We start from the raw sequence: 56707 nt of genomic DNA, 5'->3' as shown, positions 1-56707 counted from the left end.
CGAGGAGGGTCTGCAGCCCGTCGCGCGTCGGGTTGCCGCCGCGCGAGTACTCGTACCCGGCGCGCATGTTCCCGATGCCGTCCTGCGCGTAGGTGGACGTGACGTGGATGGGCGGGATGACGGCGCCGGTGCCGGCGTCGGGCTCCTGCCCGGCGTGGACGGCGCGGGTGCTGAACTCGGTCATGCGGGTGCTTCCTCGGTCGTTCGGACGGTCGGACGGTCGGACGGGAGTGGGGTCGCTCACTCGGACAGGGACGTGAGCAGGTCGTGGCGGGTCAGGACCGTGACGGGCTTGCCGTCCTCGACGACGAGCAACGCATCGACGGTCTCGAGTGCACGACGGGCGGCGGAGACGGACTCCCCCACGCCGATGAGCGGCAGCGGGTCGCCGACGAACGGCGTGAGCGCGTCGGTCATCGAGGCGGCGCCGGTGAACACCTGCTCCAGGAGGTCCTTCTCGGCGACGGCGCCGACGACCTCGCCGATGACGACGGGCGGCTCGGCACTGAGGACCGGCATCTGGGAGACGCCGTACTTCGACATGATGTCGACCACGTCGCGGACGGTGTCCGACGGGTGCGCGTGCACGAGGTCGGGCAGCCGGCCGTCCTTGCCGGCCACGATCGACCCGACCGTCCGGGCGTCGTCGGTCTCGGCGAAGCCGTACGAGCGCATCCAGCGGTCGTTGAAGATCTTGCCGAGGTAGCCACGGCCACCGTCGGGCAGGAGCACGACGACCACGTCGTCCTCGGTGAGGTCGCGGGCGGCACGGAGCGCGGCGACCACGGCCATGCCGCTCGAACCACCGACGAGGAGGCCTTCCTCGCGGGCGAGCCGTCGGGTCATCGCGAAGGACTCCGCGTCGGTCACGGCGATGATCTCGTCGGGCACGCCGGCGTCGTACGCGGCCGGCCAGAAGTCCTCGCCGACGCCCTCGACGAGGTACGGCCGACCGGTGCCGCCGGAGTACACCGAGCCCTCCGGGTCGGCGCCGACGATGCGGACACGACCGTCGGACGCCTCCTTGAGGAACCGGCCCGTGCCCGAGATGGTGCCGCCGGTGCCGACGCCGGCGACGAAGTGGGTGATCTGCCCCTCGGTGTCGCGCCAGATCTCCGGACCGGTGGTCTCGTAGTGGCTGCGGGGACCGTTCGGGTTCGCGTACTGGTTCGGCTTGTAGGCGCCCGGGATCTCCCGCACGAGCCGGTCGGACACCGAGTAGTACGACTCGGGGTGCTCCGGGGGGACCGCGGTCGGCGTCACGACGATCTCGGCGCCGTACGCGGTCAGGACGTTCCGCTTGTCCTCGCCGACCTTGTCGGGCAGCACGAACACGCACCGGTACCCGCGCTGCTGGGCGACGAGGGCCAGCCCGACGCCGGTGTTGCCGGAGGTCGGTTCGACGATCGTGCCACCGGGGCGGAGGTCGCCGGAGGCCTCGGCCGCGTCGATGATCCGCGTGGCGATGCGGTCCTTCGACGAGCCGCCGGGGTTGAGGTACTCGACCTTGACGAGGACGGTCGCCCGGAGCCCTCCGGTCACCCGGTTGAGCTTGACGAGCGGGGTGTCCCCGACGAGGTCGACGACGGAGTTCGCGTAACGCACGGGCCGAGTCTAGATGGCCACCCCGGACACTCCCCCTGCCCCGACACCCGGCGTCACGGCGGGCTCGTTCTGCTGCCGGTGCAGGGTGGCGTACGTGCCGCCGACCTCGAGCAACTCGTCGTGGGTGCCCTGCTCGACGATCTCCCCGTGGTCGAGCACGAAGATCACGTCCGCGTCGCGGATCGTCGACAGGCGGTGCGCGATCGAGATCGTGGTCCTGCCCGCGGCCGCCGTGTCGAGCGCGGTCTGCACGACCCGCTCCGAGATCGAGTCGAGTGCGCTCGTGGCCTCGTCGAGGACGAGCACCGGCGGGTCCTTGAGGAGGACACGGGCGATCGCGATCCGCTGCTTCTCGCCGCCGGACAGCCGGTAGCCGCGCTCCCCGACGATCGTGTCGTAGCCGTCGGGGAAGGACGCGATCGTCTCGTGGATGTTCGCGGCCCGGGCGGCCCGCTCGAGCTCGTCGTCGGTGGCGTCGGGCTTGGCGTAGCGCAGGTTGTCCCCGATGGAGGCGTGGAAGAGGTAGGTCTCCTGGCTGACGATGCCGACGTGCCGCATGAGGTCCTCGTGCACGACGTCGCGGACGTCCGCACCCGCGAACCGGACGGAGCCGCTCGTCGCCTCGTACAGCCGCGGCACGAGGTACGAGACGGTCGTCTTGCCGGCGCCCGACGGCCCGACGAAGGCCGCGAACTGCCCCGGCTGCAGCTCGAAGGACACGTCACGGAGGGTCGGGTGGTCCGGCTCGCCGTCCGGGTAGGCGAAGGTCACGTGGTCGAACGCCACGTGCCCGAGGCGGGACTCGTCCACTGGTCGCGCCGTCGGGGAGTCGGTGATCGCCGGTCGCAGGTCGAGGTACTCGAAGATGCGGGCGAAGAGCGCGCCGGACGTCTGGAGGTCGAGCACCACCCGGAGCAGACCCACCGTCGGGAAGAGCAACCGCGACTGCACGGTCGTGAACGCGACGATCGTGCCCGCGGTGATCGGCACGTCCCCGACGATCAGGTACGCGGCGACCAGGTAGATGATCGCGGGGATGATCGACAGGAAGATCTGGACGATCGCGAAGAACCACTGGCCGGACATCTGCTGCCGGACCTGCAGCCGGATCTGGTTGCGGTTCTCGTCGCCGTAACGCTGGGTCTCGCTGCGCTGCTGGTTGAAGCTCTTCGCGAGGAGGATGCCGGAGACGCTCAGTGCCTCCTGGGTGATCGCGGTCATGTCGGACAGCGACTCCTGCGTCTGCGCGGCGATGCGGGCACGGACCTGGCCGACGCGCCGCTGCGCGATCACGAGGAGCGGGAGCAGCACGACCGCGACGAGGGTCATCTGCCAGCTGAGCAGGAGCATCGCGACCACCGCGGCGATGACCGTCACCGTGTTGCCGAGGACGGACGAGATCGTGTTGTTGAGCACGCTCGCGACACCGCCGACGTCGTTCTGGAGGCGCGACTGGATGACCCCGGTCTTGGTGCGGGTGAAGAACGCGAGTTCCATGCGCTGCAGGTGGCCGAAGAGGCGCATCCGCATCGCGCCCATGACCTCGTTGCCGACGGTCGCGGTCAGGTAGGTCTGCCACACACCGATCCCGGCGCTGGCGATCCACAGCCCGACCATCCCGCCGACGAGCGCGTACAGGACGGGGAGGTCGGGGCCGCCGCCGCCCTTCGGGAAGAGTCCCTCGTCGAAGGCGCGCTGCGTCAGGAGCGGCGGGATCACCGAGAGCGCAGCCCCGACGAGCACGAGCACGACCGTCAGCACGATCGAGGCGCGGTGCGGCGCGAACAACCCGGAGATGCGCTGGAGCAGGTGTGGGATCCGCGGGGCCTCGGCGTTCGCGGCCTTCTGCGCCGAGTAGTCGCCGCTCGAGATGCGGCCGCCAGGGCGAGGACCGCGTCCGCCGTGTCCCATGCTCATGCGTGTCCCTCCCGCGTCGACCTCTGCAACGGTACCGCCGGGGAACGACATCGTCGCGGTCGGTTTGACCCCGCACGGGGGGCATGCCACCATCGTGCGTCCCCGTCCGGCCACCACCGAGGTCCCATGTCGTCCGCGCAGTCCCCCGTGTCCCTCCGGCAGCAGCTCGCCCGTCGCAAACCCATCGCGGACCTGCAGGCCGAGGCCGCCCGCGGCGTGAACGGCGAGCCGCTGCGTCGATCGCTCGGCGTGTGGCAGCTGACGATGATCAGCGTGGGCGCGACCCTCGGTACCGGCATCCTCGTGGTCCTCGGGACCGCGGTCCCGCTGGCGGGGCCCGCGGTGTGGATCTCGTTCGTGCTCGCCGGCGTCGCGGCGCTCCTGTCCGCGCTGTCGTACGCCGAGATGGCCGGTGCCGTGCCGACCTCCGGGTCGAGCTACTCGTACACCTACGCGACCATGGGCGAGGGGATCGCGTGGGTCTGCGGATGGTGCCTCGTGCTCGAGTACGCCGTGTCGGTCGCCGCCGTGGCGGTCGGGGCGAGCGAGTACGTCGACGAGACCCTCCGCGTGTTCGGGCTGCACCTGCCGGCCGCGGTCTCCGCTCCTCCCGGGGACGGCGGAGTCGTGAACCTGCCCGCAGCGGTGCTGGTGCTCCTCGCGACGGTGATCCTGCTCCCGGGCGTCCGCGAGAGCGCGTGGGTGAACACCCTGATGGTGATCGTGAAGATCGCCCTGCTGGTGTTCTTCGTCGTCGTGGCCTTCACGGCGTTCCGCGCGGGCAACTTCGAGCCGCTCGCGCCGATGGGTGCCGCAGGGGTCACCGCGGCGGCCTCCCGGCTGTTCTTCTCGTACATCGGCTTCGACGCCGCCTCCACCGCGGGCGAGGAGGCCAAGGACCCCCGCCGCGACCTCCCCCGCGCGATCATCGGGTCGATCGCCCTCATCACGGCGCTGTACATCCTGGTGGCCGTCGCGGCGATCGGTGCCCGGACGTGGACGTCGTTCTCCGACTCCGAGGCCTCGCTCGTCCGCATCGTCGTCGAGGTCACCGGGCAGCCCTGGGTCGCGCTGGTGTTCTCGATCGGCGCCGTCATCGCGATCGCGAGCGTCGTGCTGACCGTCCTCTACGGCCAGACCCGCATCCTGCTGACGATGGCGCGCGACGGGCTCGTGCCGAAGGTCTTCGGCCGGGTGTCGCACCGCACCGGGACCCCGGTCGCGAACACGCTCATCGTCAGCCTGGTCGTCACGGTCGTCGCCGCGCTGGTGCCCCTCGGCGAACTGGCCGACGCGACGAGCATCGGCACGCTCGTGGCGTTCGCGCTCGTGAACGTGTCGGTCATCGTGCTGCGCCGCACCCAGCCGGGGCTCGAGCGCTCGTACCGGGTGCCGCTCTTCCCGGTCGTGCCGGTGCTCGGGACGCTCTGCTGCGTGCTGCTCGCGGTGTTCCTCGGCGCGGGGACCTGGATCGCGTTCGGCGTGTGGATGGTCGTCGGCGCCGCGCTCTACCTGCTCTGGGGCCGCCGCCACAGCACGCTGCGCTGACGCGCGGCGCCCGCCCGCCCGCTGCGCGCCCGCTGCGCGCCCGCCCGCCCGCCGCGCCCGCCCGAGTCTCGGCGTGGGCGACACTTCTCGCGCTCCGACGCCCGAGAAGCGTCGCCCACGCCGAGACTCGCCCCACCCACGCCGAGACTCGCCCACAGGCGGCGAAGCAGTTCCTGTTGTCCACAGCCCGGAGCAGCCCCGACCGATGTGAGCTCGACAGCGCGACGCTACCGCCATGGCCAACGCGTACCCCCGACTGCTCCGAGCGACCGAAGTCGATCGATCGGCCGCACGGTCCCTGCAACGCCGACACCGTGCGGGCGCCTTGGTCCGCATCGCGGACGGCGTGTACGTCGACACGGCGGTGTGGCAGTCGATGTCTGCGATCGAGCGGCACCTGGCGCTGGCTCGGGCGCTCGCGCCGACCGTCAGACCGACCGCAGCGTTCTCACACCTCACGGCGGCGATCGCACTCGGCTGGCCGCTGGTCGGGCCGCCGCCGGCCCGCGTCCACGTCACCGATGCCGTGACGTCCCGGACGGAGCACCGTGCGCACCTCGTCCGTCACGCAGGCGAGCCGGACCTCGGTCCACGCCCCGTGTCGATGGGAGGCGTCCCGATCACCGGCCCGCTCCGGACGGCGATCGACCTCGCCGCGACGCTCGAACCGGCAGTCGCAGCGGTGGCGGTCGACCACGCGGTCCGTACACGACTCGTCACGATCGACGACTTCGTCGCGGCGCTCCCGGGCCCTCGTCGTCGAGGCTCCGTCCGCGGTCGCACGGTGGCCGAGGCGCTCGACCCGCTCCACGAGTCCGCCGGGGAGTCGTACACGGCGATCCGGATGGTCGAGATCGGACTCCCCCGTCCCGTCGCGCAGCACGAGTTCCGCTCCGCCGACGGCCGCACGGACCGGGTCGACTTCTGGTTCGAGGAGCTCGGAGTGGTCGTGGAGTTCGACGGCAAGCAGAAGTACGTCGACCGCGAGGTGCTCGGCGCCCGGAGTCCCGATGAAGCACTCTGGCACGAGAAGGTCCGCGAAGACCGGCTCCGTGCGTTCACCGCGGTCCGGACCGTCGTGCGTCCGACGTGGTGGCACCTCGTCGACCCCGACCGCCTCCGGGCACTGTTCCGGCAGCACCGCGTGCACTTCTGACCACCACGAGTCTCGAGCGGCCGCGCACGAGACTCGTGGTGAGCGACAGTTCTCGCGCATCTGCACGCGAGAACTGTCGCTGAGCGCGAGACTCGGCCCCGCCGCGCCGCGCCGCGCCCCCGTGCACGACGAAGGCCGCCGCCCCCGGAGGGACGACGGCCTTCAGACCTGATGGGTCGGGAGTTACGCGACCTCGACCGTGGCGCCGGCGGCCTCGAGGGTCTCCTTCGCCTTGTCAGCGGTCTCCTTGTTGACGCCCTCGAGCACCTTGGCGTCGGGGGTCTCCACGAGCGCCTTGGCCTCGCCGAGGCCGAGCGACGTGAGGCCACGGACCTCCTTGATGACCTGGATCTTCTTGTCACCGGCCGACTTGAGCACGACGTCGAACTCGGTCTTCTCCTCGACCTCCTCGGCGGGGGCAGCAGCGCCACCGGCCGCGGCGACCGCGACGGGGGCAGCAGCGGTGACCTCGAAGACCTCTTCGAACTTCTTCACGAAGTCCGAGAGCTCGATGAGCGTGAGCTCCTTGAAGGCCTCGATGAGCTCGTCCTGCGAAAGCTTCGCCATGATTTTCTCCTACTACTAGCTAGTACGTGTGGTTGTGGAACGCGTGCCCGATCAGGCCGCGGACTCCTGCTTCTCGCGGAGGGCGTCCACGGTGCGGACGGCCTGCGAGAGGGGTGCCTGGAACAGGTACGCAGCACCGAACAGCGAGGCCTTGAAGGCGCCGGCGAGCTTGCCGAGCAGGACTTCACGGGACTCGAGGTCGGCGAGCTTGTCCACCTCGGTCGCGGTGAGCGGGTTACCGTCGAAGTAACCGCCCTTCACCACGAGCTGGGGGTTCGCCTTGGCGAATGCACGCAGCGACTTCGCGACGGCGACGGTGTCACCGTGGACGAAGGCGAGAGCGGACGGACCGGCGAGCTCGTCGTCGAACGACGAGATGCCGGCGTTGTTCGCCGCGATCTTGGTCAGCGTGTTCTTCACCACGGCGTACGTGGCGTGCTCACGGATCGAGTTGCGGAGCTCCTTGAGCTGCGCGACCGTGAGACCGCGGTACTCGGTGAGCAGAACGGCGTTCGAGCTCTGGAATGCTTCCGTGAGCTCGGCGACCGCAGCTTCCTTGTTCGCCATGGTTCTCCTTGGGGTTTCTTGCCGGCAGCCCCAGGTCGATGGTCGTGACAAGCACGACCCTCACCACATGAAAAAAGCTCCGGCGCAGAGGCTCGGAGCTGCTCCCCCGCGAGCGGGTGGAGTGGTTCGGAACACCTGCGCGGGCTGCCTCACTCGGTGAGGACCTTCGCTTGCTGCGCGAGCGCAACAAGAACCGACGGTCTTTGGCTTCGAGCAGCGTAGCAGAGGTTGCGGACGACACCAAACACCGGTCGGGAGGCGCGGGGCGGGCCCGCACCGCGCCTCCCATCCGTCAACTGGTCGCGGGAGCGGCCTCGGGCGTCTCCGACCACTCGGCAGCCGCCGACGGCGGCGAGACCGGCAGGTGCACCGTGAACACGGTGTCGCCCGGCTCGCTCGTCACCTCGACCCGCCCGCCGTGCGCCTGCACGACCGCGTCGACGATGGCGAGCCCGAGGCCGGTCGACCCCACCGTGCGGGACCGCGAACTGTCCGCGCGGGCGAACCGCTCGAACAGCTTCGGGAGGAACTCGGAGTCGATGCCCTGGCCGGTGTCGCGGACGGTGAGGTCCACGCCGTCACCGCTCCGGGCGATCCCGACCGTGATGCGCGTGCCCTCGGGCGTGTGGGTCCGCGCGTTCGTCACGAGGTTCACGATCACCTGGTGCAACCGCGCCGCATCACCGAGGACCTCGACCGGTTCCGACGGCACGTCGACCTCGATGACGTGGCCGGGCGAGGCCGCATGGGCGTCGTTCACCGCGTCGAGGACGAGCCCGGTGAGGTCCACGTCGTCGAGCTGGATCTCCCGACCCTCGTCGAGCCGGGCGAGGAGGAGCAGGTCCTCGACCATGCTCGTCATCCGCTTCGACTCCGACTCGATGCGGCTCATCGCGTAGACGACGTCCTCCGGCAGGTCCGCGCCCATGCGTCGGGTGAGCTCGGCGTAGCCGCGCACCGAGGCGAGCGGTGTGCGGAGCTCGTGGGAGGCGTCCGCGACGAACTGCCGGACCTTCTGCTCCGAGCGCTCCCGTGCCTGCATCGCGCCGCCGATGTGCCCGAGCATGCGGTTGAACGCGGCTCCGACGCGACCGACCTCGGTCCGGGGATCGGCGTCGGGCACCCGGACGTCCTGCAGGGCGTCGCTGCGTTCGAGGGGCATCCGGGCGACGGCCGAGGCGGTCTCAGCGACCCGTTCGAGCGGCCGCAGCGAGCGCCGGACGACCACCGCGGCGACGACGGACCCGGCGACCAGTGCGGCACCCACCACGACGACGACGACGAGCAGCAGTGACCAGACGCTCTCGTACACCGGCGACATCGGCAGCCCGACCACGAGGACGGCGTTGCCGAGCGCGGGGTTGTCGACCTGGACCGCGGCGACCCGGTACTTCCCGAGGGTGCCACCGAGGTCGAGCGTCGCCGGGTCCACCCCGACCTTGACCTGCCCGAGGCGCTGCAGTTCGTCCGCGGTCAGCTGCGACCGGGAGCTGTCCTCGTTGATGACGATGCCGGCCGCGATGCCACCCGAACCGTAGTAGGCGGTCAACGTCCCCGCGGCCTGGCCGAGCGGTGCGAGGGCGTCGTCGTTCGGACGCTGGCCGCCCGGCTGCTGCTGGCCCTCGCCGAACTTCGTGCTCGCGCGGTCGGTGGCCTTGGACAGCTGGGAGTCGATCGTGCCGGTCTGGATGGACGCCAGGGCGATGATGCTGCCCGCACCGATCACCGCACTCACGGCCACCACGAGTGCGACGATGCTGAGCACCAGCCGGCGACGGAGCGTCACTGCGCTGCCCCTCAGGACGTGGGCTTGATGACGTACCCGACACCGCGCACGGTGTGGATCATGGGGGTCTCCCCCGCGTCGATCTTCTTGCGCAGGTACGAGATGTAGATCTCGACGACGGAGCTCTTGCCGCCGAAGTCGTACGACCACACGCGGTCGAGGATCTGCGCCTTCGACAGCACGCGGCGGGGGTTCCGCATGAGGAAGCGGAGGAGCTCGAACTCCGTCGCGGTGAGCTCGATCGGGCGGCCGGCTCGCGAGACCTCGTAGGACTCCTCGTCGAGCACCAGGTCGCCGACGACGATGCGGGAGTCGCCGGCCTCGGAGATCGAGATCTGCGAACGACGGATGAGCCCGCGCAGGCGTGCCACGACCTCCTCCAGGGAGAACGGCTTCGTCACGTAGTCGTCGCCGCCGGCCGTGAGCCCGGTGACGCGGTCCTCGACGGAGTCCTTCGCCGTGAGGAAGAGCACCGGGGTGTCGTCGTTGTTCTGGCGCAGGCGGCTGAGCACCTGCAGCCCGTCGAGGTCGGGCATCATCACGTCGAGCACCATCGCGTCGGGCTTCCACTCGCGCGCCGTGCTCAGGGCGTCCTGTCCGCCGTTCGCGCTCTTGACGTCCCAGCCCTCGTAGCGGAGCGCCATGGACAACAGGTCGGTGAGGCTGGCCTCGTCGTCGACGACGAGGATGCGCAACGGGGTTCCGTCGGCACGTGTGAGGCGCGGTGCTGCTGCGGGCTGGGAGATGGTCACGTCTTCGAGTATCGAGCGTTTCCTATGAGCGGTCTGAGACGGACCGATGCGCGTTCTGTGGATCACGGATGAGACGGATAACGCGGACCCGGGCGGCCGCCCGGGGAACGCTCCGTACGGTGACCGCATGCTGCACTCCTCCGCATGGTCCGCGGCTGCGCGCGCCGTCGACGTCGACGACGCGGTCGGACCGGCCGGGAGGCACGGTGCGACCCCGGCGGAACGGCTGGCCGTCGCGCAGGCGGTCGCCGCAACCACGCCGACGCTGTCCGCGGGCACGGCCGGACCCGTCTTCGCCACGCTCGCCGCGCTCGCGGCGGTCGACGTCGCGCTGGCGCGCACCGTCGAGCCGCACCTCGACGCCCGCAGTGTCCTCGACCAGGCCGGTGTCCCCGTGCCCGACGGCTCGACCTGGGGCGTGTTCGCCGCCGAGGCGCCCGGGCTCCGTGTCGACGCCCACGCGACGGGCGACGGGACCGTCCGGCTCAGCGGGACGAAGCCGTGGTGCTCGCTCGCGTCGACGCTGAGCCACGCGCTCGTCACCGCGCACCCCGGGGACGAGCGGATCCTGGTCGCGGTCGACCTCCGGCACCCGGGCGTGACCGCGCACGACGACGTCTGGGTGGCCCGCGGCATGCCGGACGTCCCGAGCGGACCGGTCGACCTCGACGGCGTCCCGGGCTCGCTCGTCGGCGAGCCGGGCTGGTACCTCCGACGCCCGGGGTTCGCCTGGGGCGGGATCGGCGTCGCGGCCTGCTGGTGGGGCGGCGCCGTCGGCCTCGCCCGGGTGCTGCGGTCGCTCGCGGCGTCCCGACCGGGGTCCGAACTGCTGCAGGCCGCACTCGGCGCGACGGTCGCCGACCTCGCCGATGCGGAGGACGCGCTCGCGGACGCAGCGGCCCGCATCGACGCCGATCGCCCCGGGACGGACTGGGCGTTCGAGGCGCAGGTCGTCCGCGCCCGGGTCCGCCGTGCTGTCGACGCGGTCCGGCACCGGGTCGTGGCGACGATCGGCCCCGCACCGCTCACGGCCGACCCCGCGGTCGCTGCGCGGGTGGCCGACCTCGAGCTGTACGTGCTGCAGGACCACGGCGCCCGCGACCTCGCCCGAGCCGGCCGGATGGTGCTCGAACGCGGCGGTGTCGCATGGTGACCTTCGACCACCGGGAGCCCGGGACCGACCCGCAGCGGTGGACGACCCTCCTCGACGCGCTGACGCCGCAGGACGTCGCCCTCGACGGGTTCGCCTCGGTCGTCGTCGTCGCGCCGCACCCCGACGACGAGACGCTCGGCGCCGGTGGCCTCGTCGCGACTGCAGCTGCGCGGGCCGTGCCGGTCGAGGTCCTGCTCGTCAGCCGCGGCGAGCGCTCCCACCCGGACTCCCCCACCGTCGCCCCCGGCGACCTCGCGGCGCGGCGTGACGAGGAGTTCCGGACGGCGTCGGCGGCGTTGCACCCGGGCGCGGTCGGGACGTCGCTCCGTGTCCCGGACGGCGCGCTGCGGGACCACCCCGACGTCCTCCGCGCGGCGCTCGACGAGCGGCTGTCGAGCGCGACCGGACAGGTCCTGCTCGTCGTCCCCTGGCGCGGCGACGGACACCGCGACCACCGGGTCGCCGGCGAGGTCGCCGAGGCCGTGGCCGCCGGTCACGACCACGTCACCGTGCTCGCGTACCCGGTCTGGGCCTGGCACTGGGACGACCCGGACGCCCCCGCGGCACCCTGGGACCGAGCCCGCGCGCTGGCGTTGTCGGCCGACGCGCTCGACCGGAAGCGGACCGCCCTCGCCGCGTACCGGTCGCAGACCCTCCCGCTCTCGCCGGCGCCGGGCGACGAGGCGATCGTCGACGAACGGCACGCAGCACACCACCTCCGGCGGACCGAGTGGTACTTCCCCGTGGACGCGGCCCCGTCCGCACGTCGGCGCTCGCGCTCGCGCTCGCGCTCGCGGGAGTCGTTCGACGCCCACTACGCCCGCAAGCCCGAGGGGTGGGACTTCGACGGCTCCTGGTACGAACGCCGGAAGCGTGCGGTCACGCTCGCGGCCCTGCCGCGCGAGCGGTACCGGTCGGCGCTCGAGCTCGGGTGCGCGACGGGGGTGCTGACCGCGGCGATCGCCGGACGGGCAGACCGCGTGCTCGGCACGGACATCTCCGAGGCGCCGCTCGTTCAGGCCCGGGAACGTGCTCCGGGCGCTCGGTTCGTGCGGGCCGCGCTCCCGGAGGACTGGCCCGAGGGTCGCTTCGACCTCGTCGTGCTCTCCGAGATCGGCTACTACCTGAGCCCCGCTGACCTCGACCGCACGATCGACCGGGTCCTGGGCGCGCTCGACGACGACGGTGTCCTCGTCGCCTGCCACTGGCGGCACCCCGACGACGAGGCCGTGACCGACGGCGACACCGTCGACGCGCGGCTCACGGAGCGGTGGCCTCGACCGGCTCTCGTCCGCCACGTCGAGGAGGACTTCGTGCTGAGCGTGTTCCCCGGCCCGTCGACGCCCTCCGTCGCGCGGGCCGACGGGCTCGTCCGGTGAGCCCCGCTCGTCGGGAGAACCCCGCTCGTCCGGTGAGCCCCGCTCGTCCGGTGCCCCGCGTCGACGTGGTGGTGCCCGCCCACGACGAGGTCGACACCGTCGTGGCGTGCGTCGACGCGCTCGCAGCGGCGGTGCGGACGCTCCGGCGCGAGCGACCGGGCGTCGACGTCGGCGTGACGGTGGTCCTCGACGGGTGCACCGACCGGACCGCCGAGGTCGTCGCCGACCGGATCGCGGACGACGACACGTGGCGACGGACCCCGCTCGACGTCGTGGACACCGGCCCACGGCCCGTCGGGGTCGGGCGCGCCCGGAGCCTCGGCGTCGCGCACGTCCTGCGGACCGTCGGTCCGCCCGAGTCGCACTGGACGGCCCACACCGACGCGGACTCCCGCGTGCACGGGTCGTGGCTCGTCCAGCAGGCCGACGCCCTCGCTGCCGGTGCACACGTGCTCGTGGGCGCCGTCGAGCCGGAGCCCGACGACCTCGACCCCGACGTCCTGTGTCGCTGGCGGGTCGCGCACCCGCCCGGCGCGACGCTCGGGCACGTCCACGGCGCCAACCTCGGGGTGCGGGTGGACGCGTACCTGGGGTCGGGCGGCTTCGACCCGGTCCCCGAGCACGAGGACGTCCGACTCGTCACGCGGGCCCGAGCGCTCGGGTTCGACGTCCGCGCCACCACGGCGTTCCCGGTGGTGACGAGCGGTCGGTTCGTCGGTCGGACGCCCGGGGGCTACGCCGAGCACCTCCGCGTGACGTACGGCGACGCCGGCTGAGGCCTCATCGGATCCTCTTGGGTTCCGGCAGCGCTGCTCATCGACTCGCTCCCTACGGTCTCCTCGTCCCCAACACCGAGGAGAACCATGTTCCTGACCTACCTCAGGCGCGAGCTCACGAACCGCCGGAAGCAGACGGTCATCATCGCCGTCGGCATGGCGCTCGCGATCGCCCTGGTCGTCATCGTGTCGTCGATCGCGAGCGGGGTGAAGGCGGCGCAGTCGAGCGTCCTGCAGTCCGTGTACGGCGTCGGCACCGACATCACGATCACGAAGACCGAACAGCCGACGTCGTCGAGCACCGGCCGGCCGTCCTTCGACTTCGGCAGTCGCTCGGGCAGCGACAGCGGGTCGACCGACCTGTCGCAGTCGCGTCTGGCGGTCGCCCGCGGGTCGAGCACGCTGAACGCGTCGAACCTCGCGACCGTCACGGCGACCACCGGCGTGAAGGCGGCGACGGGTGTGCTGACGCTCGAGAACACGACCTTCTCGGGGCAGGTGCAGCAGGGCAGCAGCAGCTCCGACAGCAGCAGCTCTGGTGGTTCGGCGTCGGGCAGCACCGACGCCGGTTCGTCGGACAGCAGCACGCAGCAGGGACCGCCGAGCGGCGGCGAGGGCGGCGGATTCGGCGGCGGCTCGTTCAACGTCGACTCCTTCACCGTCACGGGCATCCCGGTGTCGGGCGACGCGGTCGGTCCGCTCACGAGCACCGAGATCACGAAGGGCCGCTCGTTCACGGCGAAGGACGCCGGCAAGGACGTCGTCGTGCTCGACAGCGCCTACGCGAAGAGCGAGGACAAGGCCGTCGGGGACACACTCGAGATCGGCGGCACGAAGTTCACCGTCATCGGGATCGTCGCGTCCACCGGGTCCTCGAGCACCACGGGCTCGAACACCTACGTCCCGCTCGACACCGCGCAGTCGTTGGCCGACCTCGACGGCAAGGTGACGTCGATCTACGTCTCCGCGGAGTCCTCGTCCGACGTCAGCACCATCAAGTCCGCGCTGCAGCAGAAGCTCAGCAGCGCCACCGTCTCGACCGAGGCGGACCTCGCCTCGAGCGTCTCCGGTTCGCTGAGCACCGCGTCGAGCCTCGTGTCGAACCTCGGCACCTGGTTGTCGATCGTCGTCCTCGCGGCGGCGTTCCTCATCGCGATCTTCTTCACGATCTCCGGCGTGACCCGGCGCACCCGGGAGTTCGGCACCCTCAAGGCGATCGGCTGGTCGAACGGCCGCATCACCCGGCAGGTCGCCGGCGAGTCGCTCGTCCAGGGCCTCATCGGCGGCGTGATCGGTGCGGCGGCGGGCTTGATCGGCATCCTCGTCGTCAACGTCATCGCCCCGACCATCTCGGCGAGCGCCTCGACCTCCACCCGCGGTGGGACGGGTGGCGGCATGCCCGGGGGCGCGGCGACCGCGGCTGCGGGCAGCGGAACGACCGGCGGCGCACCGGCCGGCGGCTTCGGCGGCGGGGCGGCCAGCACGGCGAGCACGACCGACGTGGTCCTCCACGCCCCCGTGACGGTCGAGGTGATCCTGCTCGCCATCGGGCTCGCGGTCCTCGGCGGGCTGCTCGCCGGTGCCCTCGGCGGCTGGCGTGCGAGCCGGCTCCGCCCGGCCGAGGCGCTGCGGAGCGTGGCCTGATGCCCGGACCGACACGCGACACGACCACCCCGACGCACGACGCGACCGACCCGACCACGACGCACGACGCGACCCAACCGACAGGAGCACCCGTGACCACCCCGGCGACCGCAGCCTCCACGGCGGGGGCGAACCGCGCCTCCAGTCCGATCTACCGGCTGCAGAACGTGAGCAAGACGTACAAGCAGAAGAACCGGACCGTCACCGCGTTGACGAACGTCGACCTCACGATCCCGCAGGGGCAGCTCGTGGCGATCCAGGGGCCGACCGGCGGCGGGAAGTCGACCCTCCTCCAGATGCTCGGGGCGCTCGACCGGCCGAGTGCCGGGAGCGTCCTCCTCGGCGAACACGACGTCGCGAAACTCGGGGACGGGGCACTCACGGACCTCCGGGCGACCGAGATCGGGTTCGTCTTCCAGAGCTTCAACCTCATCCCGACGCTCACCGCGCTCGAGAACGTCGAGACGGCGTTCGCGGGCTCGCTCGCGAACCGGTCCAAGGACGAGGTCCGCTCGCGTGCCACGGCCGCGCTGCAGGAGGTCGGGCTCGGCGAGCGCCTGGACCACCTGCCGGCGGAGTTGTCCGGCGGGCAGCAGCAACGGGTGGCGATCGCACGGGCGCTCGTGAAGAACCCGTCGGTGCTCCTCGCGGACGAGCCGACCGGTGCGCTCGACGAGGGGACGCGCGACGAGATCATGGGGATCATCGAGCGGCAGTGGAAGGAGCGCGGGCTGACGGTGGTCATCGTGACGCACGACTCGTGGGTGGCCCGCCGCGCCGAACGTCGGCTGCACATCAAGCAGGGGCTGGTGCGCGAGGTGTAGCGGGCATGCCGGTGCGCTGCCGAGACTCGGCTCAGCGGACGGTTTCGTGGCCCCGACGCCGCGGAACCGTCCGCGGGGCCGAGTCTCGGTCTCCCGGGCCCGCGCAGCCCCCGCGCCGCTCGGCGTCCCGGGCCCGCGCAGCCCCCGCGCCCTACTGCGCGACCGGGTAGTCGCAGTACGCGAACCACCGCGAGTCCGGCGACCACGGCGGAACGTTGACCGTCCCCTGCCCGCCGTCGAGCGTCACGAGGGTCTCCGGCTCGACCGCGATCCGGGCGCCCCGCACGAGCGCTCCGGGGAGCAGCCGCAGCTCGACGCGGTGGTCGGCCGGGTGTCCCTGCACGCCCGGCTCGTACGACAGGCACAGCAGGTGCGATCCGTCCGGCGAGAGGTGCGGGAACCAGTTCACCCGGTCGTCGTTCGTGATCCGCACCGGATCGGCGTGCCCCGGCCAGACGGTCGCGAGCTGCGCCGTCCCCGGTGTGAAGCGCTCCGTGTTGAACAGCCAGATGCCACCGACCGGCGTGATCGTGCAGCCGTCGTCCGGGAAGGCGTCACGCGTGAGGAACGTCGGCTCCCCGGTCGTGGGGTCGACGCTCGCCACGTCGGTGGTCCAGACGCCGTCCTCGGTGCGCTCCCCCACGATCGCCGCCAGGGCACTGCCGTCCGGAGCGATGCCGTGCAGGTAGAACTTCCGTGTCGTCGGGAGCGCGCCCGTCGTGTCGGTCAGCTGCTCCGCGGAGCCACCGTCGGGCAACGGCACCCGGTAGAGCTCACCGTTGCGAGCACTCACCACGACCGAGCCGTCGGAGGGGTCGAGCACGTGGTCGTTGTTGATCTCCGGGACGCCTGGCATCGGGACCGGCACGAGCGCGGTCTCGTCGAGCACGGTCCCCACCGGCGGGAGCGGCAGCAACCAGAGGTCGCCACCGCCGTTGAGCAGGACCCGGCCGTCGTCGAGGACGTTCGGCGCCTCGACGAGGAGCGACGACGACTCGAACAGGACCCGGGACGTCCGCGTCTCGAGGTCGTACACGTGCACGCGGCTCGTCTGGCCCGGCAGCAGCTGCCGTCCGCGGGGTTCGCTCATGGGTCCATCCTGTCGGTTCAGTCGGTGGTGCGCGCGGCTCGAGTCTCGTCTCGCGCGACCCGAGTCTCGGCCCGCGCGACCCGAGTCTCGGGCTGAGCGACGTTGTTCGGGCACGGAGCCCCGAGAACGGTCGCCCGACGCGAGACTCGGCCCGCGCCGCGAGTCTCGGCCCGCGCTACCGGAGTCTCGGGCTGAGCGACCCGAGTCTCGGGCTGAGCGACGTTGTTCGGGCACGGAGCCGCGAGAACGGTCGCCCGCCGCGAGTCTCGGCCCGCGCCGCGAGACTCGCGGAGCACGACGCGGGTCTCGGCCCGCGCCGCGCGGGGACCGCCGGGAGGCGCGGTGCGGGTCCGACCCGCACCGCGCCTCCCGGCGGGTGGTCGCGCCTACTTCACCGCACCGGCGGTCAGCCCCGCCACGAACTGGCGCTGCACGATGAGGAACGCGATCACCACGGGGACCGACACCACGAGCGACGCCGCCATGATCTGGTTCCAGTACACGTTCGTCTGCGTCGAGTACTGCTGCAGACCGTTCGCGAGCAGCTGCCCGTCGCCGTTCGTCATCACCGAGGCGAAGAGCACCTCACCCCAGGCCGTCATGAACGAGTAGATGCCGACGGCCACGAGCCCCGGACGGGCCGACGGCAGGATCACCCGGAACAGGGCGCCCATCGGACCGGAGCCGTCCACCATCGCGGCCTCGTCGAGTTCACGCGGGATGGTCTCGAAGTAGCCCGCGAGCATCCAGATCGAGAACGGCAGCGTGAACGTCAAGTAGGTGATGATCAGGCCGGTCCACGACCCGACGAGCTGGATGCCGAGCGTGTTGCCGAGGTTCGTGAAGATGAGGAACAGCGGCAGCAGGAACAGCACGCCGGGGAACAGCTGGGTCGACAGCACCGCGGTGGTGAACGTGCTCTTGCCCTTGAAGTTCCACCGCGAGACCCCGTAGGCGGCGAACGTGGCGATGATGAGCGAGAACAGCGTCGCGACCGTGCAGACCACGAGCGAGTTGACGAAGTACTTCGCCAGCGGGACGGTCGACCACATGTCGATGAACGGCTGGAACGTGATCGTCGACGGGATCCACGTGAAGTTGTCCTGGACGTCGCCGAGCGGCTTCATGGCCGTCGTGATCATGACGTAGAGCGGGACGACCGTGAACAGCGTCAGCAGGACGATGGTGACGATCTTGAACGACTTGGCGCCGACTGTCTCACGCACGGACGGACCTCCGGTTGGTCACGGCGAGGTAGATGCCCGTGACGATGAGCAGGAAGATGAGGAGCAGGACGCTCATCGCAGCCCCGGAGCCGAAGTTCCAGGTGATGAACGACGCGTTGTAGATGTGGAAGCTCAGCAGGTCCGCTGCCGGGGGCTGCGCGGTCGAGCCGAAGAGGACGTACGGCGTGTTGAAGTCGTTGAACGTCCAGAGGAACATCACGAGCACCAGGGTCACGTTGACGGGACGGACCATCGGCAGCGTGATCGAGCGCCACTGGCGGAACGGCTTCGCACCGTCGACCGACGCTGCCTCGTAGACGTCGTTCGGCACGGACTGCAGGCCGGCCATCAGCATGAGGAAGGCGAACGGCCAGGTCTTCCAGATCGCGACGACGACGACCGAGACGAAGGCGTTCGACCCGATGAGCCAGAACGGTCCCTGGCCGCTGAAGAGGTGCAGCTGGTCGACGAGGACGTGGTTGATCGCGCCGGAGTCACGCTGGAACATGAACTTCCAGGTGATGATGCCCGCGTACATCGGGAGCGCGTACGGCACGAGGAAGAGCGTGCGGAAGAGGCCGCGGCCCCTGAACGGCTTCTGCAGCGCGACCGCCGCCGCCATCCCGAACGTCCAGGACAGGCCGACCACCAGGATCGTGAACGCGCAGGTGATGAGGAACGAGTTCAGGACGCCCTGGCCGATCGCCTGGTCGAAGTCGATCGCGACCGAGTAGTTCCGGAGCCCGGCGAAGGGAGCGGCACCCCAGTTCGCGATGAAGTACTTGGTGAGCTGCATGAACGAGATCCAGATGCCGGTGAGCATCGGGACGATGTGGATGAGCAGCTCGAACAGGATCGCCGGGGCGACGAGCGCGTACGGCAGCCAGTGCCGCTTGGGCTTCCGACCCGGTTGCGGCCCCGACAGCGTCGGGGCCTTCGTGCGGGTCAGGTCGAGGCGCTCGGAGTCCGGCAGGACCGAGGTGGACATGGCAAGCCTTTCGGCGGAGAGGAGGATCGGGTGCGTCGCGCGGATCGGGGCAGCGGCCGTGGCCGTGGCCGTGGGGAGGCGCGGCATGCGTGAGCCGATCGGCTCACTCCCGGCGGGTGGCCGGGTGTGGAGGGGCGAGGCCCGGGACGCGTCCTGCGGACGCGCCCCGGGCCTCCAGGCCGACTAGCCGACCGACTGCGAGACCTGGTCCTGCGCGGTCTGCAGCGCCGTCTTGATGTCGTTGTCGGACACCGTGCCGCCGGTCGCGATCTTGGCGAACATGTCGTTCATCGCCTTGCCGACGGTGGACTCGAACTGGTCCTCGGCGGGCACCAGCGGGAGCGGCTTCGCCTTGTTGTTGTAGATGTCGAGGAACGTCTTCGTCTGCTCGTCGGTGACCGAGTCGGCAGCGGAGGCGAGCACCGGCAGGGCCGAGTACGGCTTGTCGAGCGTGGCCTGCGTGTCAGCGCTCGTCATGTACTTGACGAACTTCAGGGCGCCGTCCTTGTTCTTCGTGTTCTTGAAGATCGACAGGTTGATGCCGGCCGGGAAGGACGCGATGTCCGTCTCGCCCTCCGGCGCCGGGAAGGGCACGACGCCGAAGTCGTCCGTGCTCATGCCGTTCGACGTGATCGTGCTGTTCGCGTTGTTCTGCGTCAGCATCATCGCGGCCTTCTTGTTCGCGAAGTCCGAGACCGCCTGCGTGCCGTTGTCGTACTGCGCGTTCGAGGTGTTGACGACCTTGTCGCTCTGCATGAGGTCGAGGTAGCGCTTGATGCCGTCGACGTTCGCCTGCTGCGTGAAGGTGGGCTTGCCGTCCTTGTCGAACCACTCGCCGCCGTTCTGCGCCGAGTTGATGAAGGCGAAGTGCGAGTTCTCGGTGTACGAACCACCGGCGATGGTGAAGCCGTACTTGCCGCCCGTGGTCAGCTTCTTGGCGTCGGTGACGAGGTCCTCCCACGTCGTCGGCGCCTCGAGGCCGGCGTCCTTGAACATCTGCTTGTTGTAGTACAGGCCGTACGCGAGGCCGTAGAGCGGGACGCTCGTGACGGTCTTGCCGGGTGCGCCACCGGTCGAGAGTGCGGCCTTGCCGAACTTGTCGGCCCCGCCGATCGCCTTCATCTCCGAGTCGCCGAACTCCTGGAAGGCGCCCGTGGCCTGGAGCGAGGTCGCCCAGGTGTTGCCGATGTTGACCACGTCCGGGCCCTGGCCCGAGGTGACGGCGGTGGTGATCTTGGTCTGCAGGTCGTTCCACCCGATGACCTGGAGGTTGACCTTGATCCCGGTCTCCTTCGTGAACTTCTCGAGGACGGGGGTCAGCACCTCCTTGTCGTTCTGGAGGGAGGTGCCCTGGTTCGACGCCCAGTACGTGAGCGTCTTGGAGTCGCCGGACGAACCGGAGCCTCCGGAGGAGCAGGCTGCGAGGCCGGTCACGGTGAGTGCCGCGGCCGCGGTGATGGCCAGTGCGCGGATGGCAGTGCGCATGACTCTCTACTTTCTCGTCGTTGAGATGGTGCAGGGATGGTGCGTGTCGGGTGCTGCTGTGTGCGGCGCGTCCCCTGGCGATCAGGCCAGGGTCGACTCCGCGGGGTCCCAGCCCTCGGGGAGGGTCGGGGAGGGGTCGACGGTGCTCTCGACGAGCACCGGCTCCCCACGTTCGGCGCTCTCGGCGATGGAGACCATCACGTCGAGGACGTGGAAGGCGAGGGCACCGGGGACCCGGTTGCCGACGCCGGCACGGATGGACCGGGCGAGGTCGACCACGCCCGTGCCGCGCGAGTAGGTGGAGCCGACCGCGGGCATCGTCTCGGGCTCCTCGGCGCCGGCCGCGTACAGCTCGGTGTCGCCGTCGAACTCGTTCGGGTCGGGGAACACGACCGTGCCGGTCTCCCCCGCGATCTCGACGAAGCCGGTGCGGCCGCGCGTCGACTCGAACGAGAACACGCTCTGCGCGCTGCCGCCGCCCTCGAACTCGATGAGCGCGGAGTGGTTCGTCGGGACCTCGACCGGGAACTCGGTCCCCGCCTTCGGACCGGAGCCGATCACCCGGGTCGCGCGGGCCTTGGACGCGGTCGCCGTGACCTTCGACACCGGGCCGAAGACCTGCACGAGCGTCGTCAGGTAGTACGGGCCGATGTCGAACAGCGGCCCGGCGCCGACCGCGAACAGGAACTCGGGGCTCGGGTGCCACGACTCCGGACCCGGGCTCTGGAACAGCGTCAAGCCGTTGAGCGGTGCACCGATGCGGCCGTCCCGGATGGTGCGCAGCGCGGTCTGGAGTCCGGCGCCGAGGAAGGTGTCCGGGGCGACGCTGACCGTCGTGCCGGCCGCGACCGCGGCGTCGCGGAGCTGCGTGGCGCTCTCCCGGTCGAGCGCGTACGGCTTCTCGCCCCACACGTGCTTGCCGGCGGCGAGGACCTGCTGCGCGACCTCGACGTGCGCGGCCGGGATCGTCAGGTTCACGACGATCTCGATGTCGTTGTGGGCGAGGAGCTCCTCGACCGTGCCGGAACCGGGCACGCCCCACTTCTCGGCCTGGGCGGCGGCGCGCGGCAGGTCGATGTCGGCGATGAAGAGCACGCGCACGTCGGGGAAGACCGTCAGGTTCGACAGGTACTGGTCCGAGATGACCCCGGCGCCGATGACGCCGACGCCGACCGGACCGGTACGGCGTGCGCCGTCGGCGGCCGTCGCGGACTCGGGCGTCGTAGCGTCGGCCGGAGCCGCGTTCGCCGCGGTGTCGGCCGTCGTGGTGTCGGCCGGAGCCGCGTTCGCCGCGGTGTCGGTCATGCGCGGACCCCCTGCAGGAAGGTGTACGAGTCGGCCACGGCCTGGAAGACGTCGCCCTCGTGGTCGTCGAGCTCCACGACGTGCAGGGCGTCCGGCGCAGCCGCGAGGATCTCGCGGACCGGCATGATCCCGTCGCCCACGGCGACCTGCTTGGTGTCGTCGTGCGACCCGTCGCCGTCCTTCACGTGGAGAAACTGCACCTTGTCGCCGTACTTCCCGATGACCGCCACCGGGTCGTCCCCGCCGACCGTGACCCAGTACGTGTCGAGCTCCAGCACGACGTCGTCGGACAGAGCGTCGGCGAAGACCTCGTAGGCGGAGACGCCGTCGATGCGGTTCGAGAACTCGAACGCGTGGTTGTGGTAGCCGAGGGTCAGGCCGTGGTCCGCGGTCCGGGGGGCGAGGGCGCTCAGCTCCCGGGCGATCGCCTCCACGTCCTCGCGGGTGGTCCAGCGGGCCTCGTCGACGTGCGGGTCGATGAGGGTGGTCATCCCGGCCGTCACGCTCGCGTGGAAGATCGCCTCGAGGTCCTGCTCGCCGGCGTCCAGCAGGCGTGCGTGTCCGCTCGGGGCGGCCAGTCCGGCGGCGGCGAGCGCGTCGCGGAGTTCGGGCGCACGGTCGACGTAGCCGAAGAGTTCGACGTTCGTGTAGCCGATGTCGGCGATGCGCTGCAGCGTGCCGGGCAGGTCGGCCGAGAGGGCATCGCGGACGGTGTAGAGCTGAACCGAGAGCGGTTGGGTCACCAGGAGGTCTCCTCGTCGAGATGGTGCGGTCGTCACTGACCGATCGTCACACTATGACCGCTTCTGTCGACGGTCAAGCAGAAGTTGCGTTGACTTCGACGGACTTCGTTGCGCGTCCTGTTCGATGTGTGCTCTACTCGCCGCATGGTCGACTTGACACGGACGGCAGCGTCGCCGCCGGTCGGGACGAGCGAGCTCTTCCAGATCCTCCGCGACGGCGTGCCGCGGACCCGGGCCGAACTCGCCGCCCTGACGGGACTCGCACGCTCGACGATCGGCGTGCGCCTGGACGCCCTCATCGAGGTCGGACTCGTCGGCCCGGTGCAGACCGCGGCCTCGACCGGTGGGCGGCCGCCCGCCCAGGTGGCCCTCGTGCCGCGAGCCCGGCTCGTGGTCGCCGCCGACCTCGGAGCGTCGCACGGCCGGGTGGCGGTCACCGACCTCACGGGGGCTCCGCTGGCGACCCGGGAGGCCCTGATCGACATCGCCGCCGGGCCCGTCCCGACGCTCTCCTGGCTCGTGTCGGTCATCGACGAGCTCCTCGACGAGGTCGACCGCGCCCGCGACGACGTCATCGCGATCGGGATCGGCGTGCCCGGCCCGGTCGAGTTCTCCACCGGGCGTCCGGCGAACCCGCCGATCATGCCCGGCTGGGACGGCTTCGACGTGCCCGGCTGGCTGCGGGAGCACGTCGCCGCCCACGTCCTGCTCGACAACGACGTGAACATCGCCGCCCTCGGTGAACGGCAACGCGGGTGGACCGACGTCGACCACCTGCTCTTCGTCAAGGTGGCCACCGGCATCGGCTCGGGCATCGTCTCGGACGGCGTCCTGCAGCGCGGCGCCCAGGGCACGGCCGGCGACATCGGGCACGTCCGGGTGAGCCGCGCCGAGGACATCCCCTGCCACTGCGGGAACACCGGCTGCCTCGAGGCCGTCGCCTCCGGTCCGGCGATCGCGCGGGCGCTCCGGGCGAAGGGCCGGGACGCGCACACGAGCGGCGACGTCGTCGACCTCGTCGCCCGGGCCGACCTCGACGCCATCGCGGCGGTCCGACAGGCCGGCCGGGACATCGGCGAGGTGTTGGCGACGTGCGTGTCGCTGATGAACCCGTCGGTGATCGTGCTCGGTGGCTCGGTCACCCGAGCCGGCGAGCACCTCCTCGCCGGCGTCCGCGAGGTCGTGTACTCCCGCTCGATGCCGCTCGCCACGGAGCACCTCGTCATCGCGCAGTCACGCGCCGGCGCCCACGCGGCCCTCCACGGGGCCGCGGCACTGGCCATCGGCTACGCGCTCTCCCCCGCGGGCGTCGACGAGCTCGTCGCGTTCGCCGAGGGACGGGCGCTCGCGTCCCGACCGCTGGTGTCCTGACCACTGGTGTCCTGACCACTGGTGTCCTGACCGCTGGTGTCCTGACCGCGCGTCGGTTTCCGCTCCGTCGGTACCGGGGGTGAGAATCGTCGGGTGACGATCGTGCAGCCCACCCTGTGGGGCGACCTGGACCCCGGTCTGGAGGAACGTCCCGCGCCCGGCGGGTCGGCTCCGGTCGCGCGCACGGTCGGCTCCGGCACCGCGTCGTCCTCCCGGACGGCGTCCGGCTCCGGCACCGCGTCCGGTTCAGGCTCGGCGTCCGGTTCCGGCACCGCGTCCGGTTCCGGCCCGGGTACAGCCCGGCACGACACGTTCACGGTCCTCCGCGGACACACCGAGCGCATCGTCGCCCACTCCTCGGACCGCGTCGCGTGGCTCCGTGCCCGCGCGATGGGCATCACCGCCACCGACGTCGCACGGCTCGCCTCGCTGCGCGCCGTCCACGCGGTCGTCGCGGACAAGCGCTACGGCTCACGGTTCTCCGGCAACGTCTACACGGAGCACGGCAAGGAACGCGAGCCCGTCATCGCCGCCTGGGTCGCCGCCACCCACGGCATCGAGCCCTCCGCCCACCTCTTCCACGCCGCGGCGAACCGTGCCCACCTCGCCACCCCGGACGGCGTCGGCCACGACGGCGACGGCCGGCTCGTGCTCGCCGAGATCAAGACGACCGCGAAGGCGTGGCGGAGCATCCCGCGCCACTACCTGCGGCAGATCTGGTGGCAGCAGTACGTCCTCGGCGCCGACCGCACCCTGTTCGTCTGGGAGCGCCACGACGACTTCGTCCCCGCGCACGACGAGCCGGAGTGCCGGTGGGTGGACCGCGACGACGACCAGATCCGGGTGCTCATCGACCTCGCCGACCGGGTGCTCGACACCCTCCGCCGCGACCGGCTCTAGACCCGCACGATCCGGAGTCGGCTCATCCCGACGACGAGCACGCCCATGAGCGCGATGAAGACGGCGATCCCCAGGCAGTAGAGCGCCACGACGCCGTACCCGAGCGACGGGTCGAGGAACGGGTACGGCACCCACCCGTCGGTCGCGCCGCGGATCAGGATGACGACGAGCCAGACGGCCGGGTAGATCAGGAACAGCCACACGTGCCGGAGGAGCAGGCGCGACCGGTCGGAGAACAGCAGCCAGTCGAGCACCGCGTACACGGGCATGACCTTGTGCAGCACGTCGTTCGACCACGGCACCGACGACTGCACGTCGATGCTGACGAGCAGCGTGTTGTAGACGATCCCGGTCGTCGCGATGTAGACGGTCGACGCACCGCGGAAGATGCTCGTGCCGAGCGCTCCCTGCTTCCGCCGGGCGGCGGTCACCAGGGTGATCGCGAACGCCAGTGCGATGAAGATGTTCGACTGGTTCGTGAAGTAGCCGAAGTAGTTGAAGAAGTTGTAGCTCGGGAGCTTCGAGCTCACGAGCCATTGGGCCAGGATCGCGGCCGCGACGGCGATCACGGCGACGAGCCGCAGGGCGTTCACGAGGGTGCGCACGCGGCCACGCTATCGGGACAGGAGCCCGGACGACGAGGAGACCCGCACCGTTGCCGGTGCGGGTCTCCTCGTTCGAGCCTGACGACTCGGATCAGATGCTGTTGACGTCCAGCGGGATGCCGGGGCCGAAGGTGGTCGCGACGGACCCCTTCGTGATGTAGCGGCCCTTCGACGAGCTCGGCTTGAGGCGGACGATCTCCTCGAGCGCGGCCGAGATGTTCTCGTCGAGCTGCTCCGGCGTGAACGAGGCCTTGCCCACGACGAAGTGCACGTTGGCGTGCTTGTCGACGCGGAACTCGATCTTGCCGCCCTTGATGTCGTTGACGGCCTGCGCCACGTTCGGGGTCACCGTGCCGGTCTTCGGGTTCGGCATGAGGCCACGCGGGCCGAGCACCTTGCCCAGACGACCGACCTTGCCCATGAGGTCCGGGGTCGCGACGGCCGAGTCGAAGGCGGTGTAGCCGTCGGCGACCTTCTGGATGAGCTCGTCGCCACCGACCTCGTCGGCACCGGCGGCGATCGCGGCCTCGGCGGCAGCGCCCACCGCGAACACGATGACGCGGGCGGTCTTGCCCGTGCCGTGCGGCAGGATGACCGTGCCGCGGACCATCTGGTCCGCCTTGCGCGGGTCGACGCCGAGCTTCAGCGCGACCTCGACGGTGGAGTCGGTCTTCGCCGAGCCGGTCTCCTTCGCGAGGGCGACTGCCTCGGTCGGGGTGTAGAACTTGTCGGCCTCGATCTTCGCGGCCGCGGCCTGGTAGGCCTTGGACTTCTTCGCCATGGTGTTCTCCTCGCGGAAGCTACGTGGTTGACGAGCCGGCGAGGCTCTCCCACGGAAGGGTGTAGGGGGTGTGGATCAGGCTTCGACCGTGATGCCCATCGAGCGCGCGGTGCCGGCGATGATCTTCGCGGCCTGCTCGATGTCGTTGGCGTTCAGGTCGGCCTGCTTGGTCTCGGCGATCTGACGGACCTGGTCCATCGAGATCTTGGCGACCTTGACCGTGTGCGGGGTCGACGACCCCTTCTGCACACCCGCAGCCTTCTTGATGAGCTCGGCGGCCGGCGGGGTCTTGAGGATGAACGTGAACGAACGGTCCTCGTAGACGGTGATCTCGACCGGGACGACGTTGCCGCGCTGCGACTCGGTCGCGGCGTTGTACGCCTTGCAGAACTCCATGATGTTCACGCCGTGCTGACCGAGCGCAGGACCGATCGGCGGGGCCGGGTTGGCGGCGCCCGCGTTGATCTGCAGCTTGATCAGGCCCGTGACCTTCTTCTTCGGTGCCATGACTTGTTTCCTCCTGGAATCGAACGCACGGGGATCCGTGCACTCTCCCGCGGGCCCGGCCGTTCCGGACCGCGGTGAAGCCCCACACGCTCAGCGTGCGGGGCCAAACCTGGGTAGCTTACTACAGCTTGGTGACCTGGTCGAAGCTGAGCTCGACCGGGGTCTCGCGCTCGAACAGCGAGACGAGGACGGTGAGCTTGCCGCTCTCCGGCTTGATCTCGGAGATCGAACCGGGCAGGCCCGCGAACGAGCCTTCCTTGATGGTGATCGTCTCGCCGATCTCGAAGTCGACCTCGGCCTGCGGCTGCGCCTGTGCGGCACCGCCGGACTTCGCGCCGCCCTTGGCCGGAGCGGCCTCGGCGACCTGGACGAGCGACTTCAGCATGCCGAAGGCCTCGTCGAAGCGGAGCGGGGTCGGGTTGTGCGCGTTGCCCACGAAGCCGGTGACGCCCGGGGTGTGGCGGACGACGGACCACGAGTCCTCGTTGAGGTCCATGCGGACGAGCACGTACGAGGGGATCCGGACGCGGGTGACCAGCTTGCGCTGCCCGTTCTTGATCTCGACGACGTCCTCCATCGGGACCTCGACCTGGTAGATGTAGTCCTCCATCGACATCGACACCATGCGGTTCTCGATGTTCGACTTCACGCGACGCTCGAAGCCCGCGTAGGAGTGGATGACGTACCACTTGCCCGGCTTCATCCGCAGCTCGGCCTTGAACGCCTCGTACGGGTCGACCTCGGCGGGCTCGTCGTCGAGGGCCTCGTCGGCGGCCAGCGTCTCGTTCGCCTGCTCGGCGGTCTCGGACTCCAGCTCGACTTCTTCCTCGTCCTCGACGGCCTCGACAGCGGCCTCCGCCTCGTCGGCGGAGTCGATCTCGAGGGCGTCGTCGACGACCGCGTCGGCCTCGGGGTCACGCGACTCCTGCAGGGCGGTGAGCGCCTCGTCGATGCCCGCGTCGACGGTGCCGTCGTCCGGCTCGTCGCTCAGGCCGAGGGACTCGTCGTCGGCGTCCTCCACGGAGATCGCACGCTCCTCGGAGGACTCGGCCGAGAGCAGTTCGCCGGTCTCGACGTCGCCTTCCTGGTTCTCCTCGACCTCGGAGGACTGCTCGGCAGCCGTCGCGAGGTCGATGTCGTCGCGGGAGTTGTCAGACAATGTCGGTTCTTTCCGTTCGGTGGTGCGGATCGGGTCGGCGAGCGATCAGCCCGGCCGGCGGTCGGACGGACCGGTTCAGGCGGTCGGCCCGTTGCCGAAGACGTAACCGACGCCGAGCCCGAACACGAAGTCGAGGACCGAGACCAGGATCATCATCACGATCACGAAGACGAGGACGACACCGGTGTAGCTGAAGAGCTCCTTGCGGGTCGGCGTGACCACCTTGCGGAGTTCGCCCATGACCTGCCGGATGAACAGCACGATGGCAGCGAACGGCCCGCGACGCGATGCGCGGTCCTGCTTCGCCTTGGCGACGACGTCGTCCGCCGTCGCTTCCACGTCTTTGCTCGCCAACTTCTACCCTTCCAGATGTGCAGGGCGGACAGGACTCGAACCTGCAACCTGCGGTTTTGGAGACCGCTGCTCTACCAATTGAGCCACCGCCCTTCGAACACGGTTCGTCACCGTTCCGCGTTCCGGTGGTCGAGTGTACGGGAGTCCGTCACACGGTGTCCACTTGACCGCCGCCCCCGGCGTGCCGCCCCGGTAGGCTCGGGGTGTGAGCACCGCAGCCGAAGGCCCCGAGTCCACCGCCAACCCCGCCGCCCCGCAGCAGCGCATCGCGTCCCGCATCGCGGCCATCGCCGAGTCGGCCACGCTCAAGGTCGACGCGAAGGCCAAGGCGCTCAAGGCCGCGGGTCGACCCGTCATCTCGTTCGCCGCGGGCGAGCCCGACTTCGCCACGCCGCAGCACGTCGTCGACGCCGCCGTCGCCGCCGCGCAGGACCCGAAGAACCACCGCTACACGCCCGCCACCGGGCTCCCCGAGCTGAAGCAGGCCGTCGCCGAGAAGACGGCGCGCGAGTCGGGCGTGTCGGTCGACCCGTCGCAGGTCATCATCACCAACGGTGGGAAGCAGGCGGTCTACCAGGCTTTCCAGACGATCGTCGACGACGGCGACGAGGTCCTGCTGCCCGCCCCGTACTGGACCACCTACCCCGAGGCCATCCGGCTCGCGGGCGGCGTCCCGGTCGAGGTCTTCGCCGGCAGCGACCAGGACTACCTCGTCACCGTCGAGCAGCTCGAGGCAGCGCGCACCCCGAAGACGAAGGCCCTGCTCTTCTGCTCGCCCTCGAACCCGACCGGGTCGGTGTACTCCGCCGAGCAGACGAAGGCCATCGGCGAGTGGGCGCTCGAGCACGGCATCTGGGTCATCAGCGACGAGATCTACCAGGACCTCGTCTACGACGGCGTCCGGTTCACCGGCGTCCTCGAGGCCGTCCCTGCCCTCGCGGACACGACGATCCTCGTCAACGGGGTCGCGAAGACCTACGCGATGACCGGCTGGCGCGTCGGCTGGTTCATCGGCCCGGCGGACGCGGTCAAGGCCGCGTCGAACCTGCAGTCCCACCTCTCGAGCAACGTCTCGAACGTGTCGCAGCGCGCCGCGATCGCCGCACTCGACGGCCCGCAGGAGCCCGTGACGGCCATGCGCGAGGCCTTCGATCGACGCCGCCGCGCCATCGTGGAGGGGCTCAACGCGATCCCGGGCTTCAACACGCCGACGCCGAAGGGTGCCTTCTACGTCTACCCCGACGTCACGGCGCTGCTCGGCCGCGAGTGGGCCGGTTCCACCCCGACGACGACCCTCGAGCTCGCGGACCTCATCCTCGAGCACGCCGAGGTCGCGGTCGTCCCCGGCGAGGCCTTCGGCCCCTCCGGCTACCTCCGCCTGTCCTACGCGCTCGGCGACGACGACATCGCCGAGGGCGTGTCGCGGCTGGCGAAGCTCTTCAGCTAGCGGATCGCACACCACGACGCAGATCGCGCCCCGTCACGACGGGGCGCGATCTGCGTCCAGCGGATGCCGCGCCGTCCGGCGCACCGCCCTGGAGGCACGGCTCGGCTCTCGAGGTCGGCCGGCGACGAGGGTCAGCGCTGACGGTCAGCCCCCGGCGAGCAGGTCGCCCACCACGACCGGCTCCGGCACGAGCGTGACGCCGAAGCGGTTGAGCACGGTCACCTGCACGTACCGCGCCAGTTCGGCGACCTGCGCTGCCGTCGCGCCGCCGCGGTTCGTCAGCGCGAGGGTGTGCTTCGAGGAGATCGCGGCGCGCGACCCGGGGACCGCGTACCCGCGGTGGACGCCCGCGTGTTCGATGAGCCACGCGGCGCTGAGCTTGACGTCGTCGCCGGCGGGCCAGCGCGGCGCGTCGGCGGGCAGGGACTCGGCGAAGGCCGCGGACACGATCGGGTTCGTGAAGAACGACCCGGCGCTCCACGTGTCGTGGTCGTCACCGTCGAGCACCATGCCCTTCGACGCCCGGAGGCGGAGGACTTCGTCGCGCACCGTCGCCGGCGCCACCCGCGTGCCGAGCTCGACGCCGAGCGAGCCGGCGAGCTGCGCGTACCGGACGGGCACGCCGTCGTCGCTCGCGGTGCCGAGCCGGAACTCGACGGTGAGGACCACGCCCCGTCGCCCGTGCTTCAGCGTGGACGAGCGGTAGCCGAGCGCCAGCTCGGCCGCGGGCACCCACGCGCGCTCCCCCGTCGACGCGTCGAGGAACTCGATCCGGGTGAGCACGTCGGACAGCTCGACCCCGTAGGCGCCGATGTTCTGCACGGGGGCGGCACCGACGGTGCCCGGGATGCCGCTGAGGGCCTCCAGGCCGGTCCAACCGTTCGCCACGGTCTGCGCGACGAACGCGGCCCACGGTTCCCCGGCCGCCACGCGGACGGTGACGCCGTCGGCGTGCTCGCCGGGGTAGTCCGACTGCACCACCTCGACGCCCCGCGTCCTGACGAGCACGACCGTTCCGTCGAACCCGGTGTCGGCGACGAGGAGGTTGCTCCCGCCACCGACCACCAGCCAGTCGTCGTCCTGCCAGGCGGTGTGCGCGTGCGCGACGAGCTCGTCGGTGGTCGCAGCGGTGAGCAGCGTGCTCGCGGGACCGCCGACGCGGAGCGTCGTGAGGTCGGCGAGGACGGCGTCCGTCACGGTCAGCGGAACGCCACCGTGACCTGCGCCTTGCCGAGCACGGTCTGCCCGGCGGCGGTCACGGTGAGGTCGATGCGCTGCGGACGGCCCGCGTCGTCCACGGTGCCGACCTTGGCCACCACGCCGACGGTCGCGCCGTCCTGCGGGTCGACGACGACGGGACGGGTGAACCGGACACCGTAGCGTGCGACCCAGCCGCGGTCGCCGAGCCACTCGGCGACCGGCTGGACGGCGAGGCCCATGGTCAGCATGCCGTGCGCGAGCACACCGGGCAGCCCCACCGAAGCGGCGACGTCGTCGCGGTAGTGGATCGGGTTGAAGTCACCCGAGGCGCCGGCGTACCGGACGAGCGAGTCGCGGGTCACGTGCACCTCGCGCTCGGCGACGACCGTGCCGACCGCGACGGCGGTGTCGGCCTCTCCGTGCTGGACGTGGGTGCTCATGCGTCATCTCCCCGGACGACGAGGGTGGACGTGGCGGTGACGACGTGCTCGCCGGACGCGTCGACCACGGTGGACTCGGCGGTGACCATGGCGTTGCCGCCGAGGGTCTTCACGCTCGTCACGGTCAGCGTCGCGGTGAGCTCGTCGCCGGCGACGATCGGACGGTCGTACGTGAACGCCTGCTCCCCGTGCACGACGCGCGAGAAGTCGATGCCGGCGTCGGGCTCGGCCAGGAGCTGCGCGAGCGTCGCTTCCTGCACGACGACCGCGAAGGTCGGCGGGGCCACGACGTCGTCGTAGCCGGCGGCGCGGGCGGCCTCGGGCTCGTGGTGGATCGGGTTGGTCGCGAACACGGCACGGGAGAACTCACGCACCTTCTCGCGACCGACCAGGTACGGCTGGGCCGGCGGGAACGTCCTGCCGACGAGCTCGGGGTTCACAGACACGTCCGGCAGTCTACCGAGCGCCGTCCGACATCCCTGTTTCCATGAGTACGCATCGGCTATGCTGCTGCAGCGGCGTCGGGGGGTGCCGCTCGCGCTCGGGGAGGGAGCAGCCATGGAGGCACGGACGGAGTACGCGGTCCACACCGGGGACCGACGCACGGCGATGGAGGTGGCCGGGGCCGCACTGCGACGGAGCGGCCACGAGGTCACCTCCACCGGCGGGACCATCACCGCGACGAGCGGGAACCGGTTCCTCACGATCCTCCTCGGCGCGCTCGTCCACCCGTCCCGGGAGTTCCGCCGCTACGAGGTCTCGACGACCGTCACCGGCACGTCCACCACGATCACGGTCCGTCCCGCGGGGCACGGCACCGCGGTCGCCGGGGGGACGATCGGTACCGAGCGTCGGCGGGCCGCGTGGCGTCAGGTCACCGGGAGCGTCGAGACGGCGCTGCGGGCGGCCGGGGTGCTCGTCGGGCGGACGGACCACGGGTACCACTGAGCGCACGGGCCGGCCCGTTCACCCGTCGCCGAGGTGGTCTCGCTGCCACCGGAGGGGCGGCGACCCCACGATCGCCCGGAACACCTGGTGGTACGCGCTCGACGAGCCGAAGCCGGCACGGGTGGCGATCTCCCCGGAGCCGAGGTCGGTCGTCAGCAGGAGCCGCTGCGCCTCGGCGACGCGGTGCTGGGCGAGGAACGCCGTCACGGTCGTGCCGAACACCGACCGGAAGACCGCCGCGGCGCGGTTGGGGTGCAGGTGGACCGCCGCAGCCACGTCGGCGACCCGGACGTCCGCGCCGGCGTGGTCGGCGATGTAGGCGGCCATCGTGGCCGCACGTCGGAGCGCGATCGAGCTGTTCGGCTCGGCGGCGCGGCGGGGAGCCCAGTCACCGCGCGACATCCTGACCAGGAGCGCCTGCACCTCGAGCTCTGCTGCCCGACGACGCGCGGCGTCCCCGGAGTGGAGGTCGGACGCCCAGCGGTCGAACGCCGCTCCGAGGTCCGGAGCGTCCTCGGGCACGCCCCCGATGAGCACCCCGCCGTCGAGCAGGCGGCCACGGACGTCCGCGGGCAGACCCCACGAGGCGAACTGCGCGAACGGGATCGTGACGAACGCCAGCGGGTGCCGATCGTCCAGGTCGACCAGCTGGTGGGGCTTCGCACCCCAGAAGGCGAACGGCGTCCCAGGCGGCAGCGTCGACACCCGACCGCCGGAGTCGTAGGTCAACGGCGACCGGCAGTAGTTGACCTCGACGTCGTTGTGCGCATGCGGAACGGCCATCGTCGTCGACCTTCCGCGCCACGCCGAGAAGCCGAAGGTGTTGCCGTGCAGGCGAGGTTCGGGCGGTGACGCGGACACGGGTGGATTCCTGGATTCCTCGGCGTGGATCGCGGAAGACTTCCGCGATCCACCACCTTAGCGTCGCACCTGACCACTCCCGCCGATGACCAGGGCGGGACCACCCTCTCGAGGAGGTACCCGATGACCATCACGAACGCCCCGGCGTCCGACCGGAACCCGACCGCGCCACTGCCCGACCGGAACCGACCGCTCCGGCACGAGGCCCACCACCTCACCCCGGAGGAGGTGGCGCACTTCGACGAACACGGGTACGTGATCCTGCGGGGCCGGATCCGCGGGCCGCTCCTCGAGAAGCTGCAGGCGGCGAGCAACCGGTGGATCGCCGACGGCCACGCGCTCGATGACGAGCAGGCCGGGAACGGCGACTACGACTTCGCCACCCGCCCCTCCGGTCGGGTGCTCTTCCGCATCAACTACCTGCACGACAAGCACGAGCCCGCGTCGCTCGAGCTGCTGGGCAGCCCGGAGGTGCTCGGGATCGCCGAGAGCCTCGCCGGACCCGACTTCGTCCCGACCTACGAGTCACTCGTCTTCAAGAACACCGGTGACGGCGCCCCGATCGACTGGCACCAGGATGCCGTGCACCCGAGGACCGACCGCATCTTCAACGTGGACGTCTACCTCGACGCGAGCCGCAAGGGCGCCGGGTCGCTCCGCGTCGCCCCGGGCTCGCAGAAACAGGTGGTGGACGTGTGCGCACTGCAGGACGAGTACGGCTGGGACGCCCCGGGCGTGGTGCAGACGGAGCTCGAGCCGGGCGACGTCCTCGTCCACGACGTCATGCTGGTGCACGGTTCCGAAGCGACCCTCGCGAACGCCCTCCGCCGGACGGTGTACTACGAGTTCCGCTCCGCCCAGCAGATCCTGGCCGAAGGGCCCTGGGACGCAGCCTTCGTCGACCAGCGACTCCGGTTGGTGGCACTCGGACTCGACGAGTGGCGGCGGCAGCACCCCGGGAGCGACGGGTTCGCCTGGAACGTCAGCAGCGAGTTCGCCCCACGGATGAGCGACGACCGGGACGCGGAACTGCGAGTCGCCCACGGCGTGCACTCGCCCGGTTCGTACTGCAGCGCCGGCAGCGTCGCGACCAAGCCGACCGGGCGTCCCGTCTGACGAGCCGAGCGGTTCAGTGACGCGCTCCGGTCCGGATCCGACGCGACCCGGACCGGAGCGCCGGCGCGTCCGGCCCGACCGGCCCTTCCCTCCCCGGGCCCTCCTCGTCCTCGACGGCGGACGTCCGGCGGCGGTAGGCCGACGGGGTCGTCCCGACGGCCGTCCGGAAGCGCTCGTGGAACTGGCTGGTCGAGCCGAACCCCGCGGCGAGCGCAACGTCCGCGACCGGGAGTCGGGTCGACACCAACAGCCGCTGCGCCTCGGCCACCCGGCACCGCGCGAGGTAGCCACCGATGCTCGTGCCCGTCACCCGCTTGAACAGGGCCATCGCGTGGCCCGGGTGCAGGTGCACGCTCGCGGCGACGTCCGCGACCCCCACCGGCTCTGCGAAGTGCGCGGCAACGAACGCGGCCAATGGCCGCGACGTGCTCGGTCGTGCCCGGGCTCGCCGGCGCCGTCCCCCGGCCGAGGTCGTCGGCCAGGGACACCCGCCGGACGAGCGCCTCCACCTCCGTGCGGGCGGTGTGGTCGACGAACGCGGGAGGACGCCCCAGCTCGCGTGACCACCGAGCGAACCGGTCGGCAGCGGCCCCCGGCGCCTCGAGACCGACCACCGTCTCCGGGATCACGACGTGGCCGCCGAGGAGCGCCGAGACGAACGCGTCGGGCAGCCCCCACGCCAGGAACACCGGCAGCGGCACCGTCAACCAGGAGACCCGCGTCCCGGGCTCGACGTCGATGAGCTGGTGGGGGCGCGCCGCCCAGAAGACCGCGATCCGGTCGGCGGGGATCCGGGTCCGGACGCCGTTGAGCAGGTAGGTGACGTCGGCGGCACCGAGGTGCAGTTCGACGTCGTCGTGCCGGTGCGCCGCGGTCATCGGCCCGGGCTCGTCGACCGCGGCTGCGAAGCCGAAGGAGTGCTCCGTGGTGGTCACCACACGAGTATCCCGGAGTTTCCGCCGACGGAGTGGGACGACATCCGGCGGGATCGTTCCTAGCGTGGAGGTCATGCCCATCGCACAGCCCTGCTTCGTCTCCCGCCGCGACTACCGCTGGCACTGGAGTCCGGACACCGACCACTTCACGCTCCACGACCGCCGCGGGCTGCTCGTCCTCGAGGCCCCGCTGCAGCCCGCCGTCCTCCTCGACCGGGGACCGACGACTCCCGGGTCGGTCCGCCGCACCGACCTCACGACGATCGGCGACGGCGACGACGGGCAGGCCGAGCTCCTCACCGTGGAGTACGAGGGCGTCAACGGCGCCGACCGGCTGACGGTCCGGGTCCGGCTCGCGGACGACGGGATCTGGTTCGACGCACCGGGGTACGGGTCCGACCGGGAGGCCGAGGTCGTGTCGGTGCTGGCGTTCGCCGAGTGGTCCGAGGAGGGTCCGCTGCCCGGCGTGCAGAGCGACTCGATCGTGCACCCGGGGGCGAGCGAGTCGTCCGCCCTCGGTCCGGTCATCCCGGCGCAGCTCCGCCTCGACCTCACCACGTGGCTCGGGCGGGGGTCGAACGACTGCGACGACATCGTGGCCGCGCAGTGGGGGCTCCCGGTGCACTACGTCGCGGGGTTCAGCATCGAGGGGTCGATGTGTGAGCGGGGCGCGCTGACCCGCGGGTTGTCGGCGTCGTGGTGCCTCGGGCTCACCGCCGTGCCCGCGGGTGACCTCCTGCTCCGGCACCGGCGTGGCCGCACGAGCCCGTGGCTGCGGACCCACTCGGACCTGTGGCACCAGTGCACGACCGGCGGCGAGTCGCTCGAGGTCGGAGCGTCCTGGGTGCTGACGGTGGCCGACACCTACGACGACGCCGTCCGCGCGTACTACCGCGCGCTCCGCGATCGCGGGACGGTCCGGCCCCGGGAGCGGTCCGCCCGCCAGCTGGAGACGCTCGGCAAGGCCCAGTTCAACACGTGGGGCGCCCAGTGCGCCGCAGGGACCGCCCTCGACCGGTTCGACCAGGGCGCCCTCGAGTCGATCTACGACGACGTGCGTGCGAGCGGCATGCGTCCGGGGGTCTTCGTGATCGACGACAAGTGGGAGGGCGAGTACGGGCTGCTCGAGCACGACGAGGAGCGGTTCCCGCACTTCGAGCGGTTCCTCGACCGTGTGCGGGCCGACGGGGTCGAGGTGGGACTGTGGGCGGCGTTCCTCCGGTGCGACGACCCGGCCTCGCACGGGCTGTCGCCGGAGCACATGCTCTGCGACGCCGACGGCGTGCCGGTGCGGCGGGGCAACCACGACCACTCGTACTTCCTGTTCGACGTGTCCCAGGAACCGGTTCGTGCACGACTGGCGGCACGGGCCCGGGCGTTCGTGGAGCGGTACCGGCCGAGCGTCGTGAAGTTCGACTTCGGCTACGAGCTCCCGGCGCTCGTCAACGCGGCACCCGCGAACCGTGCCTGGGGCGGCGAGCTCCTGCTCGTCCGTGCCCTCGAGCTCGTCATCGGCGCCATGCGCGAGGTCGACCCCGACATCGTGGTCATGTACTACAACCTGTCGCCGCTCCTGACCGACCACGTCGACCTGCACTCGACCGACGACATGTACCTCAACGCGGACGAGTACCACGCCGAGGCGAACCGGCGACTGTTCTTCAGCTCGATCCTCGGCGAACTCGGCGTGCCGAGCTACGGCAGCGGTGGCTACGACTGGCTCGAGATGGGCGACATCTGGCTCGACACGGCCGTGTTCGGCCCCATCGGCTCCCTGGGCGCCTTCCACGGCGACCCCCGGGACTCCGCACCCTCCAGCCTCGACATCGCCCGCTACAACGGACTCGCGACCCTCACCCGCCCGACGACGACCTTCACCGTGCGCCCGCTGACGCCGGCGTACCTCGGCGGCTCGACCGGCGCCCGCTCGGCCTCGTGGGCACGGTACGAGGGTGACGCGATGACCGGGCTCGTCGCACGACCGGGCCGCCTCGACGGCAGCGGCGTCTCGCGCCACCAGGACGTCCTCCGCACGGCCGCTCGGGTCGCCGTCCTCAGCCGGACGGACGACCCGCTCGGGACCACCGCGGCGCTCGGCCTCGTGACGCTCGACCCGGACCCGGTGGAGATCCTGCGCCCGGACGCCCGTCGGCTCGTCGCCGTCGCGCACGCCGCCGACGGCAGCTGCGCCAGCCTCCCCGTCGAGCGGACCTCGGAGGGCTTCCGGTTCACCCCGGTCGCGATCAACGACGGCGGATCACCGATCGAGTGGACCGAGGTGCTCGTCGACTGACGGAGGCGGGGCGGGACGCGAGAACGGCGGCTGGGATCCAGCCGCCGTTCTTCGGTGTTCGGTTCGTTCGGTGTTCGATTCGTGTAGCGAGGGCGGGACTTGAACCCGCGACACCACGATTATGAGCCGTGTGCTCTAACCAACTGAGCTACCCCGCCAGAGATCCGGAGCCGAAACGTGCTCCGGGTCGGAGCCCCGAGTCAGGATTGAACTGACGACCCCTTCCTTACCATGGAAGTGCTCTACCACTGAGCTATCGGGGCGATGTGCCGCGAACGGCACCACACGAGAGTAGCAGACTCGCGACGGTCATCCGGAACCGGGTGGGACGCCCGGGCGTGCCGTCGCGGGGCCCGCTAGTTCGCGTTCTGCTCGAGCCACGCGAGCGGGTCCACGGGGACCCCGCCGACGTGGATCTCGAGGTGCAGGTGCGGCCCGGTCGAGTTGCCGGTGCTGCCGACCTCGCCGAGTTCGTCGCCGACGTGCACCTGCTGGCCGGTGACGACCTTGAAGGTGCCGTCCTTCATGTGGCCGTAGACGCTGACGAACTGCTTGCCGTCGACGTCGTGCGTCACCCAGACGTCGTTGCCGAAGCCGCCGTCGTTCGCCTGGACCTTCGTCACGACGCCGTCCGCGACGACCCGGATCGGTGTGCCCTCGCCCGGGGCGAAGTCGACGCCCATGTGGTTCGTCGAGCAGAACGAGCAGCCGGCGACCTGGCGTCCGCCGAACCCGGAGGTGATCGGCACACCGGTCAGGAACGGCCACTGGATGGTGCCCGCTGCGTCGTTCGTGAACGCCGACGAGTCGGTGTTGGCGTACTGCGTGGCGTCGGAGACCGTGTACTGGTCGCGCGAGGTCGAACCGTCCGCGGCTTCACCGACGCTGAGCGACTGGGCGCTGCCGGACGCCGCCGCGCGGGCCGCGGTGGAGCCGGCCTCGGGCGTGTAGAGCGCCTGTGCGGGCAGCGACGTGGAGACGACCAGGCCGGCGACGAACAGGAGGGCGCCGACCGCGGTGACGCGGGACGCGGTCCGACGGAACGCGGTCCCCGTGGGCGCCGGTGTCGTCCGCACCGGTGTGGCGGGTGCGCTCGCGGTGCGCTGCACGCGGGTCACCGGGCGTGCCGGCGCGGTGGCCGGCCGACGACCGTGCACCGGCGTGGGCCGGCGGGCGGCACGGACCCGGCCCTCGGGCCGGTCGGTGTGCGGGCGTCGGGCTGCGCTCGACCCGGCGGCCGAGGGGCGCGTCGCGGGTGCCGCAGCAGCGGATGGACCGACGACCGGGGACGACGGTGCGGGCGGCGTGACCGGCCCGGCCTCGGACGCGGGCATCCCGGCCCCCGCCGCCGGCATCGCGGGCGAGGCGGGCGCCACGTCGAGCGGCGACGCGGGAGCGGTGGCCGTCACCGGGGCGCCGACGATCGCGGCGAACTCGTCGATCGTCCCGACGGGCGCCTGGGTGCGTGCAGCGGCTCGCTCGGCCTCGATGCGCGCTCGTCGGGTCAGGTGGACGACCGGGGTCGGTGCGTCGACGGTGACGTCGGTCGGTGCGGGCGGCGTGGAGGCGTGGGGCATGCGTTCGGTGCGGGTCCTGATCGGGGTGCGTGCGGCGCCCGTTGGTAACGAGCGGGTAACGGAACTCCTGAACGGTAGCAAAGGACACCTCCGCCCGCCAGTCGCGGGCCCGCTTCGGAGGTGCCCCCGGTCCGGGGGTGTCGACGTCGTCAGGACGCTCCCACCCCGAGCCCGGCGGCCTCCGCCCGGTGCAGGAGGGCCTCCAACTCGTCTGCGATGCCGGGGCTGGCGAACAGGAACGACCGCGTGTCGCCGGCCTGCCAGGACCGCACCTCGGCACCGGCCGCAGCGGCGACGATCGAGCCGGCCGCCATGTCCCACGGGTTGATCCCCCGCTCGTAGTAGGCGTCGACCGTGCCGTCGCCGACCGCACAGCAGTCGAGGGCCGCCGATCCCCCGCGCCGGACGTCACGGACGCTCCCGATGAGCTCCGCCAGCACGGCGACCTGCCCGCGGCGACGCTCCGCGGTGTACGCGAACCCCGTGGCGAGCAGCGTCTCGGCGAGGGACGCCGGTGCGCTGGCCGAGATCGGTGTGCCGTCACGGAGCGCGGTCCCGCCGGCGACCGCCCGGAACACCGTCCCCGTGGCCGGCGCGATCACGACCCCGGCGACCGGCTCCCACGTCGCGGGATCAGGGGCGCCGCGGACCACGCCGATGCTCACCGCGTAGTCCGGACGGCCGTAGAGGTAGTTCACCGTGCCGTCGATCGGGTCGACCACCCACGTGAAGCCGCTCGTCCCGTCCGTGCCACCGGCTTCCTCGCCGAGCACCGCGTCCTCGGGCCGCGCCTCGGCGATCCGGCGCCGGACGAGGTCCTCGACCTCGCGGTCCGCTGCGGTCACGACGTCGACGATGCTCGACTTCCGGTCGGCGACATCGACGCCCTCGGCACGACGGCGGGCTGCCAGGGCGGCGGCCTCACGGGCGATGGACTCGGCGAGGTCGGCGAACGCGGACGGTGTGGGATCGGAGGTCATGCCCCCATCCTGCCCGCGAACGACGAAGCCCCCTCCGAGGAGGGGGCGTTCATCGTGTGGCAAGTGAGGGATTCGAACCCCCGAAGGCTACGCCGGCTGATTTACAGTCAGATCCCTTTGGCCGCTTGGGTAACTTGCCATCGCGCACCCGACCCGTGTGATCACCAACCGGAGGCGCGCAGAACAGCATAGCCGATGCGCGGGGGTGGTCTCGACCACCCCGTCGACGTCGGCCGTCCTGCGGTCCTGAACCGTGCCTCCAGGCCGCCGATAGGCTGTCCCGCATGGCAGACAGTTCCTTCGACGTGGTGAGCAAGGTCGACAAGATGGAGGCGGAGAACGCCGTCAACCAGGCGGCCAAGGAGATCGAGCAGCGCTACGACTTCAAGGGCGCCGGCGCGTCGATCGCGTTCAGCGGTGAGGACGTCCTCATCAAGGCGAACTCCGAGGAGCGTGCGCGTGCCGTGCTCGACGTCCTCCAGTCGAAGGCGATCAAGCGCAGCATCAGCCTCAAGAGCCTCGACGCCGGCGACCCGTTCCCCTCGGGCAAGGAGTTCCGCATCGAGGTGAAGTTCAAGAACGGCATCGAGCAGGACGTCGCGAAGAAGATCGGCGCGTTCCTCCGTGCCCAGGCCCCCAAGAGAGTGAAGAGCCAGATCCAGGGCGACGAGCTCCGGGTGTCCTCGAAGAGCCGCGACGACCTCCAGAACACGATCCAGCTGCTGAAGGGCGAAGAGTTCGACGTGCCGCTGCAGTTCGTGAACTTCCGCTGACGCCCGCGTCCGACTGAGCCGACGACGACACCGTGGAGCACTGGCTCTCCGTCACGATCACGGTCCTGCTGGTCCTCCTGGACCTCGCGATCCGTGTCTTCTCGATCATCTACGTCCCGATCGACCGCAAGCCGCAGACCGCGACGGCCTGGCTGCTCGCGATCTTCCTGATCCCGTACATCGGGTTCATCGTCTTCCTCGTCATCGGCTCCACGAAGCTCCCCCGGGACCGCCGCGAGAAGCAGGCGGAGATCAACCAGTACATCCTCGACCAGACCGAGGGCATGGACCGCGTCCGCAAGGACCACCCGTGGCCGCCGTGGCTCGAGAGCATCGTCGCGCTGAACCGCGGGCTCGGGTCGATGCCGCTCGTCGGGGGCAACTCCGCCGAGCTCTACCCCGACTACGACGAGTCGTACGCCGAGATGACGCGCGCGATCGACCAGGCGCGGCGCTTCATCCACGTCGAGTTCTACATCGCGACCCTCGACGACACGACCCGGCCGTTCTTCGAGGCGCTGGCGCGTGCGCAGTCCCGCGGCGTGACCGTGCGGTTCCTGCTCGACCACTGGGCGAGCCGCGGGTACCCGGACTACAAGGACACCCTCGCGTTCCTCGACCGCGCCGGGATCGAGTGGCACCTCATGCTGCCGCTCAAGCCGCTGCAGGGGAAGTTCCAGCGGCCGGACCTCCGGAACCACCGCAAGATCATGGTCATCGACGGGTCGGTGGCGTTCACCGGGTCGCAGAACCTCATCGACAAGTCCTACGACCTCGAGTCGCACAAGAAGCGACACATGGCGTACAAGGACCTGTTCGCGCGGTTCGAGGGGCCGGTCGTCGCCGGGCTCAACGCGCTGTTCGTGACCGACTGGTACAGCGAGACCGACGAGCTGCTCCTCCGCGAGAGCGATCCCGTCCAGCGGGCCGACCGTGGCGACGCGCTCGACTGCCAGGTGGTGCCGTCCGGACCGGGCTTCGACGGCGAGAACAACCTGCGACTCTTCAACGCGCTCCTCTACTCGGCGCAGCAGAAGGTGTCGATCACCTCGCCGTACTTCGTCCCCGACGACTCGATGCTCTACGCCATCACGACGACGGCGCAGCGCGGGGTCGAGGTCGAGCTCTTCGTCGGCGAGATGGGCGACCACGCGATGACGTGGCACGCCCAGCGCTCCTACTACGAGGGGCTACTCCGCGCCGGGGTCAGGATCTGGCTCTACCGTGCCCCCACGATCCTCCACGCGAAGCACTTCACGATCGACGACGAGGTGGCGGTGATCGGGTCGAGCAACATGGACATGCGCTCGTTCAGCCTCAACCTCGAGGTGTCGGTCATGGTGCGGGGCAGTCGCTTCGTCGACGCCCTCCGCGAGGTCCAGGACGCCTACAAGGAGCACAGCTTCGAGCTGACGCTCGAGTCGTGGGTGGACCGGCCGCGGCGGTCCAAGGTGCTCGACAACGTCGCGCGGCTCACGGCAGCGCTGCAGTAGCGGGCGGCCGGGAGGCGCGGGCCGCGTCCGACGCATCGGCCTGCCTCCGCGAGCGGTCGCGCCGCCCGGGTCCCTCGCACGGTGCGAGGCGCCGGGCGCGGCGTGTGCCTGCGTGCGGTCGCGCCGCCCGGTTCCTCGCACGGTTCGAGGGACCGGGCGCGGCGTGCGAGGTTTCGCACACGGTGCGAGCGCGCGAGCCCCGCACGGTGCGGGAAACCTCGCACTGTGCGTACGGGCGACGCTCGCCTCGCACGGTGCGAGGGGCCCGACCGCGGCGTGCGCCCGCGTGCGCTCGCGCTCGCCTCGCACCTTGCGAGGGGCCCGGGCGCAGCGTGCGAGGTTTCGCACACGGTGCGAGGGCGCGAGCCCCGCACGATGTGGGAAACCTCGCACCGTGCGTACGGGCGGCGCCGCCCTCGCACGGTGCGAGGGGCGAGGCGCCGCCCGGAGTGCGCGCGCGGGCCTCAGCGGGTGAGCGGGACGAGGTCGGTCAGGCGGGCGAGCAGCCGCTCGAGCGGCCCTCGCCCGAAGAACGTCCGCCAGGTCATGGCGAAGAGCACCGAGCCGATCGCGAACCACCCCCAGGCAGCCGCGCTCTGCGGGTACTCCGGCAGCAGCGCGATCACGACCAGGTGGAACGCGTACACCGACAGCGGCATCGCACCGACGGCCACGAGCGGGAACGCCACCCGCCGCACCGTCCGGCCGCGACCGTCGACGAGCAGGCAGCAGAGCGCCGTCACCGCGACCGCGACCCCGGCCGTCCCCACGACGTCGACCACGGACGACGAGTGGTCGCGCGGCGAGAGGAACTCCTGCGCGAGGGCCTGCGTTGGCGTGCTGCCGTCGGGCGAGTAGGGCACCCCCGGGAAGGACAGCCACGCGGCGTCGGCGGGCACCGGCGCGAGGGCGTTCCCGACGACGTACGCGGCGACGGCGACCAGAGCGCCGGACGCGAGCAGCGCTGCCTGGGTGATCCGCGCCTCTCCCCACCGGCTCGGCCCGGACGCCGCTGGCGCGTCGCCCGGGAACCGGCAGCGGGGGCCCAGGCCGCCCGCCCGCGCGACCGCGAGCCCGACCAGCACGTACGCCAGGAAGGTGACCACGGGGTACACCAGGCCGAGCTGCACCTCCCACATGCCCGCGTCCGCGTACAGGGGCACGACCGCGAGCGCGACGACCGGTGACGCCACGGCGCAGGCTCCCGCGAGGACGAGCAGCCAGCGGGCGCGGACGCGGAGCACCGGGACGGCGAGGAGGAACAGCGCGCCGTAGGTCGGCAGGATCACGTACACGGGCGTGTCGAGCGCCATCAGCAGGAGTCCGACACCGACGACGGCGAGCGCACGGATCGCGAGCCGGGCACGGACGCGGCCGATCAGGGGCGGCCCGGGCGGCTCCGTCCGTCCACTCGTGAGCCCGATCGACACCCCGGCGAGGACCGCGAAGAGCGAGGACGATCGTCCGTGTGCCACGGCGGCCCAGGTCGACGGGTCCGACCAGTCCACGGCCTCCGGGACGTCTGCGACGTGGGTCGCGATCATGCCGAGCAGCGCGAGGGCACGGGCGACGTCGACGCCCTGCAGCCGGGGACCGGACGCGGGCGCGCCCCGCACCGCGTCGGGCGGTACGGGGCGTGCGGCGGTGGTCACGGCGGGAGCTGCCCTCAGCTCGTCGACGCCGTCGTCCGACCGAGCGACACGTCGATCATCTCGTCGCGCGGGACGACCTTGATCCGCTCACGCCCGGCGGCCTCGCCGAGGGCGAGTTCGTGTGCGTCGAGGTTGTGCCAGCCGTCGAGGTCCGTGAACGCGACGCCACGCTCGCGGAGCAGGTTCGGCACGGCCTCCTCCGACGGGTCCTCCGGCGTCCACCACGAGGCCTGGTCGTTGACGATGTGCTGGACGGTCTCCATCGCGTCGGACTTGGTGTGTCCGATGAGGCCGACGGGGCCACGCTTGATCCACCCCGTCGCGTACACGCCGGGGAGCCGGTGACCGTCCTCGCTGAGGACCTGGCCCTCGCGGTTCGGGATGACGCCCTGCCGCTCGTCGAACGGCACACCCGGCAGGGGTGACCCGAAGTAGCCGACGGCGCGGTACGCGGCCTGGACGGCGACCTCGCGGACCTCGCCGGTGCCCTCGACACCGCCCTGTCCGTCCGGCCGTGTGCGCTCGTACCGGATCGCCGCGACGTGCCCGCGCTCGTCGGCGACGAGCTCGAGGGGCTTCGCGTAGAAGTGCAGGTGCAGGCGTCGGCTCGCCTGCCCGACCTCACGCTCGCGCCACTGGTTCAGGACACGGTTCATGACCATGACCTGCTTGTTGGTCTGGATGGCGGTGAGCGATGCCTCATCGTGGTCGAAGTCCTCGTCGTACACGATCATGTCGACGTCGCGGAGCTCCCCCAGCTCGCGGAGCTCGAGCGGCGTGAACTTCACCTGTGCGGGTCCGCGGCGACCGAACACGTGGACGTCGGTCACCGGGCTCGTCTTGAGGCCCTGGTACACGTTGTCCGGGATCTCGGTCGGCAGGAGGTCGTCGGCGTGCTTCGCGAGGATGCGCGACACGTCGAGGGCGACGTTCCCGTTGCCGATGACCGCGACGCTCTCGGCGTCGAGCGGCCAGGTGCGCGGCACGTCCGGGTGCCCGTCGAACCAGCTCACGAAGTCGGCGGCGCCGTACGAGCCCTCGAGGTCGACCCCGGGGATGTCGAGGTCGGCGTCCTTGATCGCACCGGTCGAGAAGACCACCGCGTTGTAGTGCTGCTTGAGGTCGTCGAGCGTGATGTCCTCGCCGAAGCGGACGTTGCCGAACAACCGGACGACCCCGCGGTCGAGCACGTCACGCAGCGCGTTGATGATGCCCTTGATGCGGGGGTGGTCGGGGGCGACGCCGTACCGGACCAGGCCGTACGGGGCGGGGAGCTGTTCGAACAGGTCGATCGACACGTCGTAGCCGTGCGCCTCGCGCAGCAGGATGTCCGCGGCGTAGATGCCGGCGGGGCCGGCGCCGACGATGGCGAGTCGGAGGGTGGGCACTGATCGTCTCCAGTTCGTTCGGGTGGGGTGCTCCCGGGGCCGCTGGTGGGTGGCTCGTGGTGCGGTGGCGCGGGTCAGCGGCTCCGGTCGACGACGGACTCCGCGAACCGGGTGAGCGCCTTCTTCACGGTGCCGTCGGGCAGCGGGGTGAGGGCGTCGACCGCTTCCTCGGCCCACCGTACGGCGATCGCGCGCGTCGCCGTGGTCGCCTCGTGGCCGCGCAGTGCCGCCACGGCGGACTGGTACGGCGCCGAGTCGACCGCGTCGTCCGGGGCGCCCTTCACGTCGTGCTCGATGCGGTGCAGGAGCGCATCGGCGTCGGGATCGGAGGCGGCGAGTGCCCGGAGGTGCAGGAGCGGCAGCGTGTCGACGCCGGCGCGGAGGTCGTTGCCGGCGATCTTGCCCGTGCGGTCCCCCGCCGGTGCCAGGTCGATCACGTCGTCGACGAGCTGGAAGGCGACGCCCACCTTCTCGCCGAAGACCGCGACGGGTTCGAGGTAGGCGCGGTCGGCGCCGGAGAACAGGATGCCGGCGCGGGCCGCGGTCGCGATGAGCGAACCGGTCTTGTCGCTGAGGACCTGGATGTAGTGCGCGACGGCGTCCTCGCCCTCGCGGGGACCGGTGGTCTCGTGGAGTTGTCCGAGGCAGAGCCGCTGGAAGGTCTCCGCCTGCATGCGGATGCCCTCGACGCCGAGGTCCGCCGTGATGAGGCTCGCCCGGGCGAACAGCAGGTCCCCGGTGAGGATCGCGACGTTGTTGCCGTAGGTGACGTGCGCCGCCGGGACACCGCGACGGACCGGTGCCTCGTCCATGACGTCGTCGTGGTAGAGCGACGCGAGGTGCGTGGTCTCGATGCTCACCGCGGCCTTCACGACCTCGTCGGTGACACCCCGGCCGAGCTGCGCGATCAGGAGCGTCAGCGTGGGCCGGATGCGCTTGCCGCCGGCCGCGAGCAGGTACCGGCTCGTGGTGTCCGCGAGGGTGTCCGCGGAGTGCATCGCCTCCTCGAGCGCGTGCTCGACCACCTCGAGCCCGTCGTCGACCGCGGTGATGAACCGCCGGTCGGCGGGGGACGCGAACAGCCGTTCGCCGATGCCCAGCGAGGCGCGGAGACTCGGTGCGCGACGTGCGACCGGGACGCTCGGGTTCAAGTGCTGCTCCGTACTCGGGGAGGCCCGTACTCGGGGAGGGATGGGTCAGCCGTCGTGGTCGGCGGCGTCGGTGCCCGGCTGGACACGCGGCTGCTCGCCGGTGGCCTGGTGCTCGCGTCGGGCCTTCGCACGTCGTGCCACCGACTCGCGGACCGTGCCCGCGACGGGCTTGCGGCCGCGGTGCAGTGCGACGATACCGGCCGTCAGGTTCCGGTAGGCGACCATCGTGAAGCCGACGCCGCGGAGCCACTGGCTGAGGACCTGCTGCTCGGGCCACGCGTCGATCGACTCGGCGAGGTAGCGGTAGGCCGCGGGGTTGCTCGACGACAGCTTCGCGACGCCGGGCAGCACCCGCTTGAGGTAGGTGCCGTAGCCGAAGCGCAGGAGCGCGATCGGCGGCGTGGAGAACTCACAGATGACGACGCGACCGCCGGGCTTGAGCACCCGGAGCATCTCGACGAGCGCCTGCTGCGGGTCGTTGACGTTGCGCAGGCCGAAGGAGATGGAGACGGCGTCGAAGGTGTCGTCGTCGAACGGCAGGTGCTCGGCATCGCCCTCGACGAAGGTGATCTCCGGGTGGCGCTCCCGACCGACCGCGATCATGCCCGCGGAGAGGTCGAGCGCCGTCACCTCGGCACCCTTCTTGGCGAAGGCGGCCGAGCTCGTGCCCGTCCCGGCGGCGATGTCGAGCACCTTCTCGCCCGGCTGCGGGTCGACCGCACGGACCGTCGCGACACGCCACAGCGGGGCGTTGCCCGCGGAGAGGATGTCGTTCGTGAGGTCGTACTTCGCCGCGACGTCGTCGAACATGGCCGCCACCTCGTCCGGGCGCTTGTTCAGGTCCGCTCTGCTCACCCGAGCCATCCTAGAGGTCCGTGCCCGAGCGTTCCCGTGAGCGCGCGGCGCGTACGATCGGGGCGTGCCACGAACCACGACGGCGGCCCCGCCGCTGACGGTGTCGACCCGGATCCTCGACGACCCGGGCGCCGTCCTCCGCCACACCCTGCACGACGCCCCGCTGGCCTTCGTCCGCGGTGGGGACGGCATCGTCGGGATCGGTGAGGCGCTGCGGTTCGAGTTCACGGGCACCTCCCGGATGCGGGACGCCTCCGCCGTCTGGCGCGACGTGGTCGCCGCCGCCGAGGTCGACGACCCGGTGCAGCTCCGCGGCTCCGGGCTCGTCGCGTTCGGGTCCTTCGCGTTCGCCGACGACTCCGCGGACACGAGCGTGCTCGTCGTCCCCCGCGTCGTGGTCGGCCGTCGGCGCGGCAAGGCCTGGCTGACCGCGATCGACACCACGCCCGACCCCGCGCCGCTCGCGTTCAGCCGCACGTCGGTGCCGGTCCCCCGGGTCGGCCCGCACGTGTCGGTGGTGTTCTCCCCCGGACGCATCGACGAGGACACGTACGCGCGGAACGTCGTGGAGGCCGTGCGACGCATCGCGGCCGGCGAGGCGCAGAAGGTCGTGCTCGCCCGCGACCTCGTGGGGACCCTGCCGGACGGTGCCGACCAGCGGGCCGTCCTGCTCGACCTCGCGGACGCCTACCCGCAGTGCGTCACCTTCGCCGTGGACGGGCTGATCGGCGCGACCCCGGAGACCCTGGCGCGGACGGACGGCACGCGGCTCTCGGCACGGGTGCTCGCCGGCAGTGCGGCACGCGGGACCGACCCGGTCTCGGACCGTGCCGCCGCCGAGGCCCTGGCGTCGAGCCGGAAGGACGTCGAGGAGCACGCGTTCGCGATCGAGAGCCTGCTGGCCGCGCTCCGACACCTCGCGTCGGACGTGCGCGCCGACCCCGAACCCTTCCGCCTGCAGCTGCCGAACGTGTGGCACCTGGCGACCGACGTCCAGGCGACCCTCCCCGTCGGTACGACGTCGCTCGACGTCGCCGACGTCCTGCACCCCACGGCCGCCGTCGCCGGCACCCCGACCGACGTCGCCGTCCGGCTCGTGTCCGAGCTCGAGGGCGTCGACCGCGGGCGCTACGCAGGACCGGTCGGGTGGCTCGGCGCGAACGGGGACGGCGAGTGGATGCTCGCCCTCCGGAGCGCGCGGATCACCCCGGACGGCACCGTCCGGGCGTGGGCGGGCGCGGGCATCGTGGCGGGGTCGGAGCCGACGAGGGAGGTCGCCGAGACCGCGCTCAAGTTCCGGCCGATCCGGGACGCGCTCGCCTGACGCGCGCGTCGCGGCGCGACCACGCGACCGCGCACCGACCGGGGCACGGGCGCCCACGCGACCGCGTACCGGCCTGGAGGCACGTGCGGACCGGTACCGCGCCTCCAGGCCGACACCCGGTTCCGCGCACACCCGGCCGTGCAGGCCGGTCGGCCGTGCCGGCCGCGCTCACTCCGCCAGCGGCACCTCGATGACGACCCGCTCCGCCGGGTCCGTCAGCACCCGCTCCAGATCGCCCCACGTCGCGGCCCGGCGGTACTCCCACCCGAGTCCCGTCACGACCCGCTCGACGTCCACGTGCTGCGGCGTGCTCATCATCCGGGTCATGTCCGCCTCCGGCGTCGTCGCCGCGACCTCGAGACCGCGGAAGATCGCGCCGCCGCCGTCGTTGCCGACCACCACCTGCACCCGGTGAGTCCGCTCCCGCGTCCCCGTGACGAAGGCCCCGAGGTCGTGCAGGAACGTGAGGTCCCCCACGAGCACGCGGGTGGTCCCGACCGACGCCGAGGAGCGCTCGAGCGCGGCAGCGATCCCGAGGGCGGTCGACACGGTGCCGTCGATGCCGGCGAGCCCGCGGTTGGCGTGCACGCGGAGCTTCTTGCCCGGCACCCGGGCGTCCGCGACGCGGATGAGCTGCGACGCGCCGAGCACGAGCCGGTCGTGCGGCCACGTCACGCCCCAGACGGCCTCGGTCAGCATGGCCCGGTCGACGGGACGCCGACGGAGCGCGACCTCGTCGCGGAGGAACCGGTTCCGTTCGGCGCGGTCCGGGGACCGCTTCGCGTCGAGGTCCGGAGCGGCGTCGCCCTCGCCGAGCAGCGCCCGGCTCGCGACCACCCAGCGGCCCACCCACGCGCGGTGGGCAGGCGTGGTCCGGCCGGTGACCCGCACGTCCGACACGACGGTGGTCACGGCGTCCGGCCGGGAGGCGCGGGCCGGGTCGTACACGTCGGCCCCCGGTGCGCGCACCACGACGGTCTCGACGTCGTCACGCTGCAGGAGCGCCGGCACCTCGCGGCTCAGCGTCGGGTGCCCGAGCACGACGGCTCGCCGCACCACTCCTCCGAACGCCGGGTCGCGGAGGAGTTCACGGTAGGCGACCACGAGGTTGCGGCCGAAGTGGGCACCGCTCGACACCTCCGCGATCAGCGGGGCACCGAGCTCCCAGGCGATCCGCTCGGCGTCGGGTCCGGCGTCGTGGCCGGCGATCACGACCGTGGCCGGCTCTTCGTCGGGAGCGAGCTCCGCCAGCGGGAGGCCGGTGTGCTGGCGTCGCGTGGCGTACGCGGTGTCGACGTCAGCGTCGGGCACGGGGGCGACGGCCCCCTCGGGGAGCCCGGCGGACAGCGGTTCGCGGAAGGCGAGGTTGAGCTGGACGGGGCCCGGCTGCCCCTCGTGCCCGGACGCCGCGGCCACGGTCTGTCGGGCGAGCTCCCGGGTGGTCCGGTGCAGCTCGTCGTCGGTGGTCGCTGCGGTCGGCGCCTGCACGTCGCGGACGAACGACACCGCCGGGCCGAACAGGCCGGGCTGGACGGTGGTCTGGTTGCTGCCGATGCCGCGGAGCTCTTCCGGGCGGTCGGCGCTCAGCACGATCATCGGGACGCCGGAGTGGTGCGCCTCGAGCACCGCCGGGTGCAGGTTCGCGACCGCGGTCCCGCTCGTGGTGACCACGGCTGCGGGCCGTCCGGTCTCGACCGCGAGGCCGAGCGCGAAGAAGCCCGCGGTGCGCTCGTCGAGCCGGACGTGCACGGTGGGGCCGCCAGCGCGCTCGAGTGCGACCGCGGCGAGGGCGAGCGCCTGGGAGCGGGAGCCCGGGCTCACGACGACGTCGGTGACACCGGCCCGCGCGAGGTCCTGCAGGAGCGCGACGGCGAAGTCGGTCGCCGGGCTGCGGTCAGCCGTTCGGGCGTCCGTCGTCGTCGCGGTCGTGGAACTGGTCTTCGAGGTCTCGGAGGGTTGCGTCGTCCTGGTCCTTGTCCGTGCGGGAGCGTCCCGGGGGCGTCGTCCGGCCGCCGAGGAAGTCCGGGTCGTCTTCGGGTCCACGGTACCGGGCGGCGGGCGCCGGACCCGCGGGAGCGCGGCCGAGCAGCAGCCAGAGCACCCCGCCGACGACGGGCAGGACGATCACGAGGAGGATCCAGACCCCGCGGCTGAGGGAACGCACGCGCTGGCGCGGCATCGTGGCGCAGTCGATGGCCGCCCACACCGTGAACGCCACGGCGGCGACGACGACGATCAGCCACAGTCGGACCATGCACGGAGTCTAGGCAGCGCTCCTGTGCAGCACCTGCCATGCCGGGCTTCGTACACTTGTCGGGTGAAAGCCTGGCTCCTGTACACCCTGGCCCGTCTCGGGATCTTCGCGGCCGCCCTCCTGCTGCTCCGCGTCCTGACGCCGATGCCCTGGTACTGGGCCACGATCGTCGCCGCGCTGGTCGGGCTGCTGGTGTCGTACATCGCCCTCGCGAAGCTCCGCCACCGTGTGGCGCTGAGCCTCGCCGAGCGTCGCCCGGGGCCCGCGCACGACGCCGACAGCGACTTCGAGGACGACTTCGTCGACGCCGCCGACGGCGAGGCGCCGAGCGCACAGCCCGTCTCCGACGCCGACCGGCACGCCGCCCGGCGCGACGAGGTCTGACGCGGCGAGGTCTGACGCGCCGAGGTCCGGCGGCCGAGGTCCGGCGGCCGGAGCGGCGGCTCGCGCGGATCCGCACAACCGAAGACACCCCGAACCACGCGTCGTGCTGGTTCGGGGTGTCTTCCGTTGTGCGAACGCGGTGCGGACCGCGGCCGCCGCGGCGCGGGGTCGCGGCGCGGCGCGGGGCCGCGCCGCGGCGCCTACGGCTGCACGGCGAGCGTGATGCCGAGCACCACCCCGTAGCCCAGCGACGCGAACGACGACAGCTGCAGCGCCGTGATGAGTTCGCGCGGCTTCCGCGACGACACCCCGATCACCAGCGCCGGCAGCGCGAGCAGCAGCGAGAAGTACGTGAACCCCGTGCGGAAGTAGAGCAGCACGAACCACAGCAGCACGACGTACGGGAGCATCAGGAACAACCCGTACAGCGTCCGTGCGACGGTCCGGCCGAGCACCACGGCGAGCGTCCGCTTGCCGGCGAGGCGGTCCTCGTCGATGTCCCGGATGTTGTTCACCATGAGCACCGCGCACGCGAAGAACCCGGCGGCGACGGCCGCGGCCCACCCGCTGGCGGTGACCTGCTGGATCTGGGTGTACTGCGTCCCGAGCACGGCGACGAGCCCGAAGAAGACGAAGACGAAGACCTCGCCGAGCGCGTTGTAGCCGTAGGGCCGCGTGCCGCCGGTGTAGAACCACGCCGCGACGATGGCGGCGGCCCCGACGATGAGGATCCACCACAGCCCGGTGAGCACCACGATCCCGATGCCCGCGAGGGCCGCGAGCCCGAAGAACGTCAGCGCCACCGTGAGCACGGTCCGCGGCCTGGCGATGCCGGCCCCCGTGAGACGTGCCGGGCCGACGCGGAACTCGTCGGTGCCACGCACCCCGTCGGAGTAGTCGTTGCTGTAGTTCACGCCGATCTGCAGGAACAGCGCGACCGCCAGGGCGAGCAGCGCGATCGCCAGGTGCCCGTCCTTCCCGAGGTAGTCACCGAAGTCGCCGGGGTTCCCGCTGTCGACGAAGGCGACGGCGGTGCCGAGGACCACCGGCACGACGCCGAGCGTCAGGGTCCGCAGTCGCGCCCCACCGATCCAGTCGCGCGCGGTCGCCTTGCGCTTGGTCCGCTGCGGGCCAGCGGCCTTCGCCGGGTTGCCACTCCGGCCCTTGGACCGGCTCTGCTGCTTCGTTCGTGCCACGGCCGATCATCGTACCGGCGTTCGCCATGCGACCGGCGCGGAGGCCGTCACGGAGACGGGCGACGGCCGGGAGGCCCGGATCGCCCGCCCCGCTCGGCCCACCTCCGTCAGGCGGTCGGGTCGACGATCGCGCGGACCGCCCGGCGGTCCGGCTTCCCGCTCGGGAGCATCGGGAGTCGGTCGAGCACGACGACCTCGGCGGGGCGGGCCGCGCGGCCCAGGGCGTCGCCGACGGCCGTGCGGACCGCGTCGAGGTCGAGCGGCCGGTCGGTGACGACGACGGGCACCTCGCCCCACTCCCCCGACGCCCGCCGGGTGACGACCGCGCCCTCATGACCGGGCACGCCCCGGACGATGCGTTCGACGGCTCCGAGCGCGACCTTCTCGCCGCCGGAGATGACGACGTCGTCGAGCCGTCCCACGACCCGTACCCGGCCGTCCACGACCTCGCCGGCGTCGCCCGTGCGGTACCAACGCTGCCCGTCGCGCTCCGTGAAGGTGCGGGCCGTGCGGTCGTCGTCGCCGAGGTACCCCTCGGCGAGCATCGGCCCGGCGAGGAGCAGCTCCCCGTCGTCCACGGCCGCGTGCACCGGGCCGAGCGGCACGCCGTCGTAGACGCACCCACCGCTGGTCTCGCTCGCGCCGTACGTCGTGACGATCGGGACGCCGGCCTCCCGTGCGCGGTCCCGGAGCGTCACCGGGGTGGCCTGACCTCCGACGAGGACGGCGTCGAACGCGGCGAGGGCCGCCGTCGCACGCTCGTCGTCGAGGACCCGGGCGAGCTGCACCGGCACGAGCGACGTGTAGCGCCGCGGGGCCGACCGGTCGGTCACCAGCTGCGCCGCGGCGTCCGCGAACCCGGCCGGGTCGAAGTGGCCGGCCGGCACGACGACCGGGGTCGACCCGGCGGCGATCGATCGCGTCAGGACGTTGAGGCCGGCGATGTAGTGCGTCGGCAGCGCGAGCACCCACGCGCCCGGGCCGCCGAGCGCCGCGTCGGCGGCGGCCGCTCCGGCGAGGAGCGCCTCCGACGACAGCGCGACCCGCTTCCCGGTCCCGGTGGAGCCGCTCGTCTCGACCACCAGGGCGACCCGCTGCGCGACGTCCGCGGGAGGCCGTGTCGGCAGCGCTGGGGTCCTCTCGGCGACGGGGAGCAGCGCGGGGCCGCCGGCGAGTGCTGCCTCCAGGCCGCGCAGCACGGCGAACGGGTCGGACGCGCCCACCGCGACCAGCGGACGGGGCATCAGGCGCGCCTCAGTAGTGCCACGGGAAGGAGGTCCACTCCGGCTTGCGCTTCTCGAGGAAGGAGTCCCGCCCCTCGACGGCCTCGTCGGTGCCGTAGGCGAGGCGCGTTGCCTCGCCGGCGAAGACCTGCTGGCCGACCATGCCGTCGTCGACCGCGTTGAACGCGTACTTGAGCATGCGGATCGCCGTCGGGGACTTGCCGAGGATGATCTCGCCCCAGCGGATCGCCTCGCGCTCGAGGTCCTCGTGCGGCACGACGGCGTTCACCGCGCCCATCTCGTACGCGCGCTGGGCGGAGTACTCCTGCGCGAGGAAGAAGACCTCACGCGCGAACTTCTGCCCGATCTGCTTGGCGTAGTAGGCGCTGCCGTAGCCCCCGTCGAACGATCCGACGTCGGCGTCGGTCTGCTTGAACTTCCCGTGCTCGGCGCTCGCGATGGTGAGGTCGCAGATCGCGTGCAGCGAGTGTCCGCCGCCGGCCGCCCACCCCGGGACGACCGCGATGACGACCTTCGGCATCATCCGGATGAGCCGCTGCACCTCGAGGATGTGCAGTCGGCCCATCGACGCCTGCGCCGCGGCCGGGTCGACACCCTCGGGCGGGGCCCCTTCGTCGCCGACGTACTGGTAGCCGCTGCGCCCACGGATCCGCTGGTCGCCGCCGGAGCAGAAGGCCCAGCCGCCGTCCTTCGGGCTCGGGCCGTTGCCGGTGAGCAGGACGACCCCGACGCGGGGGTCCTGGCGGGCGTCGTCGAGGGCGCGGTACAGCTCGTCGACCGTCCGCGGGCGGAAGGCGTTGCGGACCTCCGGCCGGTCGAAGGCCACCCGGACGATCCCCTGCGAGACGTGCTTGTGGTACGTGATGTCGGTGAACTGCTCCGCGATCGGAGCCGCGGTCCAGACGTCGGGGTCGAACAGGTCGGAGACGGGAGCAGCCATGCTCCCAACGTACCGCCGCCGTCCGACCGTCCCGTCGCGGGCGGCACCCGGTGCGGAGCGGCGGCCGGGGTGGATCCGGTCAGGTCGCGCTGCCGGGTGGATCCGGGCAGGGCACGCTGCCGGGTGACTCCGGGCAGGGCACGCTGCCGGGTGACTCCGGTCAGGTCGCGCTGCCGCCCATGTCGGTGAGGAGCTCGGGGGCCACGACCACGATGAGCACGATGAGGATCACCGGGTTGGCGAGGAACGCCACGACGACGCCGATCGCGCCGTACCACCGGCCGAGCGAGCCGACCGCCGCGATGAAGCCGAGGACCGCGGCGACCAGGGTCAGGAACACGGTGACGAAGCAGATGCCGAACGCGAAGGTGGTGTCCCCGCCGACGAACACCGCGAAGGCGCTCGCGTCGATCGCCGCGCAGACCACCGCGAGACCGAGGGCGATCTTGCCGACGAGCGGGTTGCGGCGACGGTGCGTGCGACCCGGGGCGTTCCGGACGTCGACCGTGTTCCGCTGGACGAGGCGTGCGAACTCGTCGCTCGGGGCCGTCGGACGCTGGCCCGACGGGGCCTTCGCACGCTGGCCCGACGGGGTCGGCGTCGCCGGTCGCTGCTGCGGCTGGGGACGGGCGGCCGCCGCGGTCCGGGGTTGTGCTGCGCGCTGCCGCGTGGTGCGTTGCTGCACCGCGGCGCGCTGCTGCGGAGTCGCACCGCGTGGTGCTGCTCCTCGCTGCGGGTCCGGGGACACCGAGCCTCCCTCTTCCGGTCCGTTCGGCGGGACCGGGCCCCTCCGACATGCCTGTCGACCGAAGCCGACCGGTGCATGCTAATGCCCTGCGCTGGCGGTCCCCTCCGAACAACCGTGGGGCACCCTGGACGCGCCTGGGAGGATGGTCACCGTGCGCCCCGACCTCGCTGAACTCCTCGCCGACGCCCACGTCGTGTCCCTGCCGATGCGCGTCCGGTTCCGCGGGATCACGGCCCGCGAGGCCCTCGTCCTCCGTGGTCCCGAGGGCTGGACCGAGTTCTCCCCCTTCGTGGAGTACGACGATGCCGAGGCCAGCGCGTGGCTCGACGCCGCGATCGACTTCGGGTGGACCGCACACGAACCCGCGCTCGACGCCGTGCCGGTCAACGCGACCGTGCCCGCGGTCGACCCGGAGCAGGTCGCCGAGCTGCTCGCACGCTACCTGGGCTGCACGACCGCGAAGGTGAAGGTCGCCGAGCCCGGCACGACCGTCGACGACGACGTCGCCCGCGTCGCCGAGGTCCGACGGGTGATGGGTCCCGACGCCGATGTCCGGGTGGACGCGAACGGCCTGTGGTCCGTCGACGAGGCGACGACGGCACTCGAGCGGCTCGCCGTGTTCGACCTGCAGTACGCAGAACAGCCGGTGGCCTCGGTCGAGGAGCTCGCGTCCCTGCGGTCGCGGATCGACGGCCTCGGGGTGCGCATCGCGGCCGACGAGAGCGTCCGGAAGGCCGCCGACCCGCTCGCGGTCGCCCGTGCCGGAGCGGCCGACGTGCTCGTGGTCAAGGCGCAGCCCCTCGGTGGGGTCTCGGCGGCTGCCCGGATCGTGGCCGAGGCCGGTCTCCCGTGCGTGGTCTCCAGCGCGCTCGACACCTCCGTCGGCCTGGGGATGGGTGCGTTCCTCGCTGCGCGGTCGATGGCGCCGGGATTCGCGGCGGGGCTCGGGACGGCGGCGATGTTCCGCGGCGACGTGACGGCGGAACCGCTGCTGCCGGTCGGGGGCCGGATCGCGGTCCGTCGGGTCGAGGTCGACCGGGCTCTGCTCGAGCGGCACGCTGCGTCGCCGGAGCGGACGTCGTGGTGGCTCGACCGGGTGCGCCGCGTGCACGAGTTGCTCCCGGCCTGACGGGCGCGCGGGCTCGGGGCCGCGCGGGCTCAGGGCCTCGGCCCCGGCCCCGGCGGTCACGACACCACGCGCAGGTCCGGCGAGCGGTCACGAACCGTCGGTCGGCGGGCGCGAGAGCGACAGTTCGTGACCGCCGGACGGTCCACCGCCGGGGGCGCCGCGACCACCCAAGGCCGGGCAGTGCAAGCCTG

54 protein-coding genes and 4 tRNA genes (1 of these 58 cut by a window edge) are annotated in these 56707 nt (G+C 71.8%); 19 read left to right on the top strand and 39 right to left on the bottom strand.

The window, feature by feature from the left end; translation table 11 throughout:
• The 3 genes in view from IEY20_RS11145 to IEY20_RS11135 are tightly spaced (at most 56 nt apart) and all read right to left on the bottom strand, a layout consistent with a single transcriptional unit that may run on beyond the window.
• A protein-coding gene (locus IEY20_RS11145; protein ID WP_175329439.1) for a cystathionine gamma-synthase crosses the window boundary here: on the bottom strand, window positions 1–184 show its beginning. Its footprint begins 962 nt before the window's first position; only the first 184 of its 1146 coding nucleotides appear in the window; the start codon lies at window positions 182–184; its stop codon lies beyond the left edge, outside the window.
• A 56-nt stretch (window positions 185–240) separates the two neighbouring features.
• Entirely contained in the window at window positions 241–1605 is a 1365-nt protein-coding gene (locus IEY20_RS11140) for a cystathionine beta-synthase (protein WP_188889136.1), read from the bottom strand.
• A gap of 9 nt (window positions 1606–1614) precedes the next feature.
• Complete coding sequence (locus IEY20_RS11135) at window positions 1615–3522, bottom strand: ABC transporter ATP-binding protein (protein ID WP_372378939.1); 1908 nt, start codon at window positions 3520–3522, stop codon at window positions 1615–1617.
• 126 nt (window positions 3523–3648) lie between these two features.
• Between IEY20_RS11135 and IEY20_RS11130 the strand changes: the two genes are divergently transcribed.
• Together IEY20_RS11130 and IEY20_RS11125 are read left to right on the top strand one after the other, a co-directional pair.
• On the top strand, window positions 3649–5070 hold the full coding sequence (locus IEY20_RS11130) for an APC family permease (RefSeq protein WP_175329441.1): 1422 nt from the start codon (window positions 3649–3651) through the stop codon (window positions 5068–5070).
• Window positions 5071–5305: 235 nt separating this feature from the next.
• Entirely contained in the window at window positions 5306–6226 is a 921-nt protein-coding gene (locus IEY20_RS11125) for a hypothetical protein (protein WP_175329442.1), read from the top strand.
• A gap of 183 nt (window positions 6227–6409) precedes the next feature.
• Here the strand turns inward: IEY20_RS11125 and rplL are convergent, their stop codons facing one another.
• From rplL to IEY20_RS11105, 4 genes are all read right to left on the bottom strand, one after another.
• The gene (gene rplL, locus IEY20_RS11120) at window positions 6410–6793 is read right to left on the bottom strand and encodes a 50S ribosomal protein L7/L12 (RefSeq protein ID WP_022904851.1); all 384 of its coding nucleotides are present in this window, start codon (window positions 6791–6793) and stop codon (window positions 6410–6412) included.
• A gap of 51 nt (window positions 6794–6844) precedes the next feature.
• Window positions 6845–7360: a 50S ribosomal protein L10 gene (gene rplJ, locus IEY20_RS11115; protein WP_022904852.1), complete on the bottom strand. Its 516-nt coding sequence runs from the start codon at window positions 7358–7360 to the stop codon at window positions 6845–6847.
• A 292-nt stretch (window positions 7361–7652) separates the two neighbouring features.
• On the bottom strand, window positions 7653–9146 hold the full coding sequence (locus tag IEY20_RS11110; protein ID WP_204620544.1) for a sensor histidine kinase: 1494 nt from the start codon (window positions 9144–9146) through the stop codon (window positions 7653–7655).
• Between the two features lie 11 nt (window positions 9147–9157).
• Window positions 9158–9898 (bottom strand): response regulator transcription factor, encoded by a 741-nt coding sequence (locus IEY20_RS11105; RefSeq protein ID WP_031274250.1) that lies wholly within the window; start codon window positions 9896–9898, stop codon window positions 9158–9160.
• Window positions 9899–10025: 127 nt separating this feature from the next.
• On the opposite strand from IEY20_RS11105, the gene IEY20_RS11100 reads away from it, so the two are divergent.
• The 5 genes from IEY20_RS11100 (at window position 10026) to IEY20_RS11080 (ending at window position 15674) form a co-directional block, all read left to right on the top strand.
• The gene (locus tag IEY20_RS11100) at window positions 10026–11051 is read left to right on the top strand and encodes an acyl-CoA dehydrogenase family protein (RefSeq protein WP_175329443.1); all 1026 of its coding nucleotides are present in this window, start codon (window positions 10026–10028) and stop codon (window positions 11049–11051) included.
• Window positions 11045–12430, top strand: coding sequence for a PIG-L family deacetylase (locus IEY20_RS11095; RefSeq protein ID WP_175329444.1), 1386 nt, complete (start codon window positions 11045–11047; stop codon window positions 12428–12430). The genes IEY20_RS11100 and IEY20_RS11095 overlap by 7 nt, the downstream gene beginning before the upstream one ends.
• Window positions 12431–12480: 50 nt before the next feature.
• Window positions 12481–13206 carry a glycosyltransferase family 2 protein gene (locus IEY20_RS11090; protein ID WP_175329445.1) on the top strand — a complete coding sequence of 242 codons (726 nt, stop codon included), beginning with the start codon at window positions 12481–12483 and terminating at the stop codon, window positions 13204–13206.
• An 87-nt stretch (window positions 13207–13293) separates the two neighbouring features.
• Window positions 13294–14850, top strand: a complete 1557-nt coding sequence (locus IEY20_RS11085; protein ID WP_175329446.1) for an ABC transporter permease — start codon at window positions 13294–13296, stop codon at window positions 14848–14850.
• A gap of 149 nt (window positions 14851–14999) precedes the next feature.
• Complete coding sequence (locus IEY20_RS11080; RefSeq protein ID WP_031273864.1) at window positions 15000–15674, top strand: ABC transporter ATP-binding protein; 675 nt, start codon at window positions 15000–15002, stop codon at window positions 15672–15674.
• 151 nt (window positions 15675–15825) lie between these two features.
• On the opposite strand, the gene IEY20_RS11075 is transcribed toward IEY20_RS11080, so the two are convergent.
• From IEY20_RS11075 to IEY20_RS11050, 6 genes are all read right to left on the bottom strand, one after another.
• The gene (locus tag IEY20_RS11075) at window positions 15826–16764 is read right to left on the bottom strand and encodes a TolB family protein (RefSeq protein ID WP_175329447.1); all 939 of its coding nucleotides are present in this window, start codon (window positions 16762–16764) and stop codon (window positions 15826–15828) included.
• A gap of 386 nt (window positions 16765–17150) precedes the next feature.
• On the bottom strand, window positions 17151–17990 hold the full coding sequence (locus IEY20_RS11070; RefSeq protein ID WP_188889134.1) for a carbohydrate ABC transporter permease: 840 nt from the start codon (window positions 17988–17990) through the stop codon (window positions 17151–17153).
• Window positions 17983–18978, bottom strand: a complete 996-nt coding sequence (locus IEY20_RS11065; protein WP_022904432.1) for a carbohydrate ABC transporter permease — start codon at window positions 18976–18978, stop codon at window positions 17983–17985. The genes IEY20_RS11070 and IEY20_RS11065 overlap by 8 nt, the downstream gene beginning before the upstream one ends.
• Before the next feature lie 183 nt (window positions 18979–19161).
• Window positions 19162–20463, bottom strand: coding sequence for an ABC transporter substrate-binding protein (locus tag IEY20_RS11060; RefSeq protein ID WP_175329449.1), 1302 nt, complete (start codon window positions 20461–20463; stop codon window positions 19162–19164).
• A gap of 81 nt (window positions 20464–20544) precedes the next feature.
• Window positions 20545–21768, bottom strand: coding sequence for a Gfo/Idh/MocA family protein (locus tag IEY20_RS11055; protein WP_229728006.1), 1224 nt, complete (start codon window positions 21766–21768; stop codon window positions 20545–20547).
• Window positions 21765–22511, bottom strand: a complete 747-nt coding sequence (locus IEY20_RS11050; protein WP_188889132.1) for a sugar phosphate isomerase/epimerase family protein — start codon at window positions 22509–22511, stop codon at window positions 21765–21767. Before IEY20_RS11050 ends, IEY20_RS11055 begins: the two co-directional genes overlap by 4 nt.
• 144 nt (window positions 22512–22655) lie before the next feature.
• Here IEY20_RS11050 and IEY20_RS11045 point away from each other — a divergent pair, with 144 nt between their 5' ends.
• Together IEY20_RS11045 and IEY20_RS11040 are read left to right on the top strand one after the other, a co-directional pair.
• Window positions 22656–23882 (top strand): ROK family transcriptional regulator, encoded by a 1227-nt coding sequence (locus IEY20_RS11045; protein WP_188889130.1) that lies wholly within the window; start codon window positions 22656–22658, stop codon window positions 23880–23882.
• A gap of 342 nt (window positions 23883–24224) precedes the next feature.
• On the top strand, window positions 24225–24782 hold the full coding sequence (locus IEY20_RS11040) for a YqaJ viral recombinase family protein (protein ID WP_042726767.1): 558 nt from the start codon (window positions 24225–24227) through the stop codon (window positions 24780–24782).
• On the opposite strand, the gene IEY20_RS11035 is transcribed toward IEY20_RS11040, so the two are convergent.
• The 6 genes from IEY20_RS11035 to IEY20_RS11010 form a co-directional block, all read right to left on the bottom strand.
• Window positions 24779–25387 carry a Pr6Pr family membrane protein gene (locus tag IEY20_RS11035; protein ID WP_022904427.1) on the bottom strand — a complete coding sequence of 203 codons (609 nt, stop codon included), beginning with the start codon at window positions 25385–25387 and terminating at the stop codon, window positions 24779–24781. The genes IEY20_RS11040 and IEY20_RS11035 overlap by 4 nt on opposite strands.
• A gap of 91 nt (window positions 25388–25478) precedes the next feature.
• Complete coding sequence (gene rplA / locus IEY20_RS11030) at window positions 25479–26168, bottom strand: 50S ribosomal protein L1 (RefSeq protein ID WP_022834225.1); 690 nt, start codon at window positions 26166–26168, stop codon at window positions 25479–25481.
• A 75-nt stretch (window positions 26169–26243) separates the two neighbouring features.
• Window positions 26244–26675, bottom strand: coding sequence for a 50S ribosomal protein L11 (gene rplK / locus IEY20_RS11025; RefSeq protein ID WP_022904426.1), 432 nt, complete (start codon window positions 26673–26675; stop codon window positions 26244–26246).
• 121 nt (window positions 26676–26796) lie between these two features.
• Window positions 26797–27834: a transcription termination/antitermination protein NusG gene (nusG, locus tag IEY20_RS11020; protein WP_022904425.1), complete on the bottom strand. Its 1038-nt coding sequence runs from the start codon at window positions 27832–27834 to the stop codon at window positions 26797–26799.
• A 75-nt stretch (window positions 27835–27909) separates the two neighbouring features.
• Window positions 27910–28188, bottom strand: a complete 279-nt coding sequence (gene secE / locus IEY20_RS11015) for a preprotein translocase subunit SecE (protein ID WP_022904424.1) — start codon at window positions 28186–28188, stop codon at window positions 27910–27912.
• Window positions 28189–28208: 20 nt separating this feature from the next.
• Window positions 28209–28281, bottom strand: a tRNA-Trp gene (locus tag IEY20_RS11010).
• 112 nt (window positions 28282–28393) lie between these two features.
• On the opposite strand from IEY20_RS11010, the gene IEY20_RS11005 reads away from it, so the two are divergent.
• Window positions 28394–29635 (top strand): pyridoxal phosphate-dependent aminotransferase, encoded by a 1242-nt coding sequence (locus IEY20_RS11005; RefSeq protein WP_022904423.1) that lies wholly within the window; start codon window positions 28394–28396, stop codon window positions 29633–29635.
• 144 nt (window positions 29636–29779) lie between these two features.
• Here IEY20_RS11005 and IEY20_RS11000 read toward each other — a convergent pair whose 3' ends face one another.
• From IEY20_RS11000 to IEY20_RS10990, 3 genes are read right to left on the bottom strand one after another with little or no spacing between them, the layout of a single operon-like run.
• Window positions 29780–30832 carry a UDP-N-acetylmuramate dehydrogenase gene (locus tag IEY20_RS11000; RefSeq protein WP_175329451.1) on the bottom strand — a complete coding sequence of 351 codons (1053 nt, stop codon included), beginning with the start codon at window positions 30830–30832 and terminating at the stop codon, window positions 29780–29782.
• 2 nt (window positions 30833–30834) lie between these two features.
• Complete coding sequence (locus tag IEY20_RS10995) at window positions 30835–31275, bottom strand: MaoC/PaaZ C-terminal domain-containing protein (protein ID WP_022904421.1); 441 nt, start codon at window positions 31273–31275, stop codon at window positions 30835–30837.
• Complete coding sequence (locus IEY20_RS10990) at window positions 31272–31721, bottom strand: MaoC family dehydratase N-terminal domain-containing protein (protein ID WP_083882150.1); 450 nt, start codon at window positions 31719–31721, stop codon at window positions 31272–31274. The genes IEY20_RS10995 and IEY20_RS10990 overlap by 4 nt, the downstream gene beginning before the upstream one ends.
• Before the next feature lie 112 nt (window positions 31722–31833).
• Between IEY20_RS10990 and IEY20_RS10985 the strand changes: the two genes are divergently transcribed.
• Window positions 31834–32223 (top strand): hypothetical protein, encoded by a 390-nt coding sequence (locus tag IEY20_RS10985; protein WP_022904419.1) that lies wholly within the window; start codon window positions 31834–31836, stop codon window positions 32221–32223.
• 18 nt (window positions 32224–32241) lie between these two features.
• On the opposite strand, the gene IEY20_RS10980 is transcribed toward IEY20_RS10985, so the two are convergent.
• Window positions 32242–33006 (bottom strand): helix-turn-helix domain-containing protein, encoded by a 765-nt coding sequence (locus tag IEY20_RS10980; protein ID WP_049976599.1) that lies wholly within the window; start codon window positions 33004–33006, stop codon window positions 32242–32244.
• A gap of 201 nt (window positions 33007–33207) precedes the next feature.
• Between IEY20_RS10980 and IEY20_RS10975 the strand changes: the two genes are divergently transcribed.
• The gene (locus tag IEY20_RS10975) at window positions 33208–34200 is read left to right on the top strand and encodes a phytanoyl-CoA dioxygenase family protein (protein ID WP_175329452.1); all 993 of its coding nucleotides are present in this window, start codon (window positions 33208–33210) and stop codon (window positions 34198–34200) included.
• 13 nt (window positions 34201–34213) lie between these two features.
• On the opposite strand, the gene IEY20_RS10970 is transcribed toward IEY20_RS10975, so the two are convergent.
• Entirely contained in the window at window positions 34214–34579 is a 366-nt protein-coding gene (locus IEY20_RS10970) for a helix-turn-helix transcriptional regulator (RefSeq protein WP_175329453.1), read from the bottom strand.
• Between the two features lie 253 nt (window positions 34580–34832).
• On the opposite strand from IEY20_RS10970, the gene IEY20_RS10965 reads away from it, so the two are divergent.
• Window positions 34833–35198 carry a hypothetical protein gene (locus IEY20_RS10965; RefSeq protein ID WP_175329454.1) on the top strand — a complete coding sequence of 122 codons (366 nt, stop codon included), beginning with the start codon at window positions 34833–34835 and terminating at the stop codon, window positions 35196–35198.
• Between the two features lie 10 nt (window positions 35199–35208).
• On the top strand, window positions 35209–37428 hold the full coding sequence (locus IEY20_RS10960) for a hypothetical protein (protein WP_175329455.1): 2220 nt from the start codon (window positions 35209–35211) through the stop codon (window positions 37426–37428).
• 84 nt (window positions 37429–37512) lie between these two features.
• Here IEY20_RS10960 and IEY20_RS10955 read toward each other — a convergent pair.
• The 5 genes from IEY20_RS10955 to IEY20_RS10935 form a co-directional block, all read right to left on the bottom strand.
• Window positions 37513–37586, bottom strand: a tRNA-Met gene (locus tag IEY20_RS10955).
• 33 nt (window positions 37587–37619) lie between these two features.
• A tRNA-Thr gene (locus IEY20_RS10950) sits at window positions 37620–37691 on the bottom strand.
• A 93-nt stretch (window positions 37692–37784) separates the two neighbouring features.
• Window positions 37785–39005 (bottom strand): M23 family metallopeptidase, encoded by a 1221-nt coding sequence (locus IEY20_RS10945; RefSeq protein ID WP_175329456.1) that lies wholly within the window; start codon window positions 39003–39005, stop codon window positions 37785–37787.
• A gap of 149 nt (window positions 39006–39154) precedes the next feature.
• On the bottom strand, window positions 39155–39985 hold the full coding sequence (locus tag IEY20_RS10940) for an inositol monophosphatase family protein (protein ID WP_175329457.1): 831 nt from the start codon (window positions 39983–39985) through the stop codon (window positions 39155–39157).
• 57 nt (window positions 39986–40042) lie between these two features.
• Window positions 40043–40124 (bottom strand) — tRNA-Tyr (locus IEY20_RS10935).
• 145 nt (window positions 40125–40269) lie between these two features.
• Between IEY20_RS10935 and IEY20_RS10930 the strand changes: the two genes are divergently transcribed.
• Window positions 40270–40758, top strand: coding sequence for a YajQ family cyclic di-GMP-binding protein (locus IEY20_RS10930; RefSeq protein WP_175329458.1), 489 nt, complete (start codon window positions 40270–40272; stop codon window positions 40756–40758).
• A 32-nt stretch (window positions 40759–40790) separates the two neighbouring features.
• Window positions 40791–42251, top strand: a complete 1461-nt coding sequence (cls, locus tag IEY20_RS10925) for a cardiolipin synthase (protein WP_022904411.1) — start codon at window positions 40791–40793, stop codon at window positions 42249–42251.
• A 464-nt stretch (window positions 42252–42715) separates the two neighbouring features.
• Here cls and IEY20_RS10920 read toward each other — a convergent pair whose 3' ends face one another.
• From IEY20_RS10920 to IEY20_RS10905, 4 genes are all read right to left on the bottom strand, one after another.
• On the bottom strand, window positions 42716–43903 hold the full coding sequence (locus tag IEY20_RS10920) for a heparan-alpha-glucosaminide N-acetyltransferase domain-containing protein (protein WP_022904410.1): 1188 nt from the start codon (window positions 43901–43903) through the stop codon (window positions 42716–42718).
• 14 nt (window positions 43904–43917) lie between these two features.
• Window positions 43918–45291 (bottom strand): FAD-dependent oxidoreductase, encoded by a 1374-nt coding sequence (locus IEY20_RS10915; RefSeq protein ID WP_175329459.1) that lies wholly within the window; start codon window positions 45289–45291, stop codon window positions 43918–43920.
• 74 nt (window positions 45292–45365) lie between these two features.
• A complete protein-coding gene (locus IEY20_RS10910; RefSeq protein ID WP_175329460.1) occupies window positions 45366–46442 on the bottom strand; it encodes a polyprenyl synthetase family protein in 1077 nt (358 codons plus the stop codon).
• A gap of 45 nt (window positions 46443–46487) precedes the next feature.
• The gene (locus IEY20_RS10905; RefSeq protein ID WP_022904407.1) at window positions 46488–47297 is read right to left on the bottom strand and encodes a demethylmenaquinone methyltransferase; all 810 of its coding nucleotides are present in this window, start codon (window positions 47295–47297) and stop codon (window positions 46488–46490) included.
• Between the two features lie 64 nt (window positions 47298–47361).
• Here IEY20_RS10905 and IEY20_RS10900 point away from each other — a divergent pair, with 64 nt between their 5' ends.
• A complete protein-coding gene (locus IEY20_RS10900; RefSeq protein WP_188889128.1) occupies window positions 47362–48621 on the top strand; it encodes an isochorismate synthase in 1260 nt (419 codons plus the stop codon).
• A 168-nt stretch (window positions 48622–48789) separates the two neighbouring features.
• On the opposite strand, the gene menD is transcribed toward IEY20_RS10900, so the two are convergent.
• A complete protein-coding gene (gene menD, locus IEY20_RS10895; RefSeq protein WP_217504538.1) occupies window positions 48790–50481 on the bottom strand; it encodes a 2-succinyl-5-enolpyruvyl-6-hydroxy-3-cyclohexene-1-carboxylic-acid synthase in 1692 nt (563 codons plus the stop codon).
• Between the two features lie 34 nt (window positions 50482–50515).
• The gene (locus tag IEY20_RS17110; RefSeq protein WP_022904404.1) at window positions 50516–50875 is read right to left on the bottom strand and encodes a PLD nuclease N-terminal domain-containing protein; all 360 of its coding nucleotides are present in this window, start codon (window positions 50873–50875) and stop codon (window positions 50516–50518) included.
• 63 nt (window positions 50876–50938) lie between these two features.
• On the opposite strand from IEY20_RS17110, the gene IEY20_RS10890 reads away from it, so the two are divergent.
• Window positions 50939–51259, top strand: coding sequence for a DUF4229 domain-containing protein (locus IEY20_RS10890; protein ID WP_022904403.1), 321 nt, complete (start codon window positions 50939–50941; stop codon window positions 51257–51259).
• A 200-nt stretch (window positions 51260–51459) separates the two neighbouring features.
• On the opposite strand, the gene IEY20_RS10885 is transcribed toward IEY20_RS10890, so the two are convergent.
• The 4 genes from IEY20_RS10885 to IEY20_RS10870 form a co-directional block, all read right to left on the bottom strand.
• Window positions 51460–52455 (bottom strand): 1,4-dihydroxy-2-naphthoate polyprenyltransferase, encoded by a 996-nt coding sequence (locus IEY20_RS10885; protein WP_175329463.1) that lies wholly within the window; start codon window positions 52453–52455, stop codon window positions 51460–51462.
• Between the two features lie 107 nt (window positions 52456–52562).
• Window positions 52563–53699, bottom strand: coding sequence for an AMP-binding protein (locus IEY20_RS10880; protein WP_175329464.1), 1137 nt, complete (start codon window positions 53697–53699; stop codon window positions 52563–52565).
• Window positions 53700–53709: 10 nt separating this feature from the next.
• Window positions 53710–54639, bottom strand: coding sequence for a 1,4-dihydroxy-2-naphthoyl-CoA synthase (locus tag IEY20_RS10875; protein ID WP_022904400.1), 930 nt, complete (start codon window positions 54637–54639; stop codon window positions 53710–53712).
• 160 nt (window positions 54640–54799) lie between these two features.
• Window positions 54800–55324 carry a hypothetical protein gene (locus IEY20_RS10870; protein WP_175329465.1) on the bottom strand — a complete coding sequence of 175 codons (525 nt, stop codon included), beginning with the start codon at window positions 55322–55324 and terminating at the stop codon, window positions 54800–54802.
• Window positions 55325–55529: 205 nt separating this feature from the next.
• Here IEY20_RS10870 and IEY20_RS10865 point away from each other — a divergent pair, with 205 nt between their 5' ends.
• Entirely contained in the window at window positions 55530–56516 is a 987-nt protein-coding gene (locus IEY20_RS10865; RefSeq protein WP_175329466.1) for an o-succinylbenzoate synthase, read from the top strand.
• The last annotated feature ends 191 nt before the right edge of the window (window positions 56517–56707 follow it).

It is taken from the genome of Curtobacterium luteum (assembly GCF_014646995.1).
GTDB classification, from domain to species: Bacteria; Actinomycetota; Actinomycetes; order Actinomycetales; family Microbacteriaceae; genus Curtobacterium; species Curtobacterium luteum.
This window is presented reverse-complemented; position numbering and strand designations above follow the sequence as displayed.

Bases quoted from the DNA above. Each gene is read 5' to 3' on its own strand.
- IEY20_RS11135 (WP_372378939.1), bottom strand. From the start codon at position 3,522: ATGAGCATGGGACACGGCGGACGCGGTCCTCGCCCTGGCGGCCGCATC.
- IEY20_RS11130 (WP_175329441.1), top strand. From the start codon at position 3,649: ATGTCGTCCGCGCAGTCCCCCGTGTCCCTCCGGCAGCAGCTCGCCCGT.
- IEY20_RS11125 (WP_175329442.1), top strand. From the start codon at position 5,306: ATGGCCAACGCGTACCCCCGACTGCTCCGAGCGACCGAAGTCGATCGA.
- rplL (WP_022904851.1), bottom strand. From the start codon at position 6,793: ATGGCGAAGCTTTCGCAGGACGAGCTCATCGAGGCCTTCAAGGAGCTC.
- rplJ (WP_022904852.1), bottom strand. From the start codon at position 7,360: ATGGCGAACAAGGAAGCTGCGGTCGCCGAGCTCACGGAAGCATTCCAG.
- IEY20_RS11100 (WP_175329443.1), top strand. From the start codon at position 10,026: ATGCTGCACTCCTCCGCATGGTCCGCGGCTGCGCGCGCCGTCGACGTC.
- IEY20_RS11095 (WP_175329444.1), top strand. From the start codon at position 11,045: ATGGTGACCTTCGACCACCGGGAGCCCGGGACCGACCCGCAGCGGTGG.
- IEY20_RS11085 (WP_175329446.1), top strand. From the start codon at position 13,294: ATGTTCCTGACCTACCTCAGGCGCGAGCTCACGAACCGCCGGAAGCAG.
- IEY20_RS11075 (WP_175329447.1), bottom strand. From the start codon at position 16,764: ATGAGCGAACCCCGCGGACGGCAGCTGCTGCCGGGCCAGACGAGCCGC.
- IEY20_RS11065 (WP_022904432.1), bottom strand. From the start codon at position 18,978: ATGTCCACCTCGGTCCTGCCGGACTCCGAGCGCCTCGACCTGACCCGC.
- IEY20_RS11060 (WP_175329449.1), bottom strand. From the start codon at position 20,463: ATGCGCACTGCCATCCGCGCACTGGCCATCACCGCGGCCGCGGCACTC.
- IEY20_RS11055 (WP_229728006.1), bottom strand. From the start codon at position 21,768: ATGACCGACACCGCGGCGAACGCGGCTCCGGCCGACACCACGACGGCC.
- IEY20_RS11045 (WP_188889130.1), top strand. From the start codon at position 22,656: ATGGTCGACTTGACACGGACGGCAGCGTCGCCGCCGGTCGGGACGAGC.
- rplA (WP_022834225.1), bottom strand. From the start codon at position 26,168: ATGGCGAAGAAGTCCAAGGCCTACCAGGCCGCGGCCGCGAAGATCGAG.
- rplK (WP_022904426.1), bottom strand. From the start codon at position 26,675: ATGGCACCGAAGAAGAAGGTCACGGGCCTGATCAAGCTGCAGATCAAC.
- IEY20_RS10995 (WP_022904421.1), bottom strand. From the start codon at position 31,275: ATGAGCACCCACGTCCAGCACGGAGAGGCCGACACCGCCGTCGCGGTC.
- IEY20_RS10985 (WP_022904419.1), top strand. From the start codon at position 31,834: ATGGAGGCACGGACGGAGTACGCGGTCCACACCGGGGACCGACGCACG.
- IEY20_RS10980 (WP_049976599.1), bottom strand. From the start codon at position 33,006: ATGGCCGTTCCGCATGCGCACAACGACGTCGAGGTCAACTACTGCCGG.
- IEY20_RS10975 (WP_175329452.1), top strand. From the start codon at position 33,208: ATGACCATCACGAACGCCCCGGCGTCCGACCGGAACCCGACCGCGCCA.
- IEY20_RS10960 (WP_175329455.1), top strand. From the start codon at position 35,209: ATGCCCATCGCACAGCCCTGCTTCGTCTCCCGCCGCGACTACCGCTGG.
- IEY20_RS10945 (WP_175329456.1), bottom strand. From the start codon at position 39,005: ATGCCCCACGCCTCCACGCCGCCCGCACCGACCGACGTCACCGTCGAC.
- IEY20_RS10940 (WP_175329457.1), bottom strand. From the start codon at position 39,985: ATGACCTCCGATCCCACACCGTCCGCGTTCGCCGACCTCGCCGAGTCC.
- IEY20_RS10930 (WP_175329458.1), top strand. From the start codon at position 40,270: ATGGCAGACAGTTCCTTCGACGTGGTGAGCAAGGTCGACAAGATGGAG.
- IEY20_RS17110 (WP_022904404.1), bottom strand. From the start codon at position 50,875: ATGGTCCGACTGTGGCTGATCGTCGTCGTCGCCGCCGTGGCGTTCACG.
- IEY20_RS10880 (WP_175329464.1), bottom strand. From the start codon at position 53,699: ATGCCCCGTCCGCTGGTCGCGGTGGGCGCGTCCGACCCGTTCGCCGTG.
- IEY20_RS10875 (WP_022904400.1), bottom strand. From the start codon at position 54,639: ATGGCTGCTCCCGTCTCCGACCTGTTCGACCCCGACGTCTGGACCGCG.
- IEY20_RS10865 (WP_175329466.1), top strand. From the start codon at position 55,530: ATGGTCACCGTGCGCCCCGACCTCGCTGAACTCCTCGCCGACGCCCAC.